At 71.8% G+C, this 57,671-nt stretch carries 45 protein-coding genes and 1 pseudogene (1 of these 46 running past the window's edge); 31 read left to right on the top strand and 15 right to left on the bottom strand.

Going from position 1 to position 57,671, the window contains the following annotated elements; genetic code table 11:
• From ABZ441_RS15655 to ABZ441_RS15640, 4 genes are all read left to right on the top strand, one after another.
• Positions 1-2,409 carry the 3' portion of a protein kinase gene (locus ABZ441_RS15655; RefSeq protein ID WP_358973601.1) on the top strand. The gene continues 504 nt to the left of window position 1, outside the view, so the window shows 2,409 of its 2,913 coding nt (coding positions 505-2,913); the start codon falls outside the window, past its left edge; its stop codon occupies positions 2,407-2,409.
• A gap of 117 nt (positions 2,410-2,526) precedes the next feature.
• Positions 2,527-4,233 carry a serine/threonine-protein kinase gene (locus tag ABZ441_RS15650; protein WP_358973365.1) on the top strand — a complete coding sequence of 569 codons (1,707 nt, stop codon included), beginning with the start codon at positions 2,527-2,529 and terminating at the stop codon, positions 4,231-4,233.
• 228 nt (positions 4,234-4,461) lie between these two features.
• The gene (locus ABZ441_RS15645; RefSeq protein ID WP_358973361.1) at positions 4,462-6,099 is read left to right on the top strand and encodes a succinic semialdehyde dehydrogenase; all 1,638 of its coding nucleotides are present in this window, start codon (positions 4,462-4,464) and stop codon (positions 6,097-6,099) included.
• Positions 6,100-6,145: 46 nt separating this feature from the next.
• Positions 6,146-7,975, top strand: a complete 1,830-nt coding sequence (locus tag ABZ441_RS15640) for a GMC family oxidoreductase (protein ID WP_358973358.1) — start codon at positions 6,146-6,148, stop codon at positions 7,973-7,975.
• Positions 7,976-8,045: 70 nt separating this feature from the next.
• Here the strand turns inward: ABZ441_RS15640 and ABZ441_RS15635 are convergent, their stop codons facing one another.
• Together ABZ441_RS15635 and ABZ441_RS15630 are read right to left on the bottom strand one after the other, a co-directional pair.
• Positions 8,046-9,062 carry an LAETG motif-containing sortase-dependent surface protein gene (locus ABZ441_RS15635; protein ID WP_358973355.1) on the bottom strand — a complete coding sequence of 339 codons (1,017 nt, stop codon included), beginning with the start codon at positions 9,060-9,062 and terminating at the stop codon, positions 8,046-8,048.
• Positions 9,063-9,853: 791 nt separating this feature from the next.
• Complete coding sequence (locus ABZ441_RS15630) at positions 9,854-10,156, bottom strand: chorismate mutase (protein WP_358973352.1); 303 nt, start codon at positions 10,154-10,156, stop codon at positions 9,854-9,856.
• A 313-nt stretch (positions 10,157-10,469) separates the two neighbouring features.
• Between ABZ441_RS15630 and guaA the strand changes: the two genes are divergently transcribed.
• The 9 genes from guaA (at position 10,470) to ABZ441_RS15585 (ending at position 19,116) form a co-directional block, all read left to right on the top strand.
• Positions 10,470-12,056 carry a glutamine-hydrolyzing GMP synthase gene (gene guaA / locus ABZ441_RS15625; protein WP_358973348.1) on the top strand — a complete coding sequence of 529 codons (1,587 nt, stop codon included), beginning with the start codon at positions 10,470-10,472 and terminating at the stop codon, positions 12,054-12,056.
• Positions 12,057-12,299: 243 nt separating this feature from the next.
• Positions 12,300-13,055 carry a class I SAM-dependent methyltransferase gene (locus tag ABZ441_RS15620; protein WP_358973345.1) on the top strand — a complete coding sequence of 252 codons (756 nt, stop codon included), beginning with the start codon at positions 12,300-12,302 and terminating at the stop codon, positions 13,053-13,055.
• 128 nt (positions 13,056-13,183) lie between these two features.
• The gene (locus ABZ441_RS15615) at positions 13,184-14,452 is read left to right on the top strand and encodes a hypothetical protein (protein ID WP_358973342.1); all 1,269 of its coding nucleotides are present in this window, start codon (positions 13,184-13,186) and stop codon (positions 14,450-14,452) included.
• 75 nt (positions 14,453-14,527) lie between these two features.
• Entirely contained in the window at positions 14,528-15,037 is a 510-nt protein-coding gene (locus ABZ441_RS15610; protein ID WP_358973339.1) for a DoxX family protein, read from the top strand.
• A gap of 168 nt (positions 15,038-15,205) precedes the next feature.
• Positions 15,206-15,640 carry a hypothetical protein gene (locus ABZ441_RS15605; protein WP_358973336.1) on the top strand — a complete coding sequence of 145 codons (435 nt, stop codon included), beginning with the start codon at positions 15,206-15,208 and terminating at the stop codon, positions 15,638-15,640.
• Between the two features lie 50 nt (positions 15,641-15,690).
• Positions 15,691-16,146, top strand: a complete 456-nt coding sequence (locus tag ABZ441_RS15600; protein ID WP_358973333.1) for a hypothetical protein — start codon at positions 15,691-15,693, stop codon at positions 16,144-16,146.
• Positions 16,147-16,153: 7 nt separating this feature from the next.
• Positions 16,154-17,863 carry a hypothetical protein gene (locus ABZ441_RS15595; RefSeq protein WP_358973330.1) on the top strand — a complete coding sequence of 570 codons (1,710 nt, stop codon included), beginning with the start codon at positions 16,154-16,156 and terminating at the stop codon, positions 17,861-17,863.
• Between the two features lie 23 nt (positions 17,864-17,886).
• Positions 17,887-18,507, top strand: coding sequence for a hypothetical protein (locus tag ABZ441_RS15590; protein WP_358973326.1), 621 nt, complete (start codon positions 17,887-17,889; stop codon positions 18,505-18,507).
• A gap of 6 nt (positions 18,508-18,513) precedes the next feature.
• A complete protein-coding gene (locus ABZ441_RS15585; protein ID WP_358973323.1) occupies positions 18,514-19,116 on the top strand; it encodes a hypothetical protein in 603 nt (200 codons plus the stop codon).
• A 20-nt stretch (positions 19,117-19,136) separates the two neighbouring features.
• On the opposite strand, the gene ABZ441_RS15580 is transcribed toward ABZ441_RS15585, so the two are convergent.
• Both ABZ441_RS15580 and ABZ441_RS15575 read right to left on the bottom strand, forming a co-directional pair.
• Complete coding sequence (locus tag ABZ441_RS15580; RefSeq protein WP_358973320.1) at positions 19,137-19,385, bottom strand: hypothetical protein; 249 nt, start codon at positions 19,383-19,385, stop codon at positions 19,137-19,139.
• Positions 19,372-20,703 carry a PspC domain-containing protein gene (locus ABZ441_RS15575; protein ID WP_358973317.1) on the bottom strand — a complete coding sequence of 444 codons (1,332 nt, stop codon included), beginning with the start codon at positions 20,701-20,703 and terminating at the stop codon, positions 19,372-19,374. Before ABZ441_RS15575 ends, ABZ441_RS15580 begins: the two co-directional genes overlap by 14 nt.
• A 194-nt stretch (positions 20,704-20,897) precedes the next feature.
• Between ABZ441_RS15575 and ABZ441_RS15570 the strand changes: the two genes are divergently transcribed.
• Together ABZ441_RS15570 and ABZ441_RS15565 are read left to right on the top strand one after the other, a co-directional pair.
• On the top strand, positions 20,898-22,205 hold the full coding sequence (locus tag ABZ441_RS15570) for a PspC domain-containing protein (RefSeq protein ID WP_358973314.1): 1,308 nt from the start codon (positions 20,898-20,900) through the stop codon (positions 22,203-22,205).
• A complete protein-coding gene (locus tag ABZ441_RS15565) occupies positions 22,202-22,897 on the top strand; it encodes a response regulator transcription factor (RefSeq protein WP_205018411.1) in 696 nt (231 codons plus the stop codon). The genes ABZ441_RS15570 and ABZ441_RS15565 overlap by 4 nt, the downstream gene beginning before the upstream one ends.
• A 106-nt stretch (positions 22,898-23,003) precedes the next feature.
• On the opposite strand, the gene ABZ441_RS15560 is transcribed toward ABZ441_RS15565, so the two are convergent.
• Positions 23,004-23,759, bottom strand: coding sequence for a GNAT family N-acetyltransferase (locus ABZ441_RS15560; protein ID WP_358973309.1), 756 nt, complete (start codon positions 23,757-23,759; stop codon positions 23,004-23,006).
• Between the two features lie 12 nt (positions 23,760-23,771).
• On the bottom strand, positions 23,772-24,845 hold the full coding sequence (locus ABZ441_RS15555; protein ID WP_358973306.1) for an NlpC/P60 family protein: 1,074 nt from the start codon (positions 24,843-24,845) through the stop codon (positions 23,772-23,774).
• A gap of 356 nt (positions 24,846-25,201) precedes the next feature.
• Between ABZ441_RS15555 and ABZ441_RS15550 the strand changes: the two genes are divergently transcribed.
• Positions 25,202-25,555 (top strand): hypothetical protein, encoded by a 354-nt coding sequence (locus ABZ441_RS15550; RefSeq protein WP_099173785.1) that lies wholly within the window; start codon positions 25,202-25,204, stop codon positions 25,553-25,555.
• A gap of 88 nt (positions 25,556-25,643) precedes the next feature.
• Here the strand turns inward: ABZ441_RS15550 and ABZ441_RS15545 are convergent, their stop codons facing one another.
• Complete coding sequence (locus tag ABZ441_RS15545) at positions 25,644-26,789, bottom strand: NlpC/P60 family protein (RefSeq protein ID WP_358973303.1); 1,146 nt, start codon at positions 26,787-26,789, stop codon at positions 25,644-25,646.
• A gap of 344 nt (positions 26,790-27,133) precedes the next feature.
• Between ABZ441_RS15545 and pcrA the strand changes: the two genes are divergently transcribed.
• A complete protein-coding gene (pcrA, locus tag ABZ441_RS15540; protein ID WP_358973301.1) occupies positions 27,134-29,572 on the top strand; it encodes a DNA helicase PcrA in 2,439 nt (812 codons plus the stop codon).
• Between the two features lie 121 nt (positions 29,573-29,693).
• Here the strand turns inward: pcrA and ABZ441_RS15535 are convergent, their stop codons facing one another.
• Both ABZ441_RS15535 and ABZ441_RS15530 read right to left on the bottom strand, forming a co-directional pair.
• On the bottom strand, positions 29,694-31,286 hold the full coding sequence (locus ABZ441_RS15535) for a peptidoglycan DD-metalloendopeptidase family protein (protein WP_358973299.1): 1,593 nt from the start codon (positions 31,284-31,286) through the stop codon (positions 29,694-29,696).
• Between the two features lie 441 nt (positions 31,287-31,727).
• Positions 31,728-32,663 (bottom strand): alpha/beta fold hydrolase, encoded by a 936-nt coding sequence (locus ABZ441_RS15530; protein ID WP_358973296.1) that lies wholly within the window; start codon positions 32,661-32,663, stop codon positions 31,728-31,730.
• A 339-nt stretch (positions 32,664-33,002) separates the two neighbouring features.
• Here ABZ441_RS15530 and ABZ441_RS15525 point away from each other — a divergent pair, with 339 nt between their 5' ends.
• Positions 33,003-33,416, top strand: coding sequence for a cobalamin B12-binding domain-containing protein (locus ABZ441_RS15525; protein ID WP_031096529.1), 414 nt, complete (start codon positions 33,003-33,005; stop codon positions 33,414-33,416).
• A gap of 219 nt (positions 33,417-33,635) precedes the next feature.
• On the opposite strand, the gene ABZ441_RS15520 is transcribed toward ABZ441_RS15525, so the two are convergent.
• On the bottom strand, positions 33,636-35,261 hold the full coding sequence (locus tag ABZ441_RS15520) for a DUF5691 domain-containing protein (RefSeq protein WP_358973293.1): 1,626 nt from the start codon (positions 35,259-35,261) through the stop codon (positions 33,636-33,638).
• Between the two features lie 66 nt (positions 35,262-35,327).
• Positions 35,328-36,710 (bottom strand): SWIM zinc finger family protein, encoded by a 1,383-nt coding sequence (locus tag ABZ441_RS15515; RefSeq protein ID WP_358973291.1) that lies wholly within the window; start codon positions 36,708-36,710, stop codon positions 35,328-35,330.
• A 288-nt stretch (positions 36,711-36,998) separates the two neighbouring features.
• Between ABZ441_RS15515 and ABZ441_RS15510 the strand changes: the two genes are divergently transcribed.
• The 5 genes from ABZ441_RS15510 to sucD all read left to right on the top strand — a co-directional run bounded on the left by ABZ441_RS15510 (position 36,999) and on the right by sucD (position 44,025).
• A complete protein-coding gene (locus ABZ441_RS15510) occupies positions 36,999-38,111 on the top strand; it encodes an AAA family ATPase (protein ID WP_358973288.1) in 1,113 nt (370 codons plus the stop codon).
• Positions 38,108-40,426 (top strand): DUF5682 family protein, encoded by a 2,319-nt coding sequence (locus ABZ441_RS15505; protein ID WP_358973285.1) that lies wholly within the window; start codon positions 38,108-38,110, stop codon positions 40,424-40,426. Before ABZ441_RS15510 ends, ABZ441_RS15505 begins: the two co-directional genes overlap by 4 nt.
• 38 nt (positions 40,427-40,464) lie before the next feature.
• Positions 40,465-41,649: a VWA domain-containing protein gene (locus ABZ441_RS15500; RefSeq protein ID WP_358973282.1), complete on the top strand. Its 1,185-nt coding sequence runs from the start codon at positions 40,465-40,467 to the stop codon at positions 41,647-41,649.
• Between the two features lie 288 nt (positions 41,650-41,937).
• Complete coding sequence (sucC, locus tag ABZ441_RS15495; protein ID WP_358973279.1) at positions 41,938-43,119, top strand: ADP-forming succinate--CoA ligase subunit beta; 1,182 nt, start codon at positions 41,938-41,940, stop codon at positions 43,117-43,119.
• Positions 43,120-43,140: 21 nt separating this feature from the next.
• A complete protein-coding gene (gene sucD, locus ABZ441_RS15490) occupies positions 43,141-44,025 on the top strand; it encodes a succinate--CoA ligase subunit alpha (protein ID WP_205018426.1) in 885 nt (294 codons plus the stop codon).
• A 116-nt stretch (positions 44,026-44,141) separates the two neighbouring features.
• On the opposite strand, the gene ABZ441_RS15485 is transcribed toward sucD, so the two are convergent.
• Positions 44,142-45,464, bottom strand: a complete 1,323-nt coding sequence (locus ABZ441_RS15485; RefSeq protein ID WP_358973275.1) for a helix-turn-helix domain-containing protein — start codon at positions 45,462-45,464, stop codon at positions 44,142-44,144.
• Between the two features lie 131 nt (positions 45,465-45,595).
• On the opposite strand from ABZ441_RS15485, the gene ABZ441_RS15480 reads away from it, so the two are divergent.
• On the top strand, positions 45,596-47,401 hold the full coding sequence (locus ABZ441_RS15480) for a DUF6350 family protein (RefSeq protein ID WP_358973598.1): 1,806 nt from the start codon (positions 45,596-45,598) through the stop codon (positions 47,399-47,401).
• A gap of 25 nt (positions 47,402-47,426) precedes the next feature.
• Here ABZ441_RS15480 and ABZ441_RS15475 read toward each other — a convergent pair whose 3' ends face one another.
• The gene (locus tag ABZ441_RS15475) at positions 47,427-48,332 is read right to left on the bottom strand and encodes a hypothetical protein (protein ID WP_358973273.1); all 906 of its coding nucleotides are present in this window, start codon (positions 48,330-48,332) and stop codon (positions 47,427-47,429) included.
• A 239-nt stretch (positions 48,333-48,571) separates the two neighbouring features.
• Between ABZ441_RS15475 and purN the strand changes: the two genes are divergently transcribed.
• The 3 genes from purN (at position 48,572) to ABZ441_RS15460 (ending at position 52,404) form a co-directional block, all read left to right on the top strand.
• Positions 48,572-49,228, top strand: coding sequence for a phosphoribosylglycinamide formyltransferase (gene purN, locus ABZ441_RS15470; protein WP_358973270.1), 657 nt, complete (start codon positions 48,572-48,574; stop codon positions 49,226-49,228).
• The gene (purH, locus tag ABZ441_RS15465; protein WP_358973266.1) at positions 49,215-50,768 is read left to right on the top strand and encodes a bifunctional phosphoribosylaminoimidazolecarboxamide formyltransferase/IMP cyclohydrolase; all 1,554 of its coding nucleotides are present in this window, start codon (positions 49,215-49,217) and stop codon (positions 50,766-50,768) included. Before purN ends, purH begins: the two co-directional genes overlap by 14 nt.
• A 172-nt stretch (positions 50,769-50,940) precedes the next feature.
• A complete protein-coding gene (locus tag ABZ441_RS15460; RefSeq protein ID WP_358973263.1) occupies positions 50,941-52,404 on the top strand; it encodes a DUF2079 domain-containing protein in 1,464 nt (487 codons plus the stop codon).
• A 58-nt stretch (positions 52,405-52,462) separates the two neighbouring features.
• On the opposite strand, the gene ABZ441_RS15455 is transcribed toward ABZ441_RS15460, so the two are convergent.
• Entirely contained in the window at positions 52,463-53,062 is a 600-nt protein-coding gene (locus ABZ441_RS15455; protein ID WP_358973261.1) for a hypothetical protein, read from the bottom strand.
• Between the two features lie 235 nt (positions 53,063-53,297).
• On the opposite strand from ABZ441_RS15455, the gene ABZ441_RS15450 reads away from it, so the two are divergent.
• The 4 genes from ABZ441_RS15450 (at position 53,298) to ABZ441_RS15435 (ending at position 57,565) form a co-directional block, all read left to right on the top strand.
• A complete protein-coding gene (locus ABZ441_RS15450; protein WP_205018433.1) occupies positions 53,298-54,176 on the top strand; it encodes a bifunctional methylenetetrahydrofolate dehydrogenase/methenyltetrahydrofolate cyclohydrolase in 879 nt (292 codons plus the stop codon).
• A 19-nt stretch (positions 54,177-54,195) separates the two neighbouring features.
• On the top strand, positions 54,196-54,882 hold the full coding sequence (locus tag ABZ441_RS15445) for a DUF3017 domain-containing protein (protein WP_358973257.1): 687 nt from the start codon (positions 54,196-54,198) through the stop codon (positions 54,880-54,882).
• Between the two features lie 432 nt (positions 54,883-55,314).
• A complete protein-coding gene (locus tag ABZ441_RS15440) occupies positions 55,315-56,400 on the top strand; it encodes a DUF2690 domain-containing protein (RefSeq protein ID WP_358973254.1) in 1,086 nt (361 codons plus the stop codon).
• A gap of 175 nt (positions 56,401-56,575) precedes the next feature.
• On the top strand, positions 56,576-57,565 hold the full coding sequence (locus tag ABZ441_RS15435) for a malate dehydrogenase (RefSeq protein ID WP_358973252.1): 990 nt from the start codon (positions 56,576-56,578) through the stop codon (positions 57,563-57,565).
• Between the two features lie 15 nt (positions 57,566-57,580).
• Here the strand turns inward: ABZ441_RS15435 and ABZ441_RS15430 are convergent.
• Positions 57,581-57,671, bottom strand: a pseudogene (locus tag ABZ441_RS15430) (NAD(P)-binding domain-containing protein); the annotation flags it as partial.

Genomic DNA, 57,671 nt, shown 5'->3' with positions numbered 1-57,671 from the left:
TGCGACGACGGCCGCGTGGTGCTCACGGGACTCGCGGCCGGCGCGGCCGAGGAGGCGCTGTGCGGATACGTCCCGGTGCCGCGGCCCGACGACGAGGAGGACGCCTACGGTCCTCCGGCGGTCGAATCGGGCCCCACCGGCCCCTACGAGCCGCCGGCGGTCGAGCCCGGTGCGTACGAGCCGCTCACGGCCCAGCCCGGTCCCTCGGGCCCGTACGCACCCCGGGCCGTGGAGTCCGGCGTGTACGAGCCCCCGGTGTCGTACGAGTTGGACGCCGCTCCCGCCGGGGCCGACCCTCTCTCCGCTCCGGAGTCCCTGCCCGTCCCCCGGGTGGCCACCGACGGTGGGCCGGACTCCGGCGCCCGTGCCGAGATCGAGGTCGCGCCTCCGGCGTCCCCGGCACCCCCTGCCCTGCCCGGGGCGCAGCCCGGGGCAGGAAGCGCGGCGCAGTTGCGTGCCGCCCGCGCCGGGGCCATCGCGGCGTACCGGGCCGGGGCCCGCGCCGCGGCGGCCCGCGCCGACGAGGACCGGAACCACGAGGACCGGAATCGTGAGGACCACGTTCCCGAGGGCGGTCCCGACGCGGACGAGCGGGACGCGCGGGATGTTTCGGACGAGCTGGACCAGCACGACGTGCGGGACGAGCGGGAGGGGCTGGGCGAACGCGCCACGACGGCAGCCGTCCCCGGACGGCCGCAGCTGACCGGCGCCTGGGGCCGGGCGGCCGACGACCCCTACCCGTATGACGACGAGGACGACGAGGACGACGACGAGGACCCTGGCGCTCCCAGGCCACCCCGGCGTGTGCACCTCGCCGGCACCTGGGGCGACGGGCCCGGCGCCGGCCGGCCGGTGCCCGCGGGTGGTTCCGGAGGGCGCGGCGGTTCCGGCGAGGACGCCCTGCGCGCCGACTCCCGGCGCCTCGGCAGCGGGCCCGCCGAGCACAAGGACCGGCTGCCGCAGCCTGTGGCCGCCCGAGCGGCCGCCGGAGGCTGGGACGAGGTCGTCGCCGAAAGGGGCACCACCCCCGCCTACCGGGGCCCGGCGACGCCCCTCGCCGCCGAGCGCGCCCGCCAGGCCCGTATCGCCGTGGTCGGCGCGGTCACCGAGCGGTGGGCGCCCGAGCAGGCCGGGCCGGTCCACGACAACTGGCAGCTCGCCCCGCCCATCGGCCCCTCCACCGACCTGTGGGCACTCGGCGCACTGCTCTACCGCGCGGTGCAGGGCCACGCCCCCTATCCGGAGGAGAACGCCGCCGAGCTCGTCCAGATGGTCTGCGGTGAGCCGCCGGCCTTCGCGGAGGAGTGCGGCCCGCTGCGGCCCGTCGTCGAATCGCTGTTGCGTCAGGACCCCACCGAGCGGCCCGACTTCGAGGAACTGCGGGGCTGGCTGCGTTCCCTCGTGCGCTCGGCCCCCGAGCCGGAGGCCGGCGCCGACATCGTCACGATGCCGCCCGTGGACGCCACCCGCCTCCCGGTCGTGCGCCGCCGGGGCGAGCTGGTGCGCCGCCGCTGGGGTCGTGGCGGCGCGGCTCACGGCCGGCACCGTCAGGGGAAGGCCTCGCGCCCCGAGAGGCATCAGCCGTACGAGCGGCAGCAGACGCACGGGAGTGCGCCGGCCTACGAGAAGCCGCCCCGCGCTCCCCGGGCCCCCCGCGAACCCAAGGGCCCCAAGGTGCTGCGCGATCCGCAGCCCGGAGGCCGGACACCGCGGCGGCTCGGACGGCTGCTGCTGGTGCTGATCCTGCTCGCGATGGCGGCCGCCGTCGCCTACGCCATGCTGTTCATGCCCGGGCAGGGGAGCGGTGCGGGGGCGGGGGCGGCGCCCTCGGGCTCCGCCGCACCCGTGGACCCGGACCCCGGCAGCAGTCCGCGTTCCCGCCCGCCGCAGTCCGCGGGGCCGTCGGGCTCCTCCGGCGCGGAGAAGCCGCAGACCAGCCGCTCCGCAGCCGACCTCGCCCCGGGCTACAAGCTGCGCAAGGACGCCGAAGGCTTCGAGATCGGTGTGCCGGAGGACTGGCAGCGCAGTCCGGCCAACGCCGACCGTCAGGTCCGTTACGGCAGCGACGGGTTCAGCGTGCTCATCGTGCCCGGCCGGGACACCGTCAAGGCCAACGGCAGTGACCCGCTGGACTATCAGCGGACGGCGGAACCCGAGCTTCAGCCCTTCCGGGAGTCCAGCTGGGCCACCTCCACCGGGCTGCGACGCGTCGACGTCGGAGGACAGGCCACGGCAGAGGGGCAGTTCACCTGGCAGGAGAGCGGCGGCCGTCAGGTGTACGTGCGTAACCAGGTCAAGATCGTGGACGGCAGGTACCACATCGTCCAGGTCATGGGCCCGGAGAACGAGCGGGACGAGGTCTCCGACATCTACGAGCAGGCCATCTCCTCGTACCGCTTCGGTTCCTGACGGCGCGTCGGCGGAGCGCGACAAGCATCACAGTGCGGTCTCGTGAGCGATGCGAGGTTCCGTGGCACCGCTTCCCGTCCGTAACCTGTCGTTCCAAGGAACGGGGCGAGGACACACGTGGAACATGCACAGGGAACGGGCGCGGGAATCGTACTGGCCGGGCGTTACCGCCTGGGTGACGTCCTCGGCCGCGGTGGCATGGGCAAGGTGTGGCGTGCTCAGGACGAGGTGCTGCACCGGACGGTCGCCGTCAAGGAGTTGACGGCCGGACTGTACGTGGCCGAGGCGGACCGGGCCGTGCTGCACGCCCGCACGCAGAAGGAGGCGCGCGCCGCGGCACGGATCACGCATCCGGGAGTCGTCACCGTGCACGACGTCATCGAGTACGACGACCGCCCCTGGATCGTCATGCAGTACGTCGACGGCCCCTCGCTCGCCGACGCGACGAAGGAGTCGGGCGAGGTCGAGCCGCGCGAGGCGGCCAGGATCGGGCTCCATGTGCTGAGCGCTTTGCGGGCCGCCCACGGTGCCGGCGTCCTGCACCGGGACGTCAAGCCGGGCAACGTCCTGCTCGCCCGGGACGGACAGGTCCTGCTGACCGATTTCGGGATCGCCGCCATCGAGGGTGACTCCACCATCACCAGGACCGGTGAACTGGTGGGCTCCATCGACTATCTGGCACCCGAGCGGGTGCGTGGTGGTGACCCGGGCCCCGCGTCCGACCTCTGGTCGCTGGGCGCCACGCTGTACACGGCGGTCGAGGGGATTTCGCCCTTCCGCCGGACCTCTCCCATCTCCACCATGCAGGCCGTCGTCACGGAGGAGCCGCCCCCGCCGGTGCACGGCGGCGCGTTGGCTCCCGTGATCACCGCGCTGCTGCGCAAGGACCCCGCGAACCGTCCGACGGCCGAGGAGACGGAGCGCATGCTCCTGGACGCGATGGAAGGGCGCAGGCCCCGCGCCGCGCAGGCACACGTGCCGACGCAGCGGGTCTCCGAGGACGATCTGCGCGCCTACCACTCCGCAGCGGACGGCTCCACCGCTCGGCTCCCGCAGCCTCAGTCCCGGCCGCAGTCCCCGCCGCCCGTGCTCCCGCACGCTTCGGCGCCCACCACCCGGCGCAGCGGTGGCCGGTGGCGCACCGTCCTGCTGGTCGTCGCGGTGGCCGCCCTGATCGGCGGGGCGGCGGGCCTGGTCGCGATGAACGCGACGGGCGACGGCACGGACACGGGCGGTGGCGCGTCAGGCCCGGTCTCCTCCGCCTCCGGCGACCAGGCCGACGGCGTCAGGAAGAAGACCGACGGCTCCACGGAGAAGGACGACGGCTCCACGGAGAAGGCCGACGAGCCCGCCTCGGAGAAGGTCCCCGCCGGCTGGAAGCGGGTCACCGCACCCGAGGGCTTCAGCCTTGCCGTACCCGAGGGCTGGGAGCGGCTGACGGGTGGCGGCCAGATCGACTACACGCCGGACAACGGTGCGCACCGCCTCCGTATCAGCCTCGATCCGCAGCCGGACTTCGACAACTCGTACGCGCACATGCAGAGCATCGAGAACGATCTGTCCGTGCGCCTGCCGGACTACGAGCGCCTGACGCTGGAGGAGATCGTCTTCCGCGACCGCCCCGGTTCCCGCTGGGAGTTCACCTGGGTCGAGTCCAAGGACCACCCCGGCCCGCGCCACGGCATCGACCAGATGTACTTCGCCGAGCCGGGGGGACCGGAGTACGCGCTCTACATGACCGGGCCCGAGGAGGACCAGGCCGAGACCCGGGCGATCTTCGAGACGATGCTGCGGAGCTGGGAACCGCCGGAGCGGACGGACTGAGTCCGCACGGCTGGACGTGTGATCCCCGTAGCGGCGGCCGAGCGGCTGAAGATTCACCATTCCCCGTACCCGATCCCGCCAGCCGTGGCGGATCGCCCCTGATCAGCGGTTATGCAGCCAGTGATCACTGGCTGCATGGCCGGGCGTTGCAGGAGTCCCGGGCGGGGTCTGTGAAAACCTGTTACCCACGGGTACCCAAAGTGGGCGCGTGGACATACTCTCGCCCTCATGACGGACTCGCAGGCCTCCACGACCACCTCCGCCGCCTCCGGCACCCGCGTCGGCACCAATCCGGTGGCCGCCGCCCCGGCGGGCGCGCGCACCGCCGCCGACGTGGTCACACCCGAGGTGATCGCCCAGCTCACCCGTGACGTCGTCGGTTCCGGCCGCACGGCCAACCACAGCCCCTTCACCGGGGAGAAGCTGGCGGACCTGCCCGAGTCCACGCCCGAGGACGTCGAGGCGGCCTTCGACCGCGCCCGCGCGGCCCAGCCCGCGTGGGCCGCCACGCCGGTCCGGGCCAGGGCCGCCGTGCTGCTCCGCTTCCACGACCTGGTCCTGCAGCGCCAGTCCGAGGTCCTCGACCTCATCCAGTTGGAGACCGGCAAGGCGCGGCTGCACGCCCACGAGGAGGTGCAGGCCGTCGCCGTCGCCGCCCGGCACTACGGGCGCAAGGCCGCCTCCTATCTCAAGCCGAAGCGCCACACCGGGGTCGTCCCGGCGCTCACGAAGGTCACCGAACTGCGCCAGCCGCGCGGGGTCGTCGGCCAGATCGCCCCCTGGAACTACCCGCTCGAACTCTCCGTCGGCGACGCGCTGCCCGCCTTCGTCTCCGGCAACGCCGTCGTGATGAAGCCCGACACGGAGACCGCGCTGACCGCGCTGTGGGCCCGTGACCTCCTGATCGAGGCCGGCCTGCCCGCCGAGGTCTTCCAGGTCGTCCTGGGCGAGGGACCCGTCGTCGGCCCCGCGGTCGTCAGCCGCGCCGACTACGTCTCCTTCACCGGCTCCACCCGTACGGGACGTGAGGTCGCCCAGGGCGCCGCGGCACGGCTCGTCGGCGTGTCCCTCGAACTCGGCGGCAAGAACGCCATGCTCGTCCTGGAGGACGCCGACGTGGAGAAGGCCGCCGCGGGTGCCGTCCGCGCCTGCTTCTCCTCCGCGGGACAGCTCTGCATCTCCATCGAGCGGCTGTACGTCCACGAGTCGGTCGCCGACGACTTCGTCGAGCGCTTCGCCGCCCGTACCAGGGCCATGAGGCTCGGCAACTCCCTCGCGTACGGCGCGGACATGGGCTCCCTCGTCGGTGAGCGGCAGCTGGAGACCGTCAGCCGGCACGTGGCCGAAGCCGTCGAGAAGGGCGCGACCCTGGTCGCGGGTGGCGTCGCACGCCCCGACATCGGCCCGCTCTTCTACGAACCGACGATCCTCGACGGTGTCGAGGCGCCCATGGCGGTGTGCGGCGAGGAGACCTTCGGGCCGGTCGTCTCCGTCTACCGCTTCAGTGACGACGACGAGGCCGTCGACCTCGCCAACGCCACCCCGTACGGCCTCAACTCCAGTGTCTGGACGAAGAACGCCGGGCGCGGCCACCGCGTCGCCGCGCGGCTGCGGTCCGGCACGGTCAACATCAACGAGGGGTACGCACCCGCGTACGGCAGCGTCCAGTCACCCATGGGCGGCATGAAGGACTCCGGTCTCGGCCGGCGGCACGGCTCCGAGGGCATCCTGAAGTACACCGAGGCCCAGACGGTCGCACAGCAGCGGCTGTTGCCCCTCGCGCCGGCCTTCGGCATGGACGACGAGAAGTACGCCGCGTTCATGAGCCGCAGTCTCAAGGCGATGAAGGCCTTCCGGCTGCGCTGACCACCTCAGCGACCCCCTACCCGCCCTTTCCGTACCGAGGAGAGCCATGTCCCAGGACAGCCATGCCCAGAACCAGGCCGGCCCGGCGGCGGCCGACGACGCGTACGACTACGACGTGCTCGTCGTCGGCTCGGGCTTCGGCGGCGCGGTCTCGGCCCTGAGACTGAGCGAGAAGGGGTACCGGGTCGGTGTCCTGGAGGCGGGCCGCCGCTTCACGCGCGCGACACTGCCCAAGAGCTCCTGGGACATCAGGAACTACCTGTGGGCCCCGGCGCTCGGCCTGTTCGGCATCCAGCGTGTGCATCTGCTGGGCAAGGTGATGGTGCTGGCCGGCGCGGGCGTCGGCGGCGGCTCCCTCAACTACGCCAACACGCTGTACGTGCCGCCCGCGCCGTTCTTCGAGGACCGCCAGTGGGCCGGCATCACCGACTGGAAGGCCGAGCTGGCGCCGTACTACGACCAGGCGAAGCGGATGCTGGGGGTGCGGCTCAACCCGACCGTGACCCCGGCGGACGTCCACCTCAAGGCCGTGGCGGAGACCATGGGCGTCGGCGACACCTTCCATCTCGCCCCCGTCGGCGTCTTCTTCGGTGACGGCCGGGACGCCGACGGCACGACACGCACGAAGCCCGGCGGGGAGGCGGCAGACCCCTACTTCGGCGGCGCGGGCCCCGCCCGCAAGGCCTGCTCCGAGTGCGGCGAATGCATGACGGGCTGCCGGCACGGCGCGAAGAACACCCTCAACGAGAACTACCTGTACCTCGCGGAGAAGGCCGGCGCCGTCATCCATCCCATGACGTCCGTCGTCGCGGTGACGGAGGGCCCGGACGGCGGATACCGGGTGTCCACCGTGCCCACGAACCGGCGCCGCAAGGCGGCGCCGACCGTGCTGCGGGCCCGCGAGGTGGTCATCGCCGCGGGCACGTACGGCACCCAGACCCTGCTGCACACGATGAAGGACGAAGGGCTGCTGCCCCGGCTCTCCTCCCGGCTCGGTGAGCTGACCCGCACCAACTCCGAGGGCCTGGTGGGCGCACAGACCAGCGACCGCCGCTACCGCAAGAAGCACGGCACCGCCAAGGCCGACTTCACCCGGGGTGTCGCCATCACCTCGTCGATCCACCCCGACGACAACACCCACATCGAGCCGGTGCGTTACGGCAAGGGCTCCAACGCGATGGGCGCACTGACCATCCTCCAGGTGCCCTACAGCACCCACCGGGTGCTGGGATGGTTCGGCAACGTGGCCAAGCACCCCTTGCTCATGATGCGCTCGCTGTCCAACCGGCGCTGGTCGGAGCGGACCATCATCGGTCTCGTCATGCAGTCACTGGACAACTCGCTGACCGCGTACCGGAAGCCCGGCGGCGTCGGCAAGGGCCTGCTCACCGCCCGGCAGGGCCACGGGGCGCCCAACCCGACCCAGATCGCCGAGGCCACCCAGGGCGCGACGCTGCTCGCCCAGGAGATCAACGGCTTCGCCGGATCGAACGTCGGGGAGCTGATGGGCACCCCGCTCACCGCGCACTTCCTCGGTGGCTGCCCGATCGGGGCGAGTCCGGAGGAAGGCGTCATCGACCCGTACCACCGGCTGTACGGGCACCCCGGCATCTCCGTGGTCGACGGGTCCGCGGTGTCCGCCAACCTCGGGGTCAACCCGTCGCTGACCATCACCGCGCAGGCGGAGCGGGCGATGTCCTTCTGGCCCAACAAGGGCCAGGCAGACCCGCGCCCGGCGCAGGACGCGGCCTACGAACGGCTCGCAGCGGTCGAGCCGCAGGCCCCTGCCGTGCCCAAGGAGGCCTTCGGCGCGCTGAAGCTGCCGTTCCTGGGGATCCCGGTGGTGCCCCCGAAGACGGCCGCCGAGGAGGCGTGAACACGGGAACGCCAAGGGGCTGCACCCCCCTCCGAGTGCAGCCCCTTCACGTACCTCCCGGTGACGCGCCCTACGCGGCGGCGTCACCGTTCTTGCGGCGCCGCACGATGAACATCGCGCCGGCACCCAGCACCACGGCAGCGCCGCCCGCGAGGGCGATCACCGGAGTGCTGGAGGACGAACCCGTCTCGGCGAGGCTGCCGGTCACCTTGGCGGTGTCGGCGGCCGGCTTCTTGCCGGGGACGGGGACCTTGCCACCCTCCTGGGGCTTCGCGCCGTCGTCGCCACCGGCGTCGACGATCTGGAACTTGTAGGCCACGTCCTGGAAGCACGGGGCGGTCTCGACGTCCTCGCCGAAGACGAGCCCGCCGCCGAGGCTGAAGCCGGCGCCCACCGGGGCACTCGCCGCCACCTTGAGGCGCAGGTCGATGTCGACCTCGTAGCCGGGCTTGATCTGGTCGGTCTCACCGACGTAGCCGGACGAGGTGCCGAAGTCCTCCACGTCCTCCCACGTGCCGTCAGCCTCGTTGAGGGCCTGGAGCTGGACCTGCTTGGTGGTGAAGAGCTGCGCGCCGGCCGCGTCGGCGGCGGCGCCCGCGAAGAACGCCACGTTCTTCACGGTCTTGTCCGAGTCGTTGTAGATGTTGAAGGTGAACCGGTCCCAGCCGCTGCCCCGGACGATCTTGCCGGAGAGGCCGTTGATGGCGAGTTCCAGCGGGCGCGGCTTGCACTCGCCGAGCTCCTCGCCCTCGTCCTCGCCCTCCTCCTCGGTCTCCGAAGCGGTGGGCGTCGGCGTCGCGGACGGCGTCTCCGACTCGGTTTCGGTGGGGGCCGGGGAGGTGGTCTCCGGCGTGGTGCCCTCGGTCGACTCCGTGGCCTCCGGCGTCGCGGACGGCGAAGCTGACTCGGTGTTCTCGGACGTCGGCGTGGCGGACGGCGTCTCGCTCGGCGTCTCGGTGGTCGAGGGCGAGGCCGTCTCGGTCGTCGTGTCCTCGGTCTCCGCGAACGCGGCCGGAGCCGAGAGCAGGACGACCGGGCCTATGACGGCGGTGGCGGCAGCGAGTGCCAGGGTGCGGCGGAGCTTCATCTGGGGCCTCAGCGGGTCCGTGTACCGCGCGGGTTGCGGTACGCCTGAAAGGGGTGAACGGGCCTGCCGTTGTGGGGTACGGAACGAGCCGTGGTGTTCGCCATGCATGACCTGTGAAGTGCGGAAACGGTTGTATCCGGCCTCACGGGATCTTTATGTGGCGCTGGCCACACCCTCGGGCCGCACCCGGTCCACGCCTCTGCCCGGCGGGACTCCACGTACCGCCGCGCCGGCGGAACCGCGCCGATTCACAGCAGCACCACCGGCACCGGCGGTGACACCCCGGACACACACCCGGTGCGCGGGACAGTGCGCGGAGAAGCACGGGAGACGCGTCCACCCCGGGCTGCGCCGCCGGCACGGACGGTGCGGGTCCACCCGCTCCGGGGCGACGGCGACAGGAGGCTTCCTCGCGTCCGCGGGGGCGGTCGCGGGCATGGCCGGCGCCGCGCCTGGCGGGGGCCGAGGGCCGTCGTCATGACGCCCGAGTGGCGGCCGGTCCCGGGCGTCCCCGGGGCCGGCCGCACACGGGTGACCGGGAAGCTGTCCCCTGCCGACCGGTCACACACGCCGGGCCGTGGTCCCACGACGTACCTGCGGTACGTCACACGTTCCGGCAGAGCCACGCGTGGATTCCCACCGTTGCCGCCCCTGGCTGGCGCGGACACCGGGACCAACGAAGCCGTCCGGGACCCGGTCACGCGCCGTACGGGTGAGACCGGGCCCGAACGCGGGTGCGGCCGTACCACCCGGCCGCTCCCCGTACGTCACACCCGGCCGCTTCCCGTACCTCACACCCGGCCGCGGCACAGCTCCAGCAGCGTCATGGCGAGGGCCGTGCCCGGCTTCCCCAGGGCGTCGCTGTAGTGGCTGAGGACGTCCATCTCGCGGGAGAGGTTCACCCGGCGCCCCCCGGACGTGATCCTCGCCTCCTGGATGACCGCCGAGACGGCCATCCGTTCCTGGACGAGGCCGATGATCCGGTCGTCCAGCGCGTCGATGCGCGTCCGGGCGCCCCCGATCAGGGACGCGGCCTCGTCGGTGTGGGCGCCGGTCCGCTCGGCGGCCGTCCTGGTGGGTGCGGTGCTGGTCATCTGTGACTCCCGGTGGGCTGAGGCCCCCGGAGCGACAGGCCCGGAATGCCAGAACGCCCCGGGCCTGTGAGCCCGGGGCGCCTGGAGAAGTTGCTTGTCAGTTGCTCAAGCAGCACGACCATGGCAGCCGGCGGGCCGGGTGCCATAGGTAAAGACGAAGATCGTGTGCTGACGCATGGGGCAAGTATGGACCCCGCCGCGGGCCGGGTCCACGCAGGGCCCGGATGGTGAGACGGGAGCCCGGCAGGGCGATGTTCCACGGCCGGTAGAATTGGGAGGACCGACCCCTCTCCACCGCCGGAAGGCCGCCCCAGTGCCAGCAGCACCCCCCGCCGCCCCCGACACCGCGACCGACGTCGTCCTGGTTGTCGACTTCGGCGCCCAGTACGCCCAGCTCATCGCCCGCCGTGTCCGTGAGGCCCGGGTCTACAGCGAGATCGTCCCGTCCACCATGCCGGTGGCCGAGATGCTGGCCAGGAACCCCCGGGCGATCATCCTGTCCGGCGGCCCCTCCTCGGTGTACGCGGAGGGCGCGCCCAGCATCGACCGCGCGCTGTTCGAGGCCGGTGTCCCGGTGTTCGGCATGTGCTACGGCTTCCAGCTGATGGCCACCACCCTCGGCGGCACGGTCGACGACAACGGCGCCCGCGAGTACGGCCGCACCTCACTCGCCGTCTCCAAGGCAGGCTCCACCCTCTTCGAGGGCACGCCCACCGAGCAGCCGGTATGGATGTCGCACGGCGACGCCTGCTCCGCCGCCCCCGAGGGCTTCACCGTGACCGCGTCCACGGACGTCGTCCCGGTCGCCGCCTTCGAGAACGACGAGAAGAAGCTCTACGGCGTCCAGTACCACCCGGAGGTCATGCACTCGACCTTCGGCCAGCAGGTCCTGGAGCACTTCCTCTACCGCGGCGCGGGCATCGAGCCGACCTGGACGACCAGCAACGTCGTCGAGGAGCAGATCGCCCTGATCCGCGAGCAGGTCGGCGACAAGCGCGCCATCTGCGGCCTCTCCGGCGGCGTGGACTCCGCGGTCGCCGCGGCCCTCGTGCAGAAGGCCATCGGCTCCCAGCTCACCTGCGTGTACGTCGACCACGGTCTGATGCGCAAGGGCGAGACCGAGCAGGTCGAGAAGGACTTCGTCGCCGCCACCGGCGCGAAGCTGAAGGTCGTCGACGCGGAGAAGCGCTTCCTCGACGCCCTGGCCGGTGTGTCCGACCCGGAGCAGAAGCGGAAGATCATCGGCCGCGAGTTCATCCGCGTCTTCGAGCAGGCCCAGCTGGAGATCCTCCAGGAGGACGGCCCCGAGGTCGCCTTCCTCGTCCAGGGCACCCTCTACCCGGACGTCGTCGAGTCCGGCGGTGGCACCGGCACCGCCAACATCAAGTCCCACCACAACGTGGGCGGCCTCCCCGACGACATCGAGTTCCAGCTCGTCGAGCCGCTGCGCCAGTTGTTCAAGGACGAGGTGCGGATGGTCGGACAGGAGCTCGGTCTGCCTGAGGAGATCGTCCAGCGGCAGCCCTTCCCCGGCCCCGGCCTCGGGATCCGCATCGTCGGTGACGTCACCAAGGAGCGACTCGACCTGCTGCGCGAGGCCGACGCCATCGCCCGTGAGGAGCTGACCGCCGCCGGCCTGGACCGCGACATCTGGCAGTGCCCCGTGGTTCTGCTCGCGGACGTCCGCAGCGTCGGCGTCCAGGGCGACGGCCGCACCTACGGCCACCCGATCGTGCTGCGCCCGGTCTCCTCCGAGGACGCCATGACGGCCGACTGGTCGCGTCTGCCGTACGAGACGCTGGCGAAGATCTCGACCCGCATCACCAACGAGGTCGCCGAGGTCAACCGTGTGGTGCTCGACGTGACGAGCAAGCCGCCGGGGACCATCGAGTGGGAGTGATCCCCGCCTCCTGAGGTCAATGCCGTTGCCGTCGCCCGTTCGTCCGGGCGGCGGCATCGCTGTATCCGGTGGTCACGCCGGCCGAGGAGACGAGACTCAGCCCCGTGGGGGCCGTCATGAGTGCCGCACCCGACGACGAACCGGCCGAGCACCACCACCACCCGTGCCCCCGGCCGAGGCCGACGACGACGGTGCGGTAAAACGCGTGGCCCGTCGCGGAGCTGCCGTGCCAGGCTGAGGCGCATGTCCGCCGAAGAAGTCCGCGCCCTCATGTCCGCCCCGGGCAACGACCACCTCACCTGGAACACCCCGCTCTCCGAGGAGCACGCCGCCCGGTTGATCGCCGCCTGTGCCCCGGCCCCCGGTGCCCGGATCGCCGACTTCGGCAGCGGCTGGGGTGAGCTGCTGATGCGTCTGGTCGAGGCGGCGCCCGGAGCCACCGGGGACGGCATCGAGACCGACCCGGACGCCGTCGTGCGAGGCGTGCGGCTGTCGGAGGAGCGAGGACTCGGAGACCGGGTGCGGTTCCACGAGGTGCCAGCCGCCGGGTATCCGGGCGACGGCTACGACCTGGCCGTGTCCATCGGCGCCGCACACGCCTGGCCCGGCGGGATTCCGGAAGCACTCGGAGCACTCCGGGCGGCCGTTCGGCCCGGAGGCCGGGTGCTGTTCGCGGACGGATTCTGGGAGCGCGAGCCCTCGCCGGCCGCGCTGGAGGGGCTGGGCGCGGAGTCCGGCGACTTCGGCTCGCTCCTGGGGCTGATCCGGCAGGCGGAGGCCGCGGGGCTCAGGCCGCTCCAGGTGACCGTCGCCGATCAGCGCGAGTGGGACCTCTTCGAGTCCGCCGCCAACATCGGGCGCGGCGAGCGCTGGGCCCTGGCCAACCCCGGGCACCGGCTGCACGCCGGGGTGACCGAGGCCGTCGACGCCCGCCGCAGCGGCTACTACGGCGGGTACCGGGGGACGCTGGGCCTCGCCTACCTCGTCCTCAGCGCCTGAGAATCGAACATTCCCACGACATGCGCCCCCGGCCCGCCCCGATGCGGGACGAGCCGGTCCCGTACGGCACAATTCGCAGAAATAAACAGTGAGTTGGCTCCACAGGTTGGGAAAGGGCGGCGTTCTCCGTGGCGTTGGACGAGGCGAGGGCGAAAAGTGCGCACGGCGGTGGCTGTACGTGCGGCGACTGCCCGCACGGAGCACGCGAAGGTCACCGGCGGGCCGTGGCGGCCTTCCTCACCAAACGGGACGAACTCGCCGCCGGACAGGGCCTCCCCGGCGGAGTCTCCCAGTCCGTCTCCGCGTCCCGGCAGTGGGTGTCGGACGAACTGACCGAGTCGGCCCGCACTGTCGCGGAACGCAGCCGTGAGGCCGGTGACGCCTGGCTCCACACCCTCTGGACGCGCACCTGCGTAGTCGTCTGGGGTGGGGTGGCCCTGCTGGTCATCGGTGAGGCCGTCACCGCGATCGGGGCCGGCTGGTCCACGGCCCGCACCGCGGGCTTGATCGCCGCATGCGTCACCGCGGGCCTGCTGACCGGCGCCGCCCGGGTCCACCGGTCCCGCGGCGGCCTGCTCGCCCCGCTGATCGGCGAGGACAACCGGCTCTCCACCTCGCGCACCGTCGCCGCCTCCTGGGTGCTGCTCGCCGTCTTCGCCGTGCTCGTCCTCGCGCTGCAACTGGCGGGGGCGTCCGACCACGCAGACCGTGACGCCCTGATCGAGGGGCTGGACCTGGTCCGCTCGGCCGGTGTGCTGACCGTGCTCGCGCTGGTGTGCGCCGTCGCCGTCGTCGTACGCCGCGTGGTGACCGTGCGGGTACTGGGCCAGCGACTGCAGAAGCTCCGCGCCGACCGGCCGCGGGCCGCCGACCTGCTGACCGACGACTCCGGGCGCGGCAGTTTCACCGATGTGCAGTACGTGCTGGTCAGCGCCGTAGCCGTGCTGTTCGCCGCGGTCCGTCTGGCCCGCCGTCCGGAGCAGCTGCCGGATCTGCCGTGGGGCCTGGCCGTCCTGGTCGCCGTCTCGGCGGCGACGTACTTCGCCGGCAAGTACGCGGAGGGTGGCCGGCCGGTCATCCTGTCGGTCGTGCGGGCCAGGGAGGCCGGGGACCTCGACGCGCCGATCCGTACCGGTGACGACATCGAGATCCGCGGCGCGGGGTTCGTCCCGCCCGGCGCCGGCAGCCCGGACCGGCTGGCCCGGGTGGTCGTCAGGATCGGGCGGGTACACGTGCACGTCCCCCTGATCCCGGTCACCGGAGGCTTCGCCAACCCGGCGGACACCGTGCTCACCGTGCCCGTCCCGGTCGAGGTCGAACCCGGCGCTGTGGAGGTGCAGGTCGTCACGGCTGCGGGTGTGGAGACGAACGCCTGCCTCATCGACGTCACGGACTGACCCGCATACCTGGTGAGCGGCACCGGACCGGCGTACGTATGGTCTTTCGAAGGGCCAACGGAAGGCGGAGCGGTGATGCGCGGTTACAGGGGCGGTTCCTACGGGCTGGACGAGCCGAGAAGTCTCAGGGACCGGGCGGGGGAGTACGCGCTGTTGCCCCTGCGGATCTTTCTCGGCGTCACGTTCGTCTACGCCGGGCTCGACAAACTGACCGACAGCGCGTTCCTGTCGGCGAGCGGGGCCGGTTCCATCGGCGAGATGATGAACGCCGTACGCGACAGCGCGGCGGTCCCCGGCCTCGTCGACCTGGCACTCAAGAGCCCCGAGGGCTTCGGCTACGCCATCGCGATCGGCGAACTCCTCGTCGGCCTCGGCACCCTCGCCGGCCTGTGGGCACGGCTCGCGGCGCTCGGCGGGGCACTGATCTCGCTGAGCCTGTGGCTGACCGTGAGCTGGCAGAGCACGCCGTACTACTACGGCAACGATCTGGTCTACCTCATGGCCTGGCTGCCACTGCTGCTCGCGGGAGCTCCCTACTGGTCGCTGGACGCCTTGCGGGGAGGCCGACACCGCGTGCGGCTGTGAGGCGGTGAAACGTCGGCAAGGCGGCTCAGGCCGCGTCCGGGCCGGCTCCGTTCTGTGAAATCCTGCACCCTTCCCCGTCCAGTGTGTTCACCATGCACGTAGCTTGTTAGCGTGAGGGAAGCGGCGGCGTCCATCAGGGCTGCCGGCGTACGGGGAAGGGGCCGGAGCATGGCGTGGGACGAGTGGGAACAGCTCAAGCGTGACGCCGCGGAGCGGAGCTCCGTGGGCATGCGGCTCAACCAGATACCCGCTGACGGCGGCGGAGGCGGCGGTGCGTCCAACGGTGACCTGGTCGTGCACGACGACCAGCTGGGCAAGCTGGGCAATACGGCCTACGAGCTGCGCCAGCAGTTCAGCACGGACAGCGACTTCGCCCGACCCAGCACGTTCACCGCGTCGATCGACCTCTTCAACGACGGTCTCGACATGGGGTCCGCGCTGACCGAGCTGCACGACGCGTGGAACACCCAGACCGCCACCTTGAAGGAGGCGTGCGCGCACATCTCGAACCATTTCGACTTCACGCGCGCACAGCACTCGAAGGACGAGGTCCACATCAGGACCGAGATGTCGGTGTCGAAGATCGACGACTACATCAAGTAACGCTCGCGAATCGACAACTGACCGAGATCTACGGGGGCTGGGCAAGCGTTATGGCGGCAGAGACGATGACGGCGCAGGAGCTCACCGACCTGCGACTGGGCACGCTGGACACCGCGGTGTCCGACTGGGAGAAGATGCACGGCAAGCTGGACACCCTGGCCACCGGGGTCGGGGGCGGTGTGAGCGCCCAGAGGCTCCGGACGCAGGCGGATGCCGCCGACTGGAAGGGCGCCAACGCCACCGTCTCCAAGGAGTTCGTCACCAAGATCGCCGTCGAGTTCCAGGACGTGGCCGGCCAGGCGAAGAGCGTGCTCGGAATCCTGCGTGACGCCAGTGCCGCCTTCAAGAAGCACAAGACGGATCTGCGGACGGTCGTCGACGACGTCGCCAAGCGCAACATCTACATCAACGCCAAGGGCGGGGCGGTCGCCTCCGTACCCCTCGGGCGCGGCAGCCGGCAACGGCGACATCCACACGCCGACCGACGAGGAACTCGCCGTCGCTGAGCGCCGGGTGAAGCGGGTGCTCTGGGAGGCGAGCGAGACCGACCGCATCGCCGCACGGGCCCTGCGCGCACTCGCGAAGAACAAGCACGACTTCTCCGGTGACGGTCCTGGTGGGCTCAAGGAGGCCGACGACCGTCAGGGCAGGGCGGACGCCGACTACTGGGCGAAGAAGGCGCAGGAGAGCAACCCCGGGGAGTGGAGCGACGCGGACGTCGTCCGGTTCAACGAGACGCTCAAGAACCAGCGGGACAACCCGGGCTTCAGCGAGCGGTTCGCCACGACCCTCGGAGGCGAGGGAACACTCCAGTTCTGGAGGGACATGGCGGCCCCGCCCGGTGGCGCGGTCGAGGGCGACCGGGCCAAGACACTCGCCGAGGTCCAGGACAACCTGAGCATGACGCTGGCCACCGCGACCCAGAGCGAGAGTCCCGCCATGGACACCTGGAAGCGGGACGTCATCGCGGCGGGCGACAAGCCGTTCCCCATCCAGGGGCTGCCGATGGGACCCAACGGTTACCAGGTCATGAGCAGCCTGATGGACAAGGGCAAGTTCGACGACGAGTTCCTGAACGACTACGGCGACAGTCTGCTGAAGTACGAGCGCGAGTACCCCGGAGACCCGGAAGTCGCCTGGCGCGACACGGCCAACCTCAACTACCCGCCCACGGACGAGCCCAACGACCCGTTCGCCGGCTTCATGGAGGGTCTCGGGCACAATCCCGAGGCGTCGCTGGAGTTCTTCAACGACTCGACGACCGCGGACGGCAAGGAGATGGACAACTGGGACTACCTGGTGGCCAAGGGCGACGACGCCCGCGAATGGCCGTTGGGCGAGGACGACAAGGCGCTCGGGCACGACGCCCTGGGGCACGCCCTCGAATCGGCGACCATCGGTGTGCCGTACGACTCGGACGCGACACCGCCGAAGCACTCGGCCGGCAGCGCGGAGCTTGTCAACCGGATCGTGGCGGAGTACGGCGAGAACCACGACCGTCTCAAGGACTCCCCGCTGACCGACAGTCTGGGGAACATCACGGCCGAGTACATGCGTGACGTCCAGAGCGGGATCAACAGGAACCGCGACCTCGAGACCTACGGCAGCGATGCCAACCTGGAGGACCTGGCGCCGGGGCGGTTGAAGGACTTCCTTGGAGGGGTGGGCAAGGACCCTGATGCCTACGGTGCGATTATCAACGCACAGCAGGCGGTCACCACCGAGCTCATCAACGAGGGATACCACGACAAGGCGAAGTACACCGATTTCTCGGCAGAACTCGAGAACCGCATCAGCTCCGGTGCCGAGATCGCGGGAATCATGGCGGAGTCCCGTACCCAGGCCGTCTACGACGACAAGATCGCTGCGGACGCGGAATTCAACGAGAGCCTGGCGACCACGGACAAGTGGGCGGACCGGGCCATCGACATGGGACTGTCCAGGTTCCCCGTTGCGGGAGATGCCGCCGGAATGATTATCGGGGACATCAAGGAAGCGGTCGTGGACCATTACACCCGTGACTCCAGCGACGAGGCAGGGCAGGACCGCAGTGACTTCCTGGAGGGCCAGCGGGCCAGGTCCGGGGACGCTGTGTACGACGCCACGTACCAGGCGGCCATCGCGGCCGGGGTGGACGAGGAGAACGCCAGCAGCCAGGCCGACACCGCAGCCCGTCAGGTCAAGGAGGGCTATGCCTTGGGCCGCCAACGGGCCGGAAGCTGAGAAGGCTGTTGCAGGATGACGCGATGGGAACGCCGTTGATCGGTAACAAGCGTAAGAAGACCGTGCTCGGCGCTCTAGGCGTTCTCGTGGCCGCCGGAGCGGGTGTGGCCCTGTTCCTGCCCGGCCAGGAGCCGGCGCTCTCCATACCCGGCCGGGTGTGTGCGGAAGCTGTGCCCAGCGCACACGTCAAGCCCTTGCTGCCGGAGAGGGGCGAGGCTTTCGAGGAGGGCTCGGTCTTCTTCACGGCAGGCACGGCGGGGGGCCTGGGGAAGTGCGACCTGTCAGGCGGCGGCAGGGATGTCGAAATCAGGTACAGCAGAATCCAGGATCCCGAGTTCACAGAGGAGACGGTGGAACGCAAGGCCGCGAGGCCTGGCTATACGCCGATCTCACTCGGGGCGGCCGAAGGATTCGTCGGTAGCAACAACAGGGCATCGCTGTTCGTCGACTGTCCGTACTCCAAGGGGCGCAAGGATCTTCTGGAGGCCTCGGTCGGCGTCGGTGGTCTACCTGAGACAGAGGACAGTGCCAGGCAGGCCGAGATCTCCGCGCTGACGGCCGACGTCGCCCGCGCGGTAGCCCGCGACGTGGTCGGCTGCGAGGGTGCTGCCGGCCTGCCCGACAGCACGCCGAAAATCGGCTGAGCGGTCGTGCGTCATCGACTTGTCGTGCCCGTGGGCGCGGCCGCCGTGGTCCTGATCGGGCTCGGTGCCTGGGCCCTGTGGGCGTCGCAGGAGCCAGCGATCGCGGTCCCGGACCGCGTCTGTGCCGACGCGCTGCCCGGCGGACCGGTGCGGGGCCTGCTGCCCGGGCACGGGGAGGGCTTCGACGAGGACCTGTTCGGTTCCTCCTCGGCTACCTCTGTGTCGACACCCTGGAAGTGCACGCTGAGCGCCGGCGGGCAGTCGGTCCAGCTCTCCGAATTCCTCATCCTGAGCGAAGACGACTACAGCTCCCAGGACATCGTCCGGGACGCCGCCAAGTCCGGGAACATTCCACTCTCCTGGGGAGCGCAGAAGGGTTTCATCGAGGGGAACACGGTCTCCCTCTATGTCGGCTGCGAGAGCGCGGAAGGCCGCCCGGTCCTGCTGGAGACGCACACCGGCATCAGCGAGGGGAGAACCAGGCTGAAGGACCGGTCCGTCCAGGAAGCGGTCACGGCCCTGGCAGCGGACTTCACCCGCTTCACGAGCGCCCGCGTGGACCACTGCAAGCCGGTCGAGCTCCCGGACAGCGCACCGAAGATCGGCTGATCCGGTCCACCCGTGGGTGGTCAGGACACTCTGGTGGAACCAGGCGCAGACGCCTCCGCCGACGCCTTCCTCGCCTGGCGCCGCCGTCGCACCCGGTAGCTCACCCAGGTCACCGTGGCAGCCAGCCACAGTCCGCCGAGGAACACGGGGGCGAAGAACGTCCACGGGGCGTTCCAGGCTCCCGCCGCGTCCGCCGCGTAGCCGGCCGCCAGGGTGAGCATGACGAGGCCCGCCACCGCGCGGCCGGGCCGGATCTCATGACGCAGCACGGGTGACCTCCAGCTGTCCGATGCCGATTCCCATGCCCAGCTCCACCGTTCCGGCGGGCTTGCTGTTCCTGGGCGGTTCGATGGTCCGCCGGGTGTGCCGGTCGGGGGCGATGTCCACGTCCTTGCGCAGGTCCGTGGGGAACTGGATGTCGCCGAGACCCGCTTCGGCGTCCACCTTCACCGTCACGCCCTCCGGTACGACGACGAGTGCGCGGCCGGCCGCGACCTCGACACGCGTGCGCAGGGTCTTGCCCTCCGGGACGGTGATCCGGGAGAGGTCGAGCTTCGCGACCCCGGTGCCCAGCTTGTACTGCGGCTGGACCGTGGCCACCGATGCGGGGCGCCACTCCTTACGGACCCAGTGCGTGCCGATGTCCTCCGGGAGGGCCGAGGCCCCGGCCAGCAGTCCTGCGGTGATCATGGCCAGCAGGACTGTGCCGAAGCCGGTCCTGCCGAGCACGGAGGCGATCAGCAGGCCGAGGCCGAACACCCCCAGGGCGCCGGCGAGTCCGATCTGCAGGCTGGTTCCCAGCGGATGGGTCTCCCAGCTCAGACCGGTGCCGAGACCGCCCGCGATCAGGGCGAGGAGGAGGACGAGGCCGCCGATCGGCCGGGGGCCCCGCGTGCCCGGTGCGCGGTGGGGCGGACGGAACGGGGCGTCCGCGGTCGTCCCGCGCCCGCGGGGTCGCGCCGCCTCCGGCACCGCGTCCGCCGGGCCCCACAGATAGCCGGTCCCCGCCGGTCCGGTCGTGCCGTCCTTGACGATCGGATCCCGCCACCAGGACGGTCTGCCCGGCGTGGGTGGCGCCTTCACCTCGGGCGGCGCCCCGTGCCCGGCGTGAGCGGCGTTCTTCGGGGGGTGCGCCGCCATGCCCGGCGCGTCCTCGGGCGGGATCGTCCTGCGGTGCTGCGTCCAGACCGAGAAGCCGATCACGCTCAGCGACAGCATCGCGGCGAAGGCGAGCATCCCGCCGTTGTGCAGCATCGACAGCAGCAGCCCGCAGCCCACCAGGGCCAGGAGCAGGGCGATCAGGGAGGCACCCTCGACCCGGCCCGAGAGCAGCCGCCGCGCCTCGTTCTCGTCCTCGCCCTCCAAGGGGAGCAGCAGCCATGCGAAGCCGTAGAAGATCAGGCCGATGCCGCCCGTCACCGCGAGGACGCCGAGCACGATCCTGAAGATCACCGGGTCCACGTCGCAGTACCGGCCGAGCCCGCCGCACACCCCGGCCACCACTTTCCGCCGCGGGCTGCGCTGCAGCCGCGGTGCCGGCTCGGGGGGCGGAGTGACGCCCGGGGAAGCGTCCTGGGGAACGGTCATGGCTCCATGGTGACGGTCCGTACGTCCTCGTGGGGCCCGCGACGACCCTGGACGATCCCTGATATTCCGTCCCTCCCGCCCCTGGGGGCCCGCCGCAGGCCCCGCGTCGGAGACCTGAACCGCGGCAACGCATCAGGGTCGGGTCGGGGCAGACCCTGATGCCACGGCCCGCCGGTACGTGTGACGATCGGTGCATGCCAGCAGCCACGACCCGAGCCCCGAGCTCCCACGCCCCGGACCCGGAGGAGCAGGTGCCGCGCAAGCTGTACCGCAGTGCCGACGGACGGATGCTCGGCGGCGTCGCACGCGGGCTCGCCGGACACCTGGGGCTGCCCGTCGCCTGGGTCCGGTTCGTCTTCCTGGGTCTGTTCTTCGCCGACGGCCTCGGTGCCCTGCTCTACGCCGTGTTCTGGATCGTCGTACCGCTCGGTGTCGGCGGTGTCGGCGGTGTCGGCGGTGCGGGCCCGATGGAGAGGTCCCTCTTCGAGACCGCACCGGACGGCAGACGCAGGCTCCGCAAGCCCGACAAGGGCCAGGTCTTCGCCCTGGTCGCGCTGCTCGTCGGCGCCATGATCTTCGTCGGCAACGTCGACATGGGGAGCGAGGCGGACCGCTACGTCTGGCCGGCGCTGCTGATAGGCGCTGGCTCCGTCCTGGTGTGGCGCCAGGCCGACAACGCGCGACGCGCCCGCTGGATCGAGGTCGGCCGCCGGCGTCGCGTGCTGCACCTGGCCCGTGGACTGGCCGGCGTCGCACTCGTCGGCCTCGGCCTCGCCGCCTTCATGGTGGTGCGGGGCTCGGCGGCCCAGCTCGGCACCGCGCTGACCGCCGCCGTGGCTGTCATCACCGGTATCGCGCTGCTCGCGGGTCCCTACCTCGTGCGCATGACACAGGACCTCTCCGAGGAACGTCTGATGCGCATCCGGGCCCAGGAGCGCGCCGAGGTCGCCGCCCACGTCCACGACTCCGTCCTGCACACCCTCACGCTGATCCAGCGCAACGCCGACGACGGCGGCGAGGTCCGCAGACTCGCCCGCGCCCAGGAGCGCGAGCTGCGCAACTGGCTGTACGACCCGTCGGGTACGGGTAAGGACGAGGACGACGAGCCCACGAACCTGGCCGAAGCGGTCAAGCGCGCCGCCGCCGAGGTGGAGGACAAGCACGGAGTTCCGCTGGAGGTCGTCGTCGTCGGCGACTGCCCGCTCGACGAGAAGCTGACGGCGCAGATGCAGGCCGCACGCGAGGCGATGGTCAACGCCGCCAAGTACGGTGGCGAGGGCGGCGCCGTCCAGGTCTTCGCGGAGGTCGACGGCCGCACGGTCTTCGTCTCCGTACGGGACCGGGGGCCGGGATTCGACCTGGACGCCGTCCCCGGAGACAGGATGGGCGTACGAGAATCGATCATCGGCCGGATGCAGCGCAACGGCGGTACGGCACGGCTGCGTTCGGTGCCCGGCGGGGGCACGGAGGTCGAGCTGGAGATGGAGAGGGCGAGCGAATGACCGAGAACACCGAAGCCACCGGGGGCCCGGAGCGCCGGGTACGGGTCGTGCTCGTCGACGACCACCGGATGTTCCGCACCGGGGTCCAGGCCGAGATCGGCCGCACCGAGGAGACCGGGGTCGAGGTCGTCGGCGAGGCCGCCGACGTCGACCAGGCGGTCACCGTGATCACCGCGACCCGCCCCGAGGTCGTCCTCCTCGACGTCCACCTCCCGGGAGGTGGCGGCGTCGAGGTGCTGCGGCGCTGCGCCCCGATGATGGGCGCCGTCGAGAACCCGGTGCGCTTCCTCGCGCTGTCAGTCTCGGACGCCGCCGAGGACGTCATCGGCGTCATCCGAGGCGGTGCCCGAGGCTACGTCACCAAGACCATCACCGGCGCCGACCTGGTCGACTCCGTCTTCCGGGTCCAGGACGGCGACGCGGTCTTCTCGCCGCGGCTGGCCGGTTTCGTACTGGACGCCTTCGCCTCGACGGACGCCCCGCCGGTCGACGAGGACATGGACCGGCTGACGCAGCGCGAGCGCGAGGTGCTGCGGCTGATCGCGCGGGGATACGCGTACAAGGAGATCGCCAAGCAGTTGTTCATCTCGGTGAAGACGGTCGAGTCCCACGTCTCGGCGGTGCTGCGCAAGCTCCAGCTCTCCAACCGGCACGAGCTGACCCGGTGGGCCACGGCGCGGCGGCTGGTCTGAGCCCCGTGCACGCGCGGGCGGGATCTCGGGCGCAGCGGGACCGGGCGCAGCGGGACCGGGCGCAGCGGTATCGGGCTCAGCGGGGCCGGGCTCAAGCGGATCGGGCTCAGGCGGCGTCGAGCGAGATGTTGAGCTTCTCGCCGGTCCTGCGGTAGCCGATGCCCGCGTAGACCCGCTCGACGTCGGGGCTTCCAGGCTCCAGCCACACCGCGTCGAAGCCGCGCTCGAAGGCGGTACGGGTCAGCCACGCGGAGAGCGCCGCGCCGACGCCCCGGCGGCGGAAGGCGGCGGCGACTGCCAGGCCGGCCAGCTCGCCGATCCCGTCGATCGGGGCCGAGCAGCCGCCCGCGCCGGCAGGCAGGCCGCCCACGGTGGCGAGTCCCGAGACGCCGCCGCCGTCCTTCGCCGCACGGAGCCACGCGATCTCGCCGTCGTCGGGACCGCCCTCGCCGCCGAAACCGGTGTGCTGGACGGCGGCTGCCGAGGTGAACTCCGCGTCGGTGGCGGGCTCGGCGATGCGGAGCCCGTCCACCGGCTTCGGAGCCAGGAGGGTATCGGCGGTACAGGCCATGACCGGTGCACGGTTCTCGACCGTGAAACCGGCTGCCAGCAGGGCCGGTTCGACGGCGGGTGCCCAGGAGGGCAGGAACTCGAGCCGGGGCAGACGGCCGTGCTCGCGGAACGCCGCGACCAGATCGGCCACCTCCCCCTCGGTGGGTTCGGCGTCCTGGTCGGGAATGGCGTAGTTGGCGAACTTCAGTTCCCAGCCCGGGTTGTGGCGCACCGTGAAGGGCCCCACCCGGTAATGGTCCGGGGAGCGGAGCGTGTTCGATCGCGCGTAGTTCTGAATGGTTGTGTCCATGGGCCCGGGAGCCTATGCGACCCGGGTCGCTCCGGCGAAGGGCATTTCGGAGATCGGTGCGATGCGTACGGGCGCACCCGGGCGCGGGGCGTGGATCATCTGGCCGCCGCCGATGTAGAGCCCGACGTGGGTGACCCCTGAGTAGAAGAACACCAGGTCCCCCGGTACCAGTTCGGAGCGGGAGACGGGCTGACCCGCGTTGATCTGGGTGTACGTCGTGCGGGGCAGTGACACACCCGCTGCTCGCCAGGCGGCCTGGGTGAGGCCGGAGCAGTCGAAGGAGGAGGGCCCGGTGGCGCCCCAGACGTACGGCTTGCCGAGAGCCCCGTACGCGAAGTCGACGGCCTGCGCCGCGCGGGCGTTGGGGGCGGCCACCGTGCCGCGGGCCGTGCTCCGGCCGGCACGGCCACCACCACCGCCGCCGTGCGCGGCGTCGGCCGAGTGCTCGTAGTCGGCGCGCTGGTCGGCGGTCAGGGTGGCCAGGAGCTTACGGGCGTCGGCGAGCTTGGTGCGGACGGAGTCCTTGTGCTTCGCCAGCTCGGCCCGGCGGGTGGCGAGGTCCGTGAGCTCGTCCTCGGCACGGGCGCGCAGCTGGGCGATGTCGCTGATCTGCCGGCGCACGCCGTTGATCGCGCCGGCCTGGCGATCGCCCGCCCGGTCCTCGTAGGAGGCGCGTTCCAGGTACTGGTCGGGGTCGGAGGAGAGCGCCAGCCGTACGGCGGGGTCGATGCCTGCGCTGCGGTACTGGGCGGTGGCGAACGAACCGAGTGCGTCGCGTGCGGTGTTGAGGCGCTCGGTCCTGCGGGCGGCCTCGTCGCGCAGCGCGTCGAGGGACTTCTCGCTCGCGGCCGCCTGTTCCTTCGCGCCGTTGTACTTCTCGGTGGCCACCTCGGCGTCGTGGTAGAGCCGGTCCACCTTGGCCTTGACCTGCGCCGGGGTGACCTGGGGATCTGCCTGCGCGGCGCCCTCGAGGGCGGTCGCGGCGGCCGCCCCGGCGAGGGCGAGCGTGGCCGCTGTGCGGGCGGCGGGCCCGGCGAACAGGCGCGGTCCGGGTTTGCGGTGAGCGGCTTCTCGATGGGCGGCCACGAGGGTGGTGCGTCCTTCCGATCGACTGCCCGTCGGGGGATGCGACGGGCCCGCAGGGGTCCGGCGGCGGGTCACCACAGGGGGAGTGGCCCGCCGCCGGATTCCTGGCAGGGCGACCGGGGGCGCCGCCCGGTACGGGGGCGGTGGAGCGGAACCGGTCACCTGGGAGGGACGCTAAGCCCGGCACACGGGGAAGAGGTGTAATGACAGCTATTGCCCCCATATGCTGTTTCGTTTCCGTCGGATGACAGGAAAATTCAACCGGAGTCCGGCAATTCGCGCAGACTCGCGGGCAACTCATCGGTAAGTCGTACCTGGCCGAAGAGTGGTGATATGGCCACGGTTAGGCTGCGGCCATGGACGTACTCATCAATGTCTTCGTGGCCTTGCACATCATCGGTATCGCCTCCCTGCTGGGCGGCTTCCTGACCCAGATGAAGGCCATGGGTGCGGGCACGGCCCGCTTCGTCCCGGCCATGCTGCACGGTGCGCTGACCATGCTCGTCACGGGTGTCGCCCTGGTCGGACTCAACCAGGCGGACGACCAGAGCGTGAACAACATCAAGATCGGCGTCAAGCTACTGGTCCTGATCGTGATCCTGGCGCTCGTCTACGTGAAGCGGGACGAGGAGAAGGTGGACAAGGGAGCGTTCGCCGCGGTCGGCGGGCTGACGGTCGCCAACATCTTCATCGCCACGCTCTGGACCTGAGCGGTCGGGGCGTACGGCTGAGGGGCCCGGGTCGACCGGGCCCCTCCTGTGTTCCGGCCGGTCGGGCCGTGTGCCGGGCGCCGTCCCCTTACGCCGGGCGCACGCTGCCGTAGATCGGCATGTAGTAGATCGATTCCTCGCGGACGTTCGCCCCGGGCTTCGGTGCGTGGATCATCATCCCGTCGCCCTTGTAGATGCCGACATGGCTGATGTCGTCGTAGAAGAAGACCAGGTCTCCCGGCCGCAGGTCCGCCGTGGCCACCCGGGTGCCCACCTCGACCTGGTCCCAGGTGGTGCGCGGCAGGCTGACGCCCGCGTCCTTCCAGGCGGCCTGGGTGAGCCCGGAGCAGTCGTACGAGGACGGGCCCGTGGCTCCCCAGACGTAGGGCTTGCCGATCTGGGCGCGTGCGAAGGCGAGGACCTTCTCGGCCTTCGAGGCGTAGCCGCTGTCGGAGCCGGTGCCGGTGCCGGCACCGGTGCCTGTGCCCGTGTCCTCCTCGGCGGCTTCCTCGGCCGTCTCCTTCTCGGCGGCGGCCTGCTGCCGGGCCAGCTCCTCGGCCTTGCGCTTGGCCTCCGCCTCCTTCTTGCGTTCCAGCTCCGCGAGCCGCGCCTTCTCCTCGGCGGTCAGCTTCGACAGCAGCGAGCGGGCCTCGGTGAGCTTCGTCTGCACCTGCTGCTTGCTGGTGCGCAGCGTGGCCTGCGACTCGGTGAGCGTCTCCAGGCTCTTCGTCGCCTCGACGCGCTTCTCCGCGGCTTCCTTCTGCTGCGTACGGAAGTCCGCGACCGCCTTCTGCTGCTGGCTGGTCATCCGCGCCATCAGCTGGTCCTGGTCGAAGTACGACTGCGGGTCGTCCGCGAGGAAGAACGTCGCCGTCGGGGCGATGGAGCCGCTGCGGTACTGCGCCGCCGCGTAGCTGCCCAGCTCGCGGCGCGTCTCGTTGAGCTTGTCGGCCCGCTTCGCCGCGGCCTCCAGCAGGGCGTCCACCTTGGAGCGCTGCTCGGCCGACGCGGTCTTCGCCTTGTTGTACTGCTGCGTCGCGGTACCGGCCTGCCGGTAGAGGGCGTCGACCTTCTTCTGTACTTCCTCGATGCCGGGCTTGGGCTCGGTGGGCGCGGCCGTCGCGCTCTGGGCGGAGAGCAGGGTGACGGAGACGAGCGCCGCCGTCGTGAGGCCGACGGCGGGGGTGGTGCGCACGCGGGTGCGCGGCTTGCGATGCGATGCCAAGGCCGGCATCTCCTTCCGTGGACCGCCTACCGGGTTAGCGATGGGGGTCCCCCCAGGCCGTTCGGGTACTGGGGGAGGGTTCGGCGGGCGTGCCCGTGCGGCGCGGTTCGCCTCAGGGGGATACGGGGCACCCGTCGGAGCACGCTAACCAACCCGTGGTGTCTCTGTGAAGGTTGATGTTCGATATGCCCGATACGTTTTCGTGACCTTTTCCGGGTGAGGGTTCGCGCGGCCGAAATGAGCCCCCGAATCTCACGTAACGTGGGCGAACCGTCTCGTTGCGCGCACGGCCCGGGGTCCTTGTCGCCGATGCGGCCCGGGCTGTCGGTGCGGCCGCCTAGACTCGTGAGGCGATGAGCAGCCTCTTTGACGACAGTTTCCTGACCGGCCTCCAGCAAGCGGAGGACGGCCCCCCGCCGCCCCCTGAGGAGCGTGCGCCCGAAGCGGTGCCGGAGGGCCTCTTCGAGGACGTCTTCGACGCGCCTCCGCCGCCGCGTGACGCCTATTACCGCGACGGCGCCCCGCGTCCCGCGATCGACGCCGCCGCGCTGCTCGACGGTCTGAACACCGAGCAGCGCGCCGCCGTCGTGCACGCCGGCTCCCCGCTGCTCATCGTCGCCGGGGCGGGATCGGGCAAGACCCGCGTCCTCACGCACCGGATCGCCCACCTCCTGGCCGAGCGCGGGGTCCACCCGGGGCAGATCCTCGCGATCACCTTCACCAACAAGGCCGCGGGCGAGATGAAGGAGCGCGTCGAGGACCTCGTCGGCCCGCGTGCCAACGCCATGTGGGTCATGACGTTCCACAGCGCCTGTGTGCGGATCCTGCGCCGCGAGTCGAAGCGCCTGGGCTTCACCTCGTCGTTCTCGATCTACGACGCCGCCGACTCCAAGCGGCTGATGGCGCTGGTCTGCCGCGATCTGGACCTCGACCCGAAGCGCTACCCGCCGAAGTCGTTCACGGCGAAGGTCTCCAACCTGAAGAACGAACTGATCGACGAGGAGACGTTCGCCGGGCAGGCCGCCGACGGTTTCGAGAAGACGCTGGCGCAGGCCTACGCGCTCTACCAGGCGCGGCTGCGCGAGGCCAACGCCCTCGACTTCGACGACATCATCATGACGACGGTCCACCTGCTCCAGGCGTTCCCCGACGTCGCCGAGCACTACCGCCGCCGCTTCCGGCACGTCATGGTCGACGAGTACCAGGACACCAACCACGCGCAGTACACCCTCGTGCGCGAGTTGGTGGGCCCGGCGGGCGAGGCCGACGCCCCCGGCGAACTGTGCGTCGTCGGTGACGCGGACCAGTCGATCTACGCCTTCCGCGGTGCGACCATCCGCAACATCCTCCAGTTCGAGGAGGACTATCCGGACGCGAAGACGATCATGCTGGAGCAGAACTACCGCTCCACGCAGACGATCCTGTCCGCGGCCAACGCGGTCATCGAGCGCAACGAGAGCCGTCGCCCCAAGAACCTCTGGACGAACGCGGGCACCGGCACCCGGATCACCGGCTACGTCGCCGACACCGAGCACGACGAGGCGCAGTTCGTCGCCGAGGAGATCGACCGTCTCACGGACGCCGGGGACGCGAAGGCGGGCGACGTCGCCGTCTTCTACCGTACGAACGCCCAGTCCCGTGTCTTCGAAGAGATCTTCATCCGCGTCGGACTGCCCTACAAGGTCGTCGGCGGAGTGCGCTTCTACGAGCGCAAGGAGGTCAGGGACGTCCTGGCCTACCTCCGGGTGCTGTCCAACCCCGAGGACACCGTCCCGCTGCGCCGCATCCTCAACGTGCCCAAGCGGGGCATCGGCGACCGGGCCGAAGCGATGATCGACGCGCTCTCGATGCGCGAGAAGATCTCCTTCCCGCAGGCGCTGCGCCGTGTCGACGAGGCGTACGGCATGGCGGCCCGGTCGGCGAACGCGGTGAAGCGGTTCAACACGCTGATGGAGGAGCTCCGCACGATCGTGGAGTCCGGCGCGGGACCGGCGGTCGTGGTGGAGGCCGTCATGGAGCGGACCGGCTATCTCGCCGAACTCCAGGCGTCCACCGACCCGCAGGACGAGACCCGTATCGAGAACCTCCAGGAACTCGCCTCCGTCGCTCTCGAATTCGAGCAGGAGCGGGCGGAGGAGGAGGGCGCGGGCACCCTCGCCGAGTTCCTGGAGAAGGTCGCGCTCGTCGCGGACGCCGACCAGATCCCCGACGAGGACGAGGACGGCTCCGGTGTCGTCACGCTGATGACGCTGCACACCGCCAAGGGCCTCGAATTCCCGGTGGTTTTCCTGACGGGCATGGAGGACGGCGTCTTCCCGCACATGCGCGCACTGGGACAGGTGAAGGAGCTGGAGGAGGAGCGCCGGCTCGCCTACGTGGGCATCACGCGCGCCCGCGAGCGCCTCTACCTGACCCGGGCGGCGATGCGGAGTGCCTGGGGCCAGCCCTCGTACAACCCGCCGTCCAGGTTCCTGGAGGAGATCCCGGACCAGCACCTGGAGTGGAAGCGCAAGGGTCCGATGGCGGCGTCGGCGGGACCGACGTCCGGCATCACGTCGTCCCTGTCCTCGTCGCGCTCGAAGTCGGGGCCGTCGGGATTCGCGACCCGGCGCACCTCCGAGAAGCCGGTGGTCACCCTGGTGGTCGGGGACCGCGTCACTCACGACCAGTTCGGCCTGGGCACGGTGACGGCGGTCGACGGGTTCGGCGACCAGGCGAAGGCGACGGTCGACTTCGGCGACGAGAGGCCGAAGAAGCTGCTGCTGCGCTACGCGCCGGTCGAGAAGCTCTGACCCGGGCCGGCGGGCCGAGGGACTGCGGGTCTCCGGCCGGCCGAGGGGCTTCGATTCGAATCGGCCGACTGCGGGGGCCAGGTGTGCCGAGCCCCCGGCCGGCCCCGTGGGCCGGCCGGTGTCAGTTCGGGTTGATGCCGTGGCTGCTGAACCACGGCATCGGGTCGATCGCCGAGCCGCCGCCGGGCCGTACCTCGAAGTGCAGGTGCGGGCCGGTGGAGTTGCCGGAGTTCCCCGAGTAGGCGATGACGTCGCCGGCCTTGACCGGGCCGGAGCGGATCTTGGTGGAGCTGAGGTGGCAGTACCACGTCTCGGTGCCGTCGGCCGCGGTGACGATGGCCATGTTGCCGTAGGCGCTGTTCCACTGGGTGCGGACGGTGCCGTCGGTCGCGGCCATCACCTGGGTGCCGTAGGCGACGGGGAAGTCGATGCCCGTGTGCACGGACATCCAGTTCACACCGGCCTGGCCGTACATGGCGCTGAGGCCGTGCTGCGCGACGGGGAGGACGAACTTGGGGCGTGCGGCCTCGCGGCGCGCGGCCTCCTCCTCGCGCTTCTTCTTCTCCGCGGCCTGGCGCTCCTTCAGGTCGATGCGCTCCTGGGTGCGGCTGGCACGGTCGGCGAAGTTCTCGGCGTCGGCACTGAGATTGGCGAGCTGGGTGTCCAGCTTGTTGTTGGCCACGGCCGGCTTGACCGTCTCGGCAGCCGCCATGGACGTGGTGTCGTCCTTCGTCTCCTCGCCTCCGCCGACACCGCTCACCGAGGCGGCGGCGATGCCCGCCACGCTCATGACGCAGGCGGAGGGGACGGCGACGGTGAGGAGTGCGGACCGCTTCGCCGGGGTGCGGCGCCTGCCCCGGCTGCCGCGCCCGGCGGCGGAACGGCTCACGGGGCGCGCGGAGGCCTGGACCGAGGGGGACTCCGCGGTCACGTCGAGGACGTCCTGTCCCGGCTCGGCGATGTCCGACAGGTACTCGGTGTCCTGGGCCGCGGGGGCCTTTTCGTAGCCGTCCGTGCAGGCGTCCGGGTGCGGGGCCGCCTGGACGGTTCCGGTGCCGTCGGTCTCGGCGTGGTCGTGGGAGCCGGGGGACTCGTGGGACGTGAACTCGGCCGACCCGTAAGGCCCGTAGGACGCCGACTCGTGTTCGTACGAGGGATACGACGTCTGTTCGGGTGCGTACGCGGCGTTCTCGGGCGTGGCGCCGCTGTTCCAGGCGGTGGCGTCGAAGGTGCCCGTCTCGGCGGCCGCGTAGCTCTCGTACCCCGCGGTCTCGAATGCGGGAGCGGCGTAGGTGCCGGTCGCGTAGGCCGTGGTGTCGAAGGTGGCGGTGGGGAAGGCGCCGGTGTCGCCGGTGTCCCACTGGCCGGCCTGGCCGGTGTGGTCCCAGCCGCTGGTGTCCCACTGGCCCGTCGCGTCCGCGGTGGCCGCCTGGGCCGGGATCCCGGACTCGGGCACCCAGGTGGCGGTCGTGTCGTAACTCTGGTGCGCCTGGGCGTCGTAGGTGTCGTACGAGGCCTGCTGGTGCGCGCCGGTGTCCCACTGGCCGCCGCCGTAGCCGCTGTCGTACGCCGGGGCGTAATCGCTGCCGTACGTTGCCGCGTAGCTGCTGTCGTGCTGACCCGGCAGGGTCCCGAAGAGCGGGTCGGTGTCGAAGTTGCCGGTGGAATGGCTGTCGTATCCGGCATGCCCGGCGTGGGGGTGCTGGTCGTTCACCAACTTCTCTCTCGCCTCGGCAGCAGGACCTGTTCCGGGGGTCCGGTGGGGGGACCCCAGGGTGAGCAGTGGCCGCGACTGTACCCGGCGGTACGTGAGGACGACAATCTTCGGCGGTGTTCAGCCCCTCAGGAAACGGGCAATCGGCCGCCTTTCGGAGAACCGAGGCGACAGGCTTGGCTTTATGTTCGAAAGTCGTTCTATTCGGTAAGGGGCTCGGGGCAGTTCGGCCTCTGTCCCTTCCGGTGGCGCTCAAGTGACTCGTACCCCGGTGCCGGGAGGAAATGTGCGCTCGGTCCGGCCGGTGCGGGACGGCGGTCTCCACCGATGTCACCCGAGGGCCCGCGCTCCTTCGGCATTCGGAGGGCCCGCGCTCCTTCGCCATCCGGACATCGGTGACGGCGGCTCCGGGGCGGGCGGTACGGTCCGCGGACGTGGAGGTCAGGCGACCGAGGCCGAACCCGGGGTGCCGATGGCTGCTCCGTCGGATTCGAGTGCCTGGCGGATCGCGGACGCGACAGCGGGATGCACCGGAAGGGCGAGATGGCCGATACCGGTGACGCGCACGTTCACCGCGTCGAGGTCGGGGTGGTCGACGCAGGCCGTCTCGACCGGGAGCATCACCCTGTCCAGCTCGCTCCAGAAGCTGATGAAGCGCGTCCGGCAGTTCGGAGCGGGGCGGCGCAGCTCCTCGATCAGGTCGGATCCGCTCCGCATCTGGCGGACGATGGGGTGGGCGCCCGCCAGCGGGGCGGCGGCGGTGCCGCCGTGCGGCGTGCCGAGGGTGACGAGTGTGCGCACCCGGCGGTCCCCGCCGAGCCGCTGCACGTAGTACCGCGCGATCAGACCGCCGAGGCTGTGGCCCACGATGTCGATCTCGTGGTGCCCGGTGCGGGCGCAGATCTCCTCCACATGGCGGCCGAGCAGCTCCGCCGCTGTGCGGATGTCGCAGGTCAGGGGCGAGTAGTTCAGTGACTCGAGACGGTGCCAGCCGTGGCGGGCCAGGGAGCGGCGGAGGAGGACGAACACGGAGCGGTTGTCGATGAAGCCGTGCAGGAGGACGACGGGTGGACGGTCCTCCGCCGTGGTCGGCAGCGCGGCCACGGCAACCTGAGGCGTGGTCGTCGGGGACGGCCCGGCCGGTTCCGCCGTACGGGTGATCCGGCCGGGGGAGGGTTCCGGCGCCGCTCCGGTGCCGGGATCGGGCGGGAACACGGGGGTCCGGCGTTCCGGCGTGAGGCCGGACGGATAGATGAGCACGTGCCCGGCGAGGATCACCAGCTCCAGCGCGGTGGCTCTGACCAGCGTCGAAGACAGCCGACTGGGGCGCAGGCACGGCAAGCGCAGCAGTAGGGGTAGGAAGGACAGGACCTTCATGGCCGACCTCCTGCACCGGCGTGCGGGGAGGCGGCTCCTGCCCCGTACACCCTCACGGGGGTCGCTGCGGAGGCTGGTACGGCCTGGTGCGGCCCGGGATCGCACCACCGTGCCGTGCGGCTGACGGCGCGGTGGTACGACGACCTCGTTGCGGCTCCCTCGACGGCGCTCCCCGCGCGGCCGGGGCCGCCCGGTGCCGGGAACGACGCCGGCGAACATATCCCATGTGTGATTTCCCCCTCCCGGCCCACCGCGAAACGGCGCCGTGCGGGATGCTGCAGATAACGTTCGTTCACATCACCGGCCCTCCGGGTACGGGAGACGCATGTGGAGGCTTTGATGGGTGTGACCGGTCCGATCCGTGTGGTGGTGGCCAAGCCGGGCCTCGACGGCCATGACCGCGGGGCCAAGGTGATCGCGCGGGCGCTGCGGGATGCGGGCATGGAGGTCATCTACACGGGGCTCCACCAGACTCCCGAACAGATCGTCGACACGGCGATCCAGGAGGACGCCGACGCCATCGGCCTCTCGATCCTCTCCGGTGCGCACAACACGCTCTTCGCCAAGGTCATCGAGCTGTTGAAGGAGCGCGACGCCGAGGACATCAAGGTGTTCGGCGGCGGCATCATCCCCGAGGCGGACATCGCTCCGCTGAAGGAGCAGGGCGTGGCCGAGATCTTCACCCCGGGTGCGACGACGACCTCGATCGTCGACTGGGTGAACGCTCACGTCCGCCAGCCTGCCGAGGCCTGAGCCTCCTCACCGCCCCGCGCCAGGGGCCGCCCGGGTCCGGAGAGGCCCGGGCCGGGCCTCATGGATCTCGCCGAGGATCGAGGGCTCGGCCGGGCCCTCGATCTGCCGGGACCCGGCGCTGGGCCGGCAGAGTGAACCCGGCACAGGTCCGGGCCGGCGGATCCGCGGCCCGGCTCGCCTCACCCGGTGCGCTCCTGCCCCGCGCACGCCCTTTCCCCGTCACTCCATGCCGCCCCCGGCCAGCTCCGCGTCCATGGTGCCGCGCAGGCGCAGGGTGGACACCAGGCGCTGGAAAGCCTCCGACCAGTAGCCACCCGCACCCGGAGAAGCGCCTTCCGGCTCGTCCGGCGTGGTGGTGAGGACCGCGAGCCTCTCCCCCTCGGCGGGGTCCAGGCAGCGCTCGGCGAGGCCCATCACCCCGCTGAAGCTCCAGGGGTAGCTTCCGGCGTCCCGTGCGATGTCCAGCGCGTCGACCACCGACCGGCCGAGCGGCCCGTGCCACGGCACGGAGCAGACGCCGAGCAGCTGGAAGGCGTCGGACAGGCCGTGTGCTGCTATGAAGCCGGCGACCCAGAGCGCCCGTTCGCCGGGAGGCAGGGTGGCGAGCAGCTTCGACCGCTCCGCCAGGGACGCCGTCCCGGGGCCGTTCGCCGGAGGTGTCGAGGGGGCGCCGAGCAGGGCCCGCGCCCAGTCGGGATCCCGCTGCCGCACAGCGGCCCGGCACCAGGCGGCGTGCAGCTCACCGGACCAGCCGTCGGCGACCGGCAGGGCCACGAGCGCCTGTGCCGTCCGGCCGCCGAATCTCTCCCGCCAGACACCGAGCGGGGTCGACTCCACCAACTGACCCAGCCACCACGACCGTTCACCGCGGCCCGAGGGTGGTGCCGGTACCACGCCGTCGCGTTGCATCGCGGCGTCGCATTCGTGCGGTGCCTCCACCCCGACGGACAGGGCATCCCCCGTCCGGTCGGGGTTCACGCAGGACGTGGCACGGGCCGCCATCCGGCGGGCGAGTGCCGAATCGGGCAGCGCGGACAGCAGCTCGGCCGCCGTGGAACGGACGTTACGACTGCGGTCCGCGAGGGCTTCCTCCAGGAACGCCTCGTCGTCCCCGGAGAGGCCGGATCGCAGGGAATCCAGGAACATCAGCCGGTCCTCGGCCCGCTCGGAGGACCAGGTGCCGGCGAGCAGGGAGCGGGCGGCCCCGGGATCCTCCTCCCTGAGAGCCCCGAGCAGCGCGACCCGTTCGGCGAACAGGCCCTCCTCCCACAGCAGGCCGACCTCCTCGGAATCCGTTGTGTCGGGGCGCGGCGCGCCACGGGACGAGGCCCGCAGCGCGAACCTCCACTCGGGGTTCAGCGCCGCCAGCCAGAGCCCGCGCGGCCCGGCGAACTCCAGGACGTGCGGGCGAAGATCCGTACGCGCCCTCGCCGCGTCCAGGAGAGCGGGCAGCAACTCCGCCGGCGCCCGGTAGCCGTGCGCACCCGCGGAGGCCAGCCACTGGGGGATGAGCTCGGTGAGATCGGGAGCCGCTCCCCGGCGCCCGCCACCGGGGGGCGCCGACCGGTCGGCGAGCAACTGGGCGAGCCTGCGGTGTGCGGCGGCAGGCAGCGGTGGCCGGGGATCTGCGGGAGCGGGCTCCGGCAGGGCGGTCCGGGCGGCCGGCCGCAGAGCCGCCCTGCGCCGCACGGTATGAACCGCCGCCGCGCCGAGCAGCGCCGCCGGACCGGCCGAGGCGCCGCCCTCCACCCGGAGCGGGCGCCGGTCGGTGCCGAGCAGGGCCGAGGTGACGAGGTCTTCCCAGGGGGTGCTCAGGGGCACGCCGGGCGTGTCGGTGGTGGGCATCGGTTCCCTTCCGGTGATTCGGGCCTCGCGGGCTGAAGAGGTGCGTCCGCTCGGGAAAACGGCACGTCAGGTGAGCGCTACGGCGGCCCCCGGCCCGGCACTCCCGGCGACCTCGGGGCACCAGGCGGCCAACGGGTCGAAACCTCGGTGCCCGCACTCGCCGAACACCGTCAGGGGGCCACCACCGGAGAGCGCCACGAGCTTCCACAGGCCCGGCCTGGACAGGGCCGAGGGTACGACCGGCAGGGCGGATCCGTCGGTCCGGCCGGCCAGCTGCCAGCCGTCCGCGGACGGCACGGGTATGACATCGCGCAGCGTGGCCGGCCAGGCGTCGAGCCAGGGGTCGTCCCGCAGGGCCTTCCCGTACGCGGCGACAGCATCGGCCGTCGTACCGCCGGGCGGTGGTGCTGTCGTGACGAGCGGCTCGCCGAACCGCGTTCCCAGCGCGACCCGTAGACCTCCGCCGCCCGGATAGGGCGTCACCTCGGCGTCGACCACCGCGCCCACCGGCAGCGCCTGGGCGGGGGCGCGCCCGGGCGACCCGTAGGACAGCAGCAGCGCGGTACGCCCCGACTCCCTGCCGTACAGCCAGATGCGGCGGGTGACGATCCTGCCCTCCGGCGCGTCGTGCTGCGCGAGGACCAGCCACCGGTCGCGGACGGCCGGGCCCTCCGCGGAGGCCGTCAGCCCCACCCTCGCGCGGACCGTGGCCGCCAGCGGGGCGGGCAGCCGGCCGAGCCCCAGCCAGGCCGAGTCCAGCAGGTGCAGCAGGGCGCACTCCTCCAGCAGCCGTGCCGGCCAGCCGGACCCCGAAGCCGCCACCGAGCTCAACTCCCTCACACGGCCTGCGATCCCCGGGGCCTGAGCGTCGATCATGCGGGCTGCTGTCTCCTCCCACAGCCCGTAGTCCGGCCGGTCCGTCGTCGCGAGTCCGCCGCGCAGCAGGTCGGTGAGCCGCCGGTCCAGCTCCTGCGCCCCGCCCGTGACGCGCTCTGCCCTGCGCTCGGCGCGACGGGCCGCGGCCCTGCGCGCGGACACGGCGGCCGCAGGGTCCTCCGGCGCTGTGACCCCCCGCGCGCGCCGGTCCGCCAGCCACCGCAGGACCCACGGCGGCTCCTGAGCACCCTCCGGCACCAGCGCGCCGGACGAGAGGAGCAGCAGCAGCCCCAGGACATGCCCGCAGGGGGAGCTGCCGCCGGTGCAACTGCATGTGTAGGAGGACCCGTCGGTGTCGACCGCCGTGCGGCACGGCACGCCGTCGCCCCCGCAGACACCCCATGCCGCGCCCGGGCCGGCGTGACCCGCCTCGGCCCACGCGTGTTCCGACGCGAGCGCCAGGCCCGCGTCCCGTGTCGCTTCGTCAGGAGCGAGCGCCAGCACCTGCTCCCTCGTCCGACGCGCCACCGGGTGGGTGGAGCGCCGGGTTTCTCCCCTGTGAGACAGCACCATGAGGACGACGGTAGAACGAGCCACTGACAATCGGCTCCGACCGGTGACCGCGGCCGTTCCGCGACGACTCGACCGCTTCGCCGGTGTGCGCTTCTCCACGAAGGGAGGGGGCCGGTAAACGGAATCGGGGGCCCCGGCGGTCATGCCTGCCGTGCCGGCCGAGAAACGCGGCGGATCTCGCCTGCGCCATCAGGTACAAGGGCGAAAGCATCGAGGAGGCGGACCGATTGTCAGTGGCATGGTGCACCGTGGAAACCGCATCGGATCGACCGATCCGGAGGGGGATTCATGACCGTGTCCGTACAGACCGACGCGCCCGGCGGCGAAGTCCTGAGGCCGCACGCCGAGCACGCCTTCGCCGACGAGCTCAAGGCGCTCGCCGCCGCCGACGACCGCCCCAGGCCGCCCCGTTGGAAGCTTTCGCCATGGGCGGTCTCCACCTATCTGCTCGGCGGGACACTCCCGGACGGCACGCTGATCACCCCGAAGTACGTGGGTCCGCGCCGTCTCGTCGAAGTCGCCGTGACCACGCTCGCCACCGACCGTGCCCTGCTCCTTCTCGGCGTTCCGGGGACGGCCAAGACCTGGGTGTCCGAACACCTCGCCGCAGCCGTAAGCGGGGACTCGACCCTGCTCGTCCAGGGCACCGCGGGCACCCCCGAGGAGGCCGTCCGCTACGGGTGGGACTACGCGCGGCTGCTGGCCCACGGGCCCAGCCGCGAGGCACTGGTGCCGAGCCCTGTCATGCGGGCCATGGCGGAGGGCATGACCGTCCGCGTCGAGGAGCTCACCCGCATCCCCGCCGACGTCCAGGACGCGCTCATCACGATCCTGTCGGAGAAGACGCTCCCCGTGCCGGAGCTCGGACAAGAGGTCCAGGCGGTAAGGGGGTTCAACCTCGTCGCCACGGCGAACGACCGCGACCGAGGGGTCAACGAGCTCTCGAGTGCCCTGCGCCGCCGGTTCAACACCGTCGTGCTGCCGCTGCCCGCCACCCCCGAGGCGGAGGTGGACATAGTGGCCCGGCGGGTGGCCCAGATCGGACACGCGCTCGACCTGCCTCCGGCGCCCGACGGAGCGGCCGAGATCCGACGCGTCGTCACGGTCTTCCGCGAACTGCGCGACGGCATCACCACGGACGGCCGCACCAAACTCAAGTCGCCGTCAGGGACGCTGTCCACGGCCGAGGCCATCTCCGTCGTCACCGGAGGTCTCGCGCTCGCCGCCCACTTCGGCGACGGTGTCCTGCGCCCCGGTGACGTGGCCGCAGGCATCATCGGTGCTGTCGTCCGGGACACCGCTGCCGACCGTGTGGTCTGGCAGGAGTACGTGGAGACCGTCGTCCGGGAGCGGGACGGCTGGAAGGACTTCTACCGCGCCTGCCGTGAGGCCGCCGAATGACACCCCGCGCCGGGGGGAGGCCCACCGCTGCCGGGGGACCGCTGTTGATGGGGGTGCGCCACCACGGGCCCGGCTCCGCACGCGCGGTCCTGGCAGCCCTCGAGGCCGCGCGGCCGAGCGCCGTGCTCGTCGAAGGGCCGCCCGAGGGGGACGCGTTGCTGGCACTCGCCGCGCACCGCCGCATGCGTCCGCCGGTCGCGCTCCTCGCCCACGCCGTGGACGACCCGGGGCGCGCCGCGTTCTGGCCGCTGGCGGACTTCTCGCCCGAGTGGGTGGCGATCCGCTGGGCATCGGCGCAGGGGATCCCCGTGCGCTTCGTCGACCTGCCCGCCGCCCACTCCCTGGCGCTGACGGAACACCGGGACGGCGGACCGGCGGAGGGCCGGGGCATCGATCCGATAGGGATCCTCGCCGGGGCCGCGGGATATGACGATCCCGAGCGCTGGTGGGAGGACGTCGTCGAGCACCGTGCGGCGGCCGGCGGTCCGGCCGACCCGCGCGCCCCGTTCGCCGCGCTCGCCGAGGCGATGACGGCACTGCGTGAGGCGCACGGGGACGGAGGGCATCCGCAGGACGCCGTCCGGGAGGCGTGCATGCGCCTCCAGCTGCGTGCCGCCCGTAAGGAGTTCGGCGACGACATCGCGGTGGTCTGCGGCGCGTGGCACGTGCCCGCACTCGCGGCGAGGACCACGGTCGCCGCCGACCGGGCGCTCCTCAAGGGAATGCCCAGGGTCAGGACGGAGCTGACCTGGGTGCCGTGGACCCATCGCAGGCTCGCCCGGCACAGTGGGTACGGCGCGGGGATCGATTCGCCCGGCTGGTACGGGCATCTCTTCGCGGCTCCGGACCGGCCCGTGGAGCGCTGGATGACGAAGGTGGCGGGACTGCTGCGCGACACGGACAGGACCGTCTCCTCCGCGCACGTCATCGAGGCGGTCCGGCTCGCAGGGACGCTGGCCGCCCTTCGCGGCCGCCCGGCCGTCGGCCTCGCCGAGGCCACGGACGCGGTCAGGGCCGTCATGTGCGAGGGGTCCGATGTACCGCTCGCCCTGGTGCGGGACCAGCTCGTCGTCGGCGAGATCCTGGGCGAGGTGCCGGACACCGCGCCCGCCGTCCCGCTCCGGCGCGACCTGGACAGGCAGCAGCGCTCGCTGAGGCTCAGGCCCGAGGCGGAGAGGCGTGACCTGGAGCTCGATCTGCGCAAGGAGACCGACGCTGCCCGCAGTTGTCTGCTGCACCGGCTGCGGCTCCTCGGAGTCGGGTGGGGCGAACCCGCCGTGGGCCGGGGCAGCACGGGGACGTTCCGTGAGAGCTGGCGGCTGCGCTGGGAGCCCGAGCTGTTCGTCCGGATCGCCGAGGCCGGTGTGTGGGGCACCACCGTGCTCGGCGCCGCGACCGCCAGGGCGGAATCGGACGCCCTGTCCGCGTCGTCGCTCGCCGCAGTGACCGCGCTCGCCGAGCAGTGCCTCCTGGCCGGCCTGTCCGGGGCGCTGCCCGTGGTGATGAGTGCCCTCGCCGACCGGGCCGCCCTCGACGCGGACGTCGGCCACCTCGCGGACGCGCTGCCGGCCCTGGCCCGCTCCCTGCGGTACGGCGACGTACGGTCCACCGACACCGCGGCCCTGGGGGAAGTGGCCGTCGGCCTCGCCGAGCGCGTCTGTGTGGGACTGCCGGCCGCCTGCACCGGTCTCGACGCGGACGCCGCGACGGAGGCACAGCGCCGGGTGGACGGAGTGCACCAGGCGATCGGGCTGCTCGCCGCCGCAGCGATCCGGGCGGACGGGCTGTCCGAGCGGTGGGCCGGAGCCCTTCACAAGCTGTGCGCGGGGGACGCCGTCGCCGGCGTTGTCAGGGGTCGTGCCACGCGACTGCTCCTGGACGACGGTCGGCTGGCCGGGAGCGAGGCCGCGCGCCTGATGGGACTGGCCCTCTCGCCCGGCACCGCACCGGCCGACGCGGCGGCCTGGATCGAGGGCTTCGTCGGCGGAGCGGCGGGCGGGGGCCTGCTGCTCGTCCACGACGACCGGCTCCTCGGGCTCGTCGACACGTGGCTGACGGGCATACCGGCCGACACGTTCGCCGCCGTACTGCCCCTGTTGCGCCGCACGTTCTCGACCTATGACCCGGGTGTGCGGCGCACGTTGGGCGAGCTCGTCCGCCGCGGTCCGGATCCCGGCAGGGGGCGCGACGAGTGCGGGAACGGCGCACGGGGTTTCGGCGAGGGATTCGACGAGGAAAGGGCGGACGCGGTGGTTCCGGTGCTTCGGCTGCTGCTCGGCCTCGAGTCCCCGGCCGAGCGGGCGGTGACCGGATGACGACGGACCGGGCGGGTACCGGGGGAAGGGTGAGGGAGATGGGCGCGACTCCTCCTGCCGAGGACGAACGGCTGCGGCGCTGGCGCATGGTCCTCGGCGCGGACAGTGCCGACGGCACGGGACACGAGGTCACCGGACGCGACGCGGCGATGGACGGAGCACTGACCGCGCTGTACGGCGGCGGGCCGAAGCCGGGCGGCAGGGGCGGAGCCGAGCGTTCCGCCGGACTCGGGGCATCCGCCCCGTCCGTGGCCCGCTGGCTCGGCGACATACGTACGTACTTCCCGGCCTCCGTCGTCCAGGTCATGCAGCGCGACGCGATCGACCGCCTCGGGCTCGCCACCCTGCTGCTGGAGCCCGAGATGCTGGAGGCGGTCGAACCCGACGTCCACCTGGTCGGAACCCTGCTCTCGCTCGGCAAGGCCATGCCGGAGACGACGAAGGAGACGGCCCGGGCCGTCGTGCGCAAGGTCGTCGAGGACCTGGAACGCCGGCTGGCCACCCGCACGAGGGCCACGCTCACCGGAGCACTGGACCGCTCGGTCAGGAGCCGGCGGCCACGTCACCGCGACATCGACTGGGACCGCACGATCCGGGCCAACCTCAGGAACTACGTGTCACTTCCCGGAGGCGAGGGGGCCGGGACGGTGGTGCCCGAACGTCTCGTCGGATACGGGCGCACGGACCGGTCGGTGAAGAAGGACGTCATCCTGTGCGTCGACCAGTCGGGCTCCATGGCCGCCTCCGTCGTCCACGCCGCCGTCTTCGGCGCGGTGCTCGCCTCGATGCGGACCCTGTCGACCCGGCTCGTCGTCTTCGACACGGCCGTCGTCGACCTCACCGACCAGCTGGACGACCCGGTCGACGTCCTCTTCGGCACGCGGCTCGGCGGCGGTACGGACATCAACCGTGCGCTCGCCTACTGCCAGTCGAGGATCACCCGTCCGGCGGACACCGTGGTCGTCCTCATCAGCGATCTCCACGAGGGAGGGATCCGTGACGAGATGGTCGGGCGGGCCGCGGCGATGAAGGCGTCCGGGGTGCAGTTCGTGACCCTGCTCGCACTCTCGGACGAGGGCACACCGTCCTACGACCGGGAGCACGCCGCCGCGCTGGGAGCGCTCGGCGCCCCGGTCTTCGCCTGCACCCCGGACCTCTTCCCCGAGATCATGGCGGCGGCGATCGAGCAGCGGCCCCTGCCGGTACCCGACCCCGGCCGGTGACCGGAGGGCATCGGGTCCGCACCACCCGACGCTGCCCCCGCGACCGCTCCCGGGGGCGCCGTTTTGTCCTTCGTACCCCGGCTACCAGCGCGATCTGTGACCGGTATCACCGCTCAGGTGTGATCTGCAATTTAGGGTCCGGCGTGGCGCGGGGGATAACCTGCCGGATGGACATGCCGCGTACCCGGTCACCGTGTGCGCCTCCCTAGTGACTGCGCAGTCACGTTGCCCTCGCGGCACGCCCACGCAGAAAACCAACCGCGAGACCACTAAAAGGGACGGACGCGCGTGGACCTGTTCGAGTACCAGGCGAGGGACCTCTTCGCCAAGCACGGTGTACCGGTGCTGGCCGGTGAAGTGATCGACATGCCTGAGGCAGCCCGCGAGGCGACCGAGCGGCTGGGCGGCAAGTCCGTCGTCAAGGCGCAGGTGAAGGTCGGTGGCCGAGGCAAGGCCGGCGGCGTGAAGCTGGCGGCAGACCCGGATGAGGCGGTCGCCCGGGCGACCGACATCCTCGGCATGGACATCAAGGGCCACACGGTCCACAAGGTGATGATCGCCGAGCTGTCCCCGGAGATCGAGGCGGAGTACTACGTCTCGTACCTCCTGGACCGCACCAACCGCACCTTCCTCGCCATGGCGTCGGTGCAGGGCGGCATGGACATCGAGGAGGTCGCGGAGAAGACTCCCGAGGCCCTCGCGAAGGTCCCGGTCAACGCCGTCGACGGCGTCGACATCGAGAAGGCCCGCGAGATCGTGGCCCAGGCGAAGTTCCCGGCCGAGGTGGCCGAGGGTGTCGCCGAGGCCATGGTGACCCTGTGGGACACCTTCGTCGCCGAGGACGCGCTCCTCGTCGAGGTCAACCCGCTGGTGAAGACCAAGGACGGCCGCATCCTGGCGCTGGACGGAAAGGTGTCTCTCGACGAGAACGCCGACTTCCGCCAGCCCGGCCACGAGGCGCTCGAGGACAAGGCCGCGGCCAACCCCCTCGAGGCCGCCGCCAAGGCCAAGAACCTCAACTACGTCAAGCTCGAGGGCGAGGTCGGCATCATCGGTAACGGTGCCGGTCTGGTCATGTCGACGCTGGACGTCGTCGCGTACGCCGGTGAGAACCACGGCAACGTGAAGCCCGCCAACTTCCTCGACATCGGTGGCGGCGCCTCCGCAGAGGTCATGGCGAACGGCCTGGAGATCATCCTCGGCGACCCGGACGTCAAGTCCGTCTTCGTCAACGTCTTCGGCGGCATCACCGCCTGCGACGAGGTCGCCAACGGCATCGTCCAGGCCCTGGAGCTGCTCAAGTCCAAGGGCGAGGACGTCACCAAGCCGCTGGTCGTGCGCCTCGACGGCAACAACGCGGAGCTGGGTCGCAAGATCCTCTCCGACGCCAACCACCCGCTCGTGCAGCGCGTGGACACCATGGACGGCGCGGCCGACAAGGCCGCCGAGCTCGCCGCGGCTGCGAAGTAAGGGACGAGGGACTCCAACACCATGGCTATCTTCCTCACCAAGGACAGCAAGGTCATCGTCCAGGGGATGACCGGCGCCACGGGCATGAAGCACACCAAGCTCATGCTGGCCGACGGCACCAACATCGTCGGTGGCGTGAACCCGCGCAAGGCGGGCACCTCCGTCGACTTCGACGGCACCGAGGTACCCGTGTTCGGATCCGTCGCCGAGGCGATGGAGAAGACCGGCGCCGACGTGTCCGTCCTCTTCGTGCCGCCGGCCTTCGCGAAGGCAGCGGTCGTCGAGGCGATCGACGCCGAGATCCCGCTGGCCGTCGTGATCACCGAGGGCATCGCGGTCCACGACTCGGCCGCCTTCTGGGCGTACGCCGGCTCGAAGGGCAACAAGACCCGGATCATCGGCCCGAACTGCCCGGGTCTGATCACCCCCGGCCAGTCCAACGCCGGCATCATCCCGGGCGACATCACCAAGCCCGGCCGCATCGGTCTCGTGTCCAAGTCCGGCACGCTGACCTACCAGATGATGTACGAGCTCCGTGACATCGGCTTCTCGTCCGCAGTCGGCATCGGTGGCGACCCTGTCATCGGTACGACGCACATCGACGCCCTGGCGGCGTTCGAGGCGGACCCCGAGACGGACCTCATCGTGATGATCGGCGAGATCGGCGGCGACGCCGAGGAGCGTGCCGCCGACTTCATCGCGAAGAACGTCACGAAGCCGGTCGTCGGCTACGTCGCGGGCTTCACCGCCCCGGAGGGCAAGACCATGGGCCATGCCGGCGCCATCGTCTCCGGCTCCTCCGGCACCGCCGCCGCGAAGAAGGAGGCCCTCGAGGCCGCCGGCGTGAAGGTCGGCAAGACGCCGACCGAGACCGCCAAGCTGGCGCGCGAGATCCTCGAAGGCTGACCGCGCGCCGCGGCGGTCTGCCCGCCGCGGCACCGTGTCACCCGTAGCAACGGCGCGGGCCCGCACCCCTCATCGAAGGGGTGCGGGCCCGCGCCGTTTCCGGTGGACGGGTCCGCTCAGGGAATGCGCGGGAGGAGCCGTTCCGGGCCGTGCGCGAGCTCGCCCCGTAGCGACTCCTGGAGCTCCAGGTCCTGCGGCGTCAACTTCTGCGGGCCTCCCAGCGGAGGGACACCGCCGACCTGTTCGGCGGGTGCCAGCGGCTGCTCGTACCGGGTGGGTGCCGTGTACAGAGTGAAGGCGGTCGAGCTGATGAGCAGCGCCCCGAAGCAGAGTGCGGCCCTGGTCCAGAGTTCCGCGACGCGCTCGCTGCCCGCGCGGACGGCCGGGGCCGGTGGCGGAGCGAGTACCTCCTCCGCGAGGGCGAGTGCGTCGAGCCGTTCGTGGAGCGGTGCGGACCCTTCGCCCGGCTCCGGGGGAGCCGGCGGCTCCGCCGGTCCGGTCAGCCGCTCGGCCACCGCGGCACGTGCGTTCAGCAGCCTGCTCGCCGCGGCGTTGGTGCTCGCCTCCGTCTCCGCCGCGGTCTCCGGCAGCCCCAGGCCCACGCCGTCGTGGAGCAGCAGCGTGCGACGGTGCGAGGGCGGCAGGCCGAGCAGCGCGTCGAGCAGCGCGCGCCGCGCCGGGTCCTCGGGCGGCGGGTCGGCCCGGCGGTGTGCGCGGCGCAGCCGGTGCCAGGGCGACATCGCGTACTCGTACGAGGCCGCACGCACCCAGCCCGCCGGATCGCGGTCCCTGGCCACCTCGGGCCAGCGCTGCCAGGCGATGCGGAAGGCGTGTTCGACGGCTTCCCGTGTCAGCTTCCGACGACCCGTCAGCAGGAACACCTGACAGGTCAGGCCGGGTGCGGTTCGGCTGTACAGGACGTCGTAGGCCTGTTCCGCCGTGAGAGCCGGCAGTGGGACGGGGTCCGGGCCGCCCGGCGCGGCCGTCTCCGGCGCGGTGCCCTCCTGACGGGGTGAGGCGCCGGGTGAGGCGCCGGGCGAGGCGGGAACCAGGGCACAAGGGGCCGGCGTGACCCTGGCAGGCGGTTCCGGGGCGGGGTCGTCCTGGGTGCGCGGTTCGGGAGCCGGATCGATTCGGGTGCCTGTGGTGGGGCGGGTGCCGGGGCCGGTCGGGGGCATCGTGCCGCTCCCGGTGGCCTCGACGGTGCGGGGTGGTGCGGGGCGGTGCTCGGCGAAGCCGATCAGCCTGGCGTAGGCCGCGCCCCGACGGCCCCGCGGGCTGCTGCGCCCCGTCTCCCAGGCGTGGACGGTGGCGGGCGTGACGCCCACGACCGCGGCGACCTGCTCCTCACTCAGCGCCCTCGCCTCGCGCAGTCTGCGGCGCTCCTTGGGAGAAGGCAGGGCGGCGGCGGGAGCCGGGCCGGTGGTGCTCCGCGTCATGCCCGGCCTCCGTACTCGGTGGCACCGCACTGGGTGAAAAAGTACATAAACGTATATTGGGCGACACAGCGGCCATTGGCCCGTTACACGAAATAGGCGCGTGTCGTTGGCAGCATGGCCGCGTGACCCAAGTGACCGAGTGCAGCCCGACGTTGCCGGCCGAGCGGAGCAGGTCCGCCGTCCTGGCCTCCGCCTTCGTGCGTGGGGCGCTCGCGGCGGGGCTCGGACTGGGCTCCCTGGCCGTCCTGGTCATGGTGCTGTGGATCAGTTCGCCGTACCCCGACAGTGGACCTGCCGAAGCTCTTCACGTGGCAGCGGGGCTCTGGCTGCTCGCCCACGGCGCCGAACTCGTGAGGGCCGACACCGTGGGAGGGCATCCCGCGCCCGTGGCGATGGTCCCGCTGCTCCTCGTCGCGCTGCCGGTGTGGCTGGTGCACCGGGCCGCCCGGGACTCCGCGGAGGCCGACGGAACGGCCTCGGGCGGACACTCGGCGGTCGGTGCGTTCTGCGCGGTGAGCGCCGGATATCTGCTGGTGGTGCTTGCCGCGGCGGCGTACGCGCAGGACGGGGCGCTGCCCGCAGACCGGGCGTCGATCGCCTTCCCCGTCACCGCCGTGGTGACCGGCGCGACCGCCGTCGGGGTGTGGGCGGCGCGGGGGCGCCCGCTGACGCCGCTACTGGTCTGGGCGCCGCTGAGGCTGCAGGAAGCGGCCGCCCGCGCCCGGTTCCGGGCCGGGGCCGGCGTGGTCCTGAGGTCGGCCGCCGCCGGTGTGCTCGCGTTGCTCGGCGGCGGTGCGCTGCTGGTCGCGGTGGCGCTGGTGTGGCACGCGGGGGCGGTCAGGGAGTCGTTCCTGGGGCTGTCGGGAGACTGGGCCGGCCGGATCTCCGTCCTGCTGCTGGCTACGGCGCTCGTGCCGAACGCGGCTGTGTGGGGTGCCGCCTACGGCCTCGGGCCGGGATTCGCCCTCGGTACGGCGTCCACGGCCGCCCCGCTCGCCTTCACCGGGCCCCCCGCGTTGCCGGACTTCCCGCTGCTCGCCGCGGTTCCGTCCCACGGTCCGGGTGCGGCGGTGAACTGGGCGGCGGCCGCGGTGCCGGTCGTCGCGGGCCTGGCCGTCGCACGATTCGTCGCGCAGGGGGCGGCGCCGGTGCGCGGGACGCGCGAGCAGGCGTGGAGTCAGGGTCTTACCGCACTGGTGGCGGGGCTGGCGGCCCTGGGGTGCGGGGCCGGCGCGGCGGTCCTGGCGGCGGCTTCGGGTGGCGCTCTGGGGACCGGGGCGCTGGCGGAGTTCGGTCCCGTGTGGTGGCTGGTGGGCCCGGCCGCTCTCCTGTGGACGGCCGTGACCGGCGTGCCGGTGGCGCTGCTGCTCAGGGCGTGGCGGCTCAGGGAGAACCGGTGGGGCTGGCGCTGGGACGCGGCGAAGGGGGAGCCGGCCGAGCCGGAACTGGGGCCGAAGCCGGAGAAGGCCAGGAAGAAGCAGCGGAAGAAGGCGGGGGAGAAGCCGGGGGGCGAGGACGCGGAGTCCTACGACTTCCTGTCGGCCGACTCGTGGCACGCGGACGGGGCGAGGGAGGCACGCTGGGCCGCGCTCAAGAAGAATTCGGGCGGGCTGATGGCCGGTTTCCGGGCGGATGCCGAACGGGGGCCCGCACCCGTGCCGGCACCGCCCCCCACCCCCGTCTCGAAGCCGGCCGCTGTGCCCGGAGCCTCGCCGGATCCCGCCCCCCTGCCGACGGCCGGTTCTGCCTCGGCCCCGGCCCCAGTCCCGGCCCCGGTCCCGGCCGCGTCCTCCTCGGCCCCGGCTCCCGCGTCCGCCCCGGCTCCGGCCCCCGATCCTGCTTCCCGCGAGGCTCCCGCCGACGAGCCCGATACGCGGACCGGCCGGGTTCCGGATGCCCCTGGGCACTCGGAACCCGGCCGGGAAGACGCTCCGTAGGGAGCGTCCCGTGTGTGGTCCGGGGCTACTTCTTCACGCCGAAGAAGGGCTCCAGCGGGTCGGGCAGCTTGTCGTTGCACGCGACGGCGCCGGACTTGGTGAGTGCGTCGTTCACGCAGGTGTAGTAGTCGCGGTAGACCAGCTGCACCGTGTAGCCGGTGGCCACGATCGCCAGGGCCAGCAGTGCCGTCACCAGGCCACTGACGGCTGCCGTCGTCTGCTGGCGGCTGCTGACCTGCGCCGTGCCGGGCACGGCTCCGGGCGTGGCGGCCCGGTCCGGGACGCCCGCGCCGGATGCGGCAGTGGGGGCCGCGTCGGCCGCCCGGGTCTTGTGCGGCCCGCCGCGGAGGGCACTGATCGACCAGTACACGGCGAGGGCGCCGAGGAGCATCGCGATCTCGGGGAAGTCGAAGAGGGCGAAGAAGAACGCCCACATACCGCCCAGCACCGCGTAGCGAGCGCGCCGCTGAACGGGGTCGGTCGGGTCCCAGCGCAGCCCGCCGCGACCGCCCTCGGGGCCACTGCCCGGGCCGCTCGGTCCGCCGGTGCCACCGGGGCGGCCGCCGAAGTCGCCGTTCTGGCGGCCGGGCTGCCGGTCGCTCCACCGGCTGCCCCAGACGGGGCGGTCGTCGGAGTGTCCTTCGTCACCGCCGCCGTCGCTGTCGTGGTTTCCCGGGGTGCGGGAGGGGTGACGGGGCTGCCAGGGCTGGTCGGGGCGGTCCTCGGGCGGAGCCGCGAACGGATTGTCGTCGGACGAACCTGACGAGGAGCCCGAGCCCCGGGAGGATCCTGAGTCCGACGAGGGGCTTGAGGACGAGCCCAACGACGAACCCGAGGACGAGTCCGGTGATGAGGACTTGCGTTCCCGCATCAGCGTGGATGCCCGCTCGGGCAGCGGGTGGCCAAGGGCGGTGCGGAGGCGGTCCGGCATGTGGTGAACGTCTTCCCCATCTCGTCATTTCCGCCCGGGGGCGGTTCCCTGTCCCCTGACGCTACCTTCCGGTCACGCACCCGTCCCGTGGGGGCCGCCAGGTGTGCCGGTATCGTTGCTGACGGTCGGACCGTTCGTAGAGTTCCCCGTATCGAGGGGTGAGCTTCTTTCGTACGACCATACAAACGCACCTCCTGCACATCGCGTATCTGCCGCACCACGCGAGAAAGGGCCCCGCCGTGGCCTCCCCGCCCCCCTCCGCCGCTCCGGCCCGAGTGGTCGTGCTCGTCTCCGGCTCGGGCACGAACCTCCAGGCACTCCTCGACGCGATCGATGCCGACCCCGAAGGCTACGGAGCCCGGATCGTCGCCGTCGGCGCGGACCGGCACGGCACCGTCGGTCTCGAACGGGCCGAGCGCGCCGGGCTCCCCACGTTCGTGTGCAGGCTCGGCGAGTACGCGAGCCGTGACGAGTGGGACGCGGCCCTGACCGCGGCTGTGGCGGAACACCGCCCGGACCTCGTCGTGTCCGCGGGATTCATGAAGATCGTGGGGAAGGGGTTCCTCGCCGAGTTCGGCGGCCGTGTCGTCAACACCCACCCCGCCCTGCTCCCCAGCTTTCCCGGTGCCCATGGCGTCCGTGACGCGCTCGCGTACGGCGTGAAGGTGACCGGGTGCACCGTCCACTTCGTCGACGACGGCGTCGACACCGGTCCGATCATCGCGCAGGGCGTGGTCGAGGTGACCGAAGAGGAAACGGTGGAGGGCGAAGCGGCCCTCCACGAACGCATCAAGGAAATCGAGCGCAAGCTGCTCGTCGAGGCCGTTGGGCGGCTCGCCCGCGACGGCTATCGCATTGAGGGACGAAAGGTTCATCTCGGTCATGTCGGTGAATAAGCCCATCCGCCGCGCCCTGGTCAGCGTCTACGACAAGACGGGGCTCGAAGACCTCGCCCGCGGTCTGCACGAGGCGGGAGTCGAGCTGGTGTCCACCGGCTCCACCGCCGGGAAGATCGCAGCCGCCGGCGTGCCGGTCACCAAGGTCGAGGAGCTCACCGGCTTCCCCGAGTGCCTCGACGGTCGCGTCAAGACGCTGCACCCCCGTGTGCACGCGGGCATCCTCGCCGACCTGCGCCTGGACGCCCACCGCGAGCAGCTCGCCGAGCTCGGCGTGGAGCCGTTCGACCTCGTGGTCGTCAACCTGTACCCGTTCAAGGCGACCGTCGCCTCCGGCGCGTCCGACGACGAGTGCGTGGAGCAGATCGACATCGGCGGGCCCTCGATGGTCCGCGCCGCCGCCAAGAACCACCCGTCCGTGGCGGTCGTGACCAGCCCCGGGCGCTACGCCGACGTCCTCGCCGCGGTCGCGGCGGGAGGCTTCGACCTGACCGCCCGCAAGCGGCTCGCCGCCGAGGCCTTCCGGCACACCGCCGCGTACGACGTGGCCGTGGCCTCCTGGTTCGCCGACGGTTACGCGGCCGCCGACGACTCCGGTTTCCCCGACTTCTCCGGCGCGACGTACGAGCGCAAGAACGTCCTGCGCTACGGCGAGAACCCGCACCAGCCCGCCGCGCTCTACACCTCGGGCGAGGGCGGTCTCGCCGAGGCCGAGCAGCTGCACGGCAAGGAGATGTCCTACAACAACTACACGGACACCGACGCCGCCCGCCGCGCCGCCTACGACCACGTCGAGCCGTGCGTCGCGATCATCAAGCACGCCAACCCGTGCGGGATCGCGATCGCCGACGACGTCGCGACGGCGCACCGCAACGCGCACGCCTGCGACCCGCTGTCCGCCTTCGGCGGCGTCATCGCCGTCAACCGGCCGGTGACCGTCGAGATGGCCGAGCAGGTCGCCGAGATCTTCACCGAGGTCATCGTCGCGCCGGCGTACGAGGACGGCGCCGTCGAGGTGCTGGCCCGCAAGAAGAACATCCGGGTGCTGCGCTGCCCCGAGGCCCCGGCCGCCACGGTGGAGGTCAAGCCGATCGACGGAGGTGCCCTGCTCCAGGTCACCGACCGGCTCCAGGCCGAGGGCGACGACCCGGCCAACTGGACCCTCGCCACCGGCGAGGCCCTCTCCGACGACGAGCTCAGGGAGCTCGCCTTCGCGTGGACGGCCTGCCGCGCGGTCAAGTCCAACGCGATCCTGCTCGCCAAGGACGGCGCCTCGGTCGGTGTCGGCATGGGCCAGGTCAACCGCGTCGACTCGGCGAAACTGGCGGTCGAGCGGGCGGGCGAGGAGCGGGCCCGTGGCGCGTACGCCGCGTCCGACGCCTTCTTCCCTTTCCCGGACGGTCTGGAGATCCTGACCGCCGCGGGCATCAGGGCCGTCGCCCAGCCGGGCGGCTCGGTCCGGGACGAACTCGTCGTCGAGGCCGCGAAGAAGGCCGGCGTGACCATGTACTTCACGGGCACGCGCCACTTCTTCCACTGACCCCCGGGTCGTAGCACCGCCGCAGGCCGCATCCCCCCGGGGGTGCGGCCTGCGGCGCGTCCCGGCGTGCCCTGCCCGTTCGCCCCTCTGTTCTAATGAATGGCCTTGTCGGGCCGTAGCGGCGGGACCGGTGCGACCGGCAGTGACCAGTGTGGGATTCCGTTGCGGGGGCATGGTGCTTGACCTGAACCAGAGCGAGACCGACGTGCCCGGGGAGCAGGCCCCGGAGCGGGCCACGGGCACGCCCTACCCGGCCCCGCTGCGTCCGTACCTGATCGCGGCCGCGGTCCTCTGCGCGCTCTACTTCCTCTACGCCTACCTGCGCTACAGCCACTTCCAGTCGCCGTCCTGGGACCTGGGCATCTTCGAGCAGGAGGTGCGCGCGTACGCCGGATTCGACGCGCCCGTCGTCGACATCAAGGGGCCGGGCTACCTGATCCTCGGCGACCACTTCAGCCCGCTGGTGGCGCTCCTGGTGCCGCTCTACTGGATCTGGCCATCCGCCGTCGCCCTGATCTTCGCGCAGGCCGCACTCTTCGCCGCCTCCGCGGTCATCGTCGGGCGCACCGCCCAGCAGATCCTGGGCGGCCGCACCGGCCTGTGCGTCACCGTCGCGTACGGGCTGTCCTGGGGGCTGCAGGAAGCGGTGAAGGCCGACTTCCACGAGATAGCGCTCGCGGTCCCGCTGCTCGCCCTGGTCTGCCGGGCCCTGCTCATGGAGCGCTGGCGGGCCGCCGTCCTGTGGTCGTTGCCGCTGGTCCTGGTCAAGGAGGACCTCGGCGTCACCGTCGCCGTGGCCGGCGGGCTCCTGGCCCTGTACGGGCGGCGACTCCAGGGCTTCATGCTCGCCGCCTTCGGCGTCAGCGCGTTCGCGCTCACCGTGCTGGTGCTCATACCCGCGGCCAGCAGCGCGGGGTCCTACGACTACTGGAAGAAGATCGAGGAGAACGGCGGGCAGGAGGTCCCCCTGCTCGACTCCGTCCTCGGCGTGTTCGACTCCTCCGTCAAGCTGGAGATGCTCGTCTTCCTGGTCGGCATCACGGCCTTCATGGCGCTCCGCTCGCCCCTGATCCTGCTCGTCCTGCCCACGCTCGGGTGGCGTCTGCTCTCCCAGGACTCCAACCACTGGGGCATGGTCTGGCACTACAGCGCGATCCTCATGCCCGTGGTCTTCCTGGCCATGGCCGACGGCATCCGCCGCAGCCGGGGATCGAAGCGGCCCTGGCTCGTCTCGTACGCGAACGTCGCCGTGCCCGTGGCCACGGCGATCGCCGTGGCCCTCACCCAGCACCTCCCGCTCCGCGACCTGCTGCGCCCGGAGACGTACCGCGCCGACGCCCGCACCCACGCCGCCGAAGAGGCGCTGGAGGCCATTCCCGTGGGCGCGCGCGTGGAGACGGACATCACGCTGATGGCACACCTGACCGGGGACCGCACGGTCTACTGGGTCGGCGGGGCCCCCGGAACCGCACCCGACGTCATCGCGATCAACCTGGACTTCGGCTGGTCGCGGCCGATCGACGACCCGGTGAAGTACGCCGGGCAGCTGCACCCGGAGGCGCGCTACCGGATCACCCGCGAGGCGGGCTCCTTCGTCGTCATGGAGCGGACCGCACCGGCGCCGGAAAACAGCTGAAGGCCGCACACCCGCCGGTGGGCGGGTGCTACGGCCTTCACGCGCGGGTGCGGGAACGTCAGTGCTGCTGCTGGCGGTTGAACCAGGCGCCGCCGTCGGACTTCGCCACGAAGACGACGACCAGGATGGCGAGGACCGTGTGGGCGAGGCCCATCACGACGAAGGGGTAGATGCCCAGGATCGCGGTGATCACGCCGAAGACGATGGTGGCGATGCGGATCCCGCTGCCACCCTTGCCGAACTTGGCGGCGAGGACGACGGCGAGGACTCCCCACACCACGGCGAAGGCGACGATTCCCCACAGCACGGCGCCCGAGTACTCGGCGAGCTGCTGGAACTGGACGTCCTCCTGGAGCGTCGCGTCGTTCTTGGCGGCGCTCACAGCCGCGGCCGCGAGGGCGACGAAGATCGCGCCGATGACCTGGAGGCCGGCTATCACGAAGAGCATGACGCGGGCGGCCTTCACGCCGCCGGGCATCTCGGTGGGTCCGCCCGGGAAGCCGTAACCGCCCTGGACCGGAGGCGCCTGCGGGTAGCCGTAGCCCTGCTGGGGGGCGGCACCCTGCTGGCCCTGCTGCGGGTAGCCGTAGCCCGGCTGCCCGCCAGGCTGTCCGCCCTGCTGCTGGCCGTAGGGGTTGTTGGGGTCGCCGAAGCTCATGGCGAGGTTCCTCCGTTGCGAAGTGCGGGGACGACGCGGCCCGGGCGGAGGAATCGTGTGCAATCTTGAACGGTGGTCCCCCCGACACTGTCCGCGGTGATGCGGGACTTATCGTCGTCGTGACATCCACGTTTTGTCCAGCCGATTGCCGAATGCGTTGTGCAAGTGCAATCTCGCGTCCATGTGACAGACCAGGATTGGTACGCGGGCGGGGTCATCCGCGAGGATGGGTGTCATGACTGCCCAGATTCTCGATGGCAAGGCCACCGCAGCTGCGATCAAGTCCGATCTGACCGTCCGCGTGGCGGCCCTCAAGGCGCAGGGCATCACACCCGGCCTGGGAACCCTGCTCGTCGGTGACGATCCGGGCAGCCGCTGGTACGTGAACGGCAAGCACCGCGACTGTGCCCAGGTCGGCATGGGCTCCATCCAGCGTGAACTCCCCGACACCGCCACCCAGGAGGAGATCGAGGAGGTCGTGCGGGAGCTCAACGCCGACCCCGACTGCACGGGTTACATCGTGCAGCTCCCGCTCCCCAAGGGGATCGACACCAACCGCGTCCTGGAGCTGATGGACCCGGCCAAGGACGCGGACGGGCTGCATCCCATGAGCCTGGGCAAGCTCGTGCTGAACGAGAGCGGTCCGCTGCCCTGCACGCCGCAGGGCGTCGTCACCCTGCTCCGTCGCCACGGTGTGGAGATCAACGGCGCCCACGTGGTCGTCGTCGGCCGGGGCGTCACCATCGGCCGCCCCCTCCCGCTGCTCCTGACGCGCAAGTCCGAGAACGCGACCGTCACCCAGTGCCACACCGGCACCCGTGACCTCTCGGCGCACCTCAGGCAGGCCGACATCATCGTCGCCGCCGCCGGTGTGGCCCACCTGATCAAGCCCGAGGACGTGAAGCCGGGTGCGGCGGTGCTGGACGTCGGTGTCAGCCGGGACGAGAACGGCAAGATCGTCGGCGACGTCCACCCCGGTGTGGCCGAGGTGGCCGCGTGGGTCGCCCCGAACCCCGGCGGCGTCGGCCCCATGACCCGCGCCCAGCTGCTCGTCAACGTGGTCGAGGCGGCCGAACTCGCTGCCGCCGAGGCCTCCGCCGCATCCGCGGGCTGACCCGGACCGGAGGAACGTCATGGGTGCTGGTACGAGTCCGGCGGACGGTACGCGTGCGGACGGGCCGGCCGAGGAGGCGGCGACGTCCGACGAGGCCGGGGTGTCCGGAGGGACCGTCGCGTCGCGGAAGTCCGCAGTGGCCGGGGAAGCCGGGACGAGCGAGGGCGCCGGAGCATCGGAGAGAACCGTGACATCCGGGACGTCGGCATCCGGGACGTCGGCATCCGGGACGTCCGACGAGGGCGGGGCGTCCGTCACCACTGAGGCGGCCGGCGCCGGCGGGGAGGGCGTGAGCGGTGGCTCGACCTGGGCGCCCTCACGTCGCTTCTCGCTGACCCGTGACACCGCGCGCCCCGAGGGCGGTGGCCGGGCGGCTCCCGGTGACGCCCCCGCCCCAGCCAGGCAGTGGCCGCTGCTCACGGTGCTCGGCACCGCCGGGCTCGGCCTGCTGATCGTGGGGGCCGACCCCTTCGACCAGGCGTTCAGGATCGGCGCGATGCTGATGGGTCTCGCACTGCTGGCCGGGGCGGCACTGCGCTGGGTCGTCCCCTCCGTCGGCATGCTGGCCGTCCGGTCACGGTTTACCGACCTGGTCACGTACGGCCTGATGGGCACGCTGATCGTGCTGCTGGCACTGATGGCGCAGCCCGATCCGTGGCTGCAGGTGCCGATCCTGCAGGACGTGGTCCACTTCACGATCCGCTGAGGGGTGTCCGTCCCCTCCCCCGAGAAGGGACGGACACCGGCCAGGGGTTCGGCACGGGAGACTCCGGAACGCGGTGACTTGTGCGGCCTTGCCCTGTCCTGGAGTAAGTGTCATGGGCATGAGGTGGCGCGTTCAAGGGCTGCCTGGTGCCTGTGACGCGGAGGTGACCATTCCGCCACCGTGTGATCGTCGCGCAACGGCCGGTGGCCGCCTCGGTACGCGCTACCGGGACAGCCCTCGGGGCGCACGGCGGAGCGCGCGCTCCTGTCGAAAGCCCTCATGCGCCTCTTTGTCCGGAACCGGCTCCTCATCCGCGCATCCTTCTGGTAGTCCGGAGCGTGGGCCACGCGTTCCGACGACAGGGGGAGTCCTCCGGTGCCGGGGAACGGGGGCGCGCACCGGGAACACCGGGGGAAGCGACTGGGGGAAGCAATGCCTCGCTGGAAGGAATTACCGGAAGAACTCGACCCGCAGATGCGGGAGTTCGTGGGGCAGCTGCGCGGACTGGTGGACCACGGCGGTCTGAGTCCGGCCGCGGTCGCCGACCGTACGGGCTACAGCAAGACGTCGTGGGAGCGTTATCTCAACGGAAGGCTGCTCGCTCCCAAGGGGGCGATCGTGGCGCTCGCCGAGGTGACGGGCACGCAGCAGCACCATCTGACGACCATGTGGGAACTGGCCGAGCGGTCCTGGAGCCGTTCCGAGATGCGCCACGACATGACGATGGAGGCCATCAGGATCTCCCAGGCGCGTGCGGCGCCCGGTGCGGCGGGCGTGGCGGCGGCCCCCGTGGCGGGCCGGCGAGCGGGCCGTCCGGACAGCTCCACCAGGGTCCCCGCCGCTGCGGGGCCCGAGGGGGGAGCGGGCGGCATCGCGCACTCTCCGTCCGTACCCGGCCGGCGCGTCGCCGACCCGCGGATTCCGCGACAGCCGAGGCCGGGGGACGCGCCGGATTCCGGCGGGGACGGACACCGCGCGGGCGGCGGTTCCCGTGAGCGCCGGGAGAGCGGCCGCCGCAGACTGCCGCTGATCCTCGGGGGCGCCGTGGGCGTACTCCTGCTGACGGTCGGGGCCGTGCTGCTCGCGGGTGGGAGCGAGGGCGAGGATGAGGACGAGGGCTCCGGCGCGGTGGCCGCGACGACGCCCTCCGCCGATCCGGGCACCAGCGTGTCCCGGTTGCCCTCCGGCGTCGGATGCTCCGGCGCCGACTGTGCCGGAGCGGACCCGGAGACCATGGGCTGCGGCGGCCGGTTCGCCGCCACGGTCGCCAGGACGACGCTCGGCGGCGCCCTCGTCGAGGTCCGCTACAGCAGGACCTGCGAGGCCGCCTGGGGCCGTGTCACCCGGGCCTCGGAGGGTGACACCGTGCGGATCACCGCCGGTCCGTCCGAGCAGAACGGCACGGTGGAGGCCGGAGCCGATGCGTACACCCCGATGGTCGCCGTGAGGCGGGCCGCCGACGCCGAGGCCTGCGCGGTCCGCGCTTCCGGGGAGAGCGGCTGCACCACTCCGGGGTGACGTGCGTGAAGGCTCCTCTGCGTAACCGACTGTGTGCGGTCCCACAGGGGGGCGGACGGCCCGGGGAACGTGGGTCGGATAGCCTGACGGCTGGATATCTCTTCACATCAAGATTCAGAGGTATCCAGCACCAGGGGCAGGGACCCCCACCGCCAGCTGTCTAACGGAGATCGCCATGACCCGCACTCCCGTGAATGTCACCGTGACCGGCGCAGCCGGCCAGATCGGCTACGCGCTGCTCTTCCGCATCGCCTCCGGCCACCTGCTCGGCCCGGATGTGCCGGTCAACCTGCGACTCCTCGAGATCCCGCAGGGCCTCAAGGCCGCCGAGGGCACCGCTATGGAGCTCGACGACTGCGCCTTCCCGCTGCTGCGCAACATCGAGATCACGGACGACGCCAACGTCGGCTTCGCAGGCGCCAACGTCGCTCTCCTGGTCGGCGCCCGCCCGCGTACGAAGGGCATGGAGCGCGGCGACCTGCTGTCCGCCAACGGCGGCATCTTCAAGCCGCAGGGCAAGGCCATCAACGACAACGCAGCGGACGACATCAAGGTCCTCGTCGTCGGCAACCCGGCCAACACCAACGCCCTCATCGCGCAGGCCGCCGCCCCGGACGTACCGGCGGAGCGCTTCACCGCGATGACCCGCCTGGACCACAACCGCGCGATCTCGCAGCTGGCCGCCAGGACCGGTGCCGCCGTCTCCGAGATCAAGCGGCTGACGATCTGGGGCAACCACTCGGCGACCCAGTACCCGGACATCTTCCACGCGGAGATCGCGGGCAAGAACGCGGCCGAGGTCGTCAACGACGAGGCGTGGCTGGCCGACACCTTCATCCCGACCGTCGCCAAGCGCGGCGCCGCGATCATCGAGGCCCGTGGCGCGTCCTCGGCCGCCTCTGCCGCCAACGCCGCCATCGACCACGTGCACACCTGGGTCAACGGCACCGCCGAGGGCGACTGGACGTCGATGGGCATCCCGTCGGACGGCTCCTACGGCGTTCCCGAGGGCATCATCTCCTCCTTCCCGGTCACCACGAAGGACGGGAAGTACGAGATCGTCCAGGGTCTGGACATCAACGAGTTCTCCCGTGCGCGCATCGACGCGTCGGTGCAGGAGCTCACCGAGGAGCGCGACGCGGTCCGCGAGCTCGGCCTGATCTGACCGGAGTCCGGCGCCGACATGGGCACTGATGGTCTCGAACATGGGGCCCAGGACGGCGTAGGCCTCCTTCGAACCGCCCACCATGATGGACGGCCCGTTCAGGGCG

It is taken from the genome of Streptomyces sp. NPDC005752 (genome assembly GCF_040630715.1).
Classification (GTDB): Bacteria; Actinomycetota; Actinomycetes; order Streptomycetales; family Streptomycetaceae; genus Streptomyces.
This window is presented reverse-complemented; position numbering and strand designations above follow the sequence as displayed.

Excerpts from the sequence above, each read along its gene's own strand:
- ABZ441_RS15510 (WP_358973288.1), top strand. The coding sequence starts at position 36,999 with ATGACCGTGTCCGTACAGACCGACGCGCCCGGCGGCGAAGTCCTGAGG.
- ABZ441_RS15455 (WP_358973261.1), bottom strand. The coding sequence starts at position 53,062 with ATGAGCTTCGGCGACCCCAACAACCCCTACGGCCAGCAGCAGGGCGGA.
- ABZ441_RS15570 (WP_358973314.1), top strand. The coding sequence starts at position 20,898 with ATGCCAGCAGCCACGACCCGAGCCCCGAGCTCCCACGCCCCGGACCCG.
- ABZ441_RS15620 (WP_358973345.1), top strand. The coding sequence starts at position 12,300 with ATGTCCGCCGAAGAAGTCCGCGCCCTCATGTCCGCCCCGGGCAACGAC.
- ABZ441_RS15600 (WP_358973333.1), top strand. The coding sequence starts at position 15,691 with ATGGCGGCAGAGACGATGACGGCGCAGGAGCTCACCGACCTGCGACTG.
- ABZ441_RS15610 (WP_358973339.1), top strand. The coding sequence starts at position 14,528 with ATGCGCGGTTACAGGGGCGGTTCCTACGGGCTGGACGAGCCGAGAAGT.
- ABZ441_RS15520 (WP_358973293.1), bottom strand. The coding sequence starts at position 35,261 with ATGCCCACCACCGACACGCCCGGCGTGCCCCTGAGCACCCCCTGGGAA.
- ABZ441_RS15450 (WP_205018433.1), top strand. The coding sequence starts at position 53,298 with ATGACTGCCCAGATTCTCGATGGCAAGGCCACCGCAGCTGCGATCAAG.
- ABZ441_RS15545 (WP_358973303.1), bottom strand. The coding sequence starts at position 26,789 with ATGCCGGCCTTGGCATCGCATCGCAAGCCGCGCACCCGCGTGCGCACC.
- ABZ441_RS15445 (WP_358973257.1), top strand. The coding sequence starts at position 54,196 with ATGGGTGCTGGTACGAGTCCGGCGGACGGTACGCGTGCGGACGGGCCG.
- ABZ441_RS15550 (WP_099173785.1), top strand. The coding sequence starts at position 25,202 with ATGGACGTACTCATCAATGTCTTCGTGGCCTTGCACATCATCGGTATC.
- ABZ441_RS15560 (WP_358973309.1), bottom strand. The coding sequence starts at position 23,759 with ATGGACACAACCATTCAGAACTACGCGCGATCGAACACGCTCCGCTCC.
- ABZ441_RS15500 (WP_358973282.1), top strand. The coding sequence starts at position 40,465 with ATGGGCGCGACTCCTCCTGCCGAGGACGAACGGCTGCGGCGCTGGCGC.
- ABZ441_RS15630 (WP_358973352.1), bottom strand. The coding sequence starts at position 10,156 with ATGACCAGCACCGCACCCACCAGGACGGCCGCCGAGCGGACCGGCGCC.
- ABZ441_RS15440 (WP_358973254.1), top strand. The coding sequence starts at position 55,315 with ATGCCTCGCTGGAAGGAATTACCGGAAGAACTCGACCCGCAGATGCGG.
- ABZ441_RS15590 (WP_358973326.1), top strand. The coding sequence starts at position 17,887 with ATGGGAACGCCGTTGATCGGTAACAAGCGTAAGAAGACCGTGCTCGGC.
- ABZ441_RS15475 (WP_358973273.1), bottom strand. The coding sequence starts at position 48,332 with ATGCCGGACCGCCTCCGCACCGCCCTTGGCCACCCGCTGCCCGAGCGG.
- ABZ441_RS15640 (WP_358973358.1), top strand. The coding sequence starts at position 6,146 with ATGTCCCAGGACAGCCATGCCCAGAACCAGGCCGGCCCGGCGGCGGCC.
- ABZ441_RS15485 (WP_358973275.1), bottom strand. The coding sequence starts at position 45,464 with ATGACGCGGAGCACCACCGGCCCGGCTCCCGCCGCCGCCCTGCCTTCT.
- ABZ441_RS15525 (WP_031096529.1), top strand. The coding sequence starts at position 33,003 with ATGGGTGTGACCGGTCCGATCCGTGTGGTGGTGGCCAAGCCGGGCCTC.
- sucD (WP_205018426.1), top strand. The coding sequence starts at position 43,141 with ATGGCTATCTTCCTCACCAAGGACAGCAAGGTCATCGTCCAGGGGATG.
- ABZ441_RS15635 (WP_358973355.1), bottom strand. The coding sequence starts at position 9,062 with ATGAAGCTCCGCCGCACCCTGGCACTCGCTGCCGCCACCGCCGTCATA.
- ABZ441_RS15575 (WP_358973317.1), bottom strand. The coding sequence starts at position 20,703 with ATGACCGTTCCCCAGGACGCTTCCCCGGGCGTCACTCCGCCCCCCGAG.
- ABZ441_RS15435 (WP_358973252.1), top strand. The coding sequence starts at position 56,576 with ATGACCCGCACTCCCGTGAATGTCACCGTGACCGGCGCAGCCGGCCAG.
- purH (WP_358973266.1), top strand. The coding sequence starts at position 49,215 with ATGTCGGTGAATAAGCCCATCCGCCGCGCCCTGGTCAGCGTCTACGAC.
- ABZ441_RS15565 (WP_205018411.1), top strand. The coding sequence starts at position 22,202 with ATGACCGAGAACACCGAAGCCACCGGGGGCCCGGAGCGCCGGGTACGG.
- ABZ441_RS15605 (WP_358973336.1), top strand. The coding sequence starts at position 15,206 with ATGGCGTGGGACGAGTGGGAACAGCTCAAGCGTGACGCCGCGGAGCGG.
- ABZ441_RS15505 (WP_358973285.1), top strand. The coding sequence starts at position 38,108 with ATGACACCCCGCGCCGGGGGGAGGCCCACCGCTGCCGGGGGACCGCTG.
- pcrA (WP_358973301.1), top strand. The coding sequence starts at position 27,134 with ATGAGCAGCCTCTTTGACGACAGTTTCCTGACCGGCCTCCAGCAAGCG.
- ABZ441_RS15460 (WP_358973263.1), top strand. The coding sequence starts at position 50,941 with ATGGTGCTTGACCTGAACCAGAGCGAGACCGACGTGCCCGGGGAGCAG.
- ABZ441_RS15515 (WP_358973291.1), bottom strand. The coding sequence starts at position 36,710 with ATGGTGCTGTCTCACAGGGGAGAAACCCGGCGCTCCACCCACCCGGTG.
- ABZ441_RS15530 (WP_358973296.1), bottom strand. The coding sequence starts at position 32,663 with ATGAAGGTCCTGTCCTTCCTACCCCTACTGCTGCGCTTGCCGTGCCTG.
- ABZ441_RS15645 (WP_358973361.1), top strand. The coding sequence starts at position 4,462 with ATGACGGACTCGCAGGCCTCCACGACCACCTCCGCCGCCTCCGGCACC.